The sequence below is a fragment of the Brachybacterium sp. AG952 genome, assembly GCF_004362645.1.
In the GTDB taxonomy this organism is placed as follows: domain Bacteria; phylum Actinomycetota; class Actinomycetes; order Actinomycetales; family Dermabacteraceae; genus Brachybacterium; species Brachybacterium conglomeratum.
The window spans coordinates 1,133,422-1,189,279 of record NZ_SNXV01000001.1; the positions used below are offsets into that span (position 1 = coordinate 1,133,422).

50 protein-coding genes and 1 pseudogene (2 of these 51 running past the window's edge) are annotated in these 55,858 nt (G+C 72.7%); 20 read left to right on the plus strand and 31 right to left on the minus strand.

Features of this window, described 5'->3' with window-relative positions:
- Nucleotides 1–355 carry the 5' end (the start) of an MDR family MFS transporter gene (locus DEU31_RS05060; protein WP_243733723.1) on the minus strand. It extends 1,091 nt beyond the left edge of the window, so 355 of the gene's 1,446 nt are visible here — the first part of the coding sequence; it begins with the start codon at nt 353–355; its stop codon lies beyond the left edge, outside the window.
- A 229-nt stretch (nt 356–584) separates the two neighbouring features.
- Here DEU31_RS05060 and DEU31_RS05065 point away from each other — a divergent pair, with 229 nt between their 5' ends.
- A complete protein-coding gene (locus DEU31_RS05065; RefSeq protein WP_166649386.1) occupies nt 585–1,637 on the plus strand; it encodes a tellurite resistance/C4-dicarboxylate transporter family protein in 1,053 nt (350 codons plus the stop codon).
- Nucleotides 1,612–2,178, plus strand: a complete 567-nt coding sequence (locus DEU31_RS05070; protein ID WP_243733725.1) for a dihydrofolate reductase family protein — start codon at nt 1,612–1,614, stop codon at nt 2,176–2,178. The genes DEU31_RS05065 and DEU31_RS05070 overlap by 26 nt, the downstream gene beginning before the upstream one ends.
- A 57-nt stretch (nt 2,179–2,235) precedes the next feature.
- Here DEU31_RS05070 and DEU31_RS05075 read toward each other — a convergent pair whose 3' ends face one another.
- Together DEU31_RS05075 and DEU31_RS05080 are read right to left on the minus strand one after the other, a co-directional pair.
- Entirely contained in the window at nt 2,236–3,072 is an 837-nt protein-coding gene (locus tag DEU31_RS05075) for an SDR family NAD(P)-dependent oxidoreductase (RefSeq protein ID WP_133676144.1), read from the minus strand.
- A gap of 289 nt (nt 3,073–3,361) precedes the next feature.
- Complete coding sequence (locus DEU31_RS05080; protein WP_010550199.1) at nt 3,362–3,682, minus strand: putative quinol monooxygenase; 321 nt, start codon at nt 3,680–3,682, stop codon at nt 3,362–3,364.
- Nucleotides 3,683–3,805: 123 nt separating this feature from the next.
- On the opposite strand from DEU31_RS05080, the gene DEU31_RS05085 reads away from it, so the two are divergent.
- The 3 genes from DEU31_RS05085 (at nt 3,806) to DEU31_RS05095 (ending at nt 6,864) form a co-directional block, all read left to right on the plus strand.
- The gene (locus DEU31_RS05085) at nt 3,806–4,597 is read left to right on the plus strand and encodes an IclR family transcriptional regulator (RefSeq protein ID WP_010550198.1); all 792 of its coding nucleotides are present in this window, start codon (nt 3,806–3,808) and stop codon (nt 4,595–4,597) included.
- Between the two features lie 114 nt (nt 4,598–4,711).
- Nucleotides 4,712–5,302, plus strand: a complete 591-nt coding sequence (locus DEU31_RS05090; RefSeq protein ID WP_053918543.1) for a hypothetical protein — start codon at nt 4,712–4,714, stop codon at nt 5,300–5,302.
- Complete coding sequence (locus tag DEU31_RS05095) at nt 5,299–6,864, plus strand: GMC family oxidoreductase (RefSeq protein WP_133676146.1); 1,566 nt, start codon at nt 5,299–5,301, stop codon at nt 6,862–6,864. The genes DEU31_RS05090 and DEU31_RS05095 overlap by 4 nt, the downstream gene beginning before the upstream one ends.
- A gap of 230 nt (nt 6,865–7,094) precedes the next feature.
- On the opposite strand, the gene rdfA is transcribed toward DEU31_RS05095, so the two are convergent.
- The 7 genes from rdfA to mphO all read right to left on the minus strand — a co-directional run bounded on the left by rdfA (nt 7,095) and on the right by mphO (nt 15,964).
- Entirely contained in the window at nt 7,095–7,925 is an 831-nt protein-coding gene (gene rdfA / locus DEU31_RS05100; RefSeq protein WP_010550195.1) for a rod-determining factor RdfA, read from the minus strand.
- A 304-nt stretch (nt 7,926–8,229) separates the two neighbouring features.
- A complete protein-coding gene (locus DEU31_RS05105; protein WP_133676149.1) occupies nt 8,230–9,006 on the minus strand; it encodes a MerR family transcriptional regulator in 777 nt (258 codons plus the stop codon).
- 413 nt (nt 9,007–9,419) lie between these two features.
- Nucleotides 9,420–10,268, minus strand: coding sequence for a sugar phosphate isomerase/epimerase (locus tag DEU31_RS05115; protein WP_133676152.1), 849 nt, complete (start codon nt 10,266–10,268; stop codon nt 9,420–9,422).
- Between the two features lie 91 nt (nt 10,269–10,359).
- Nucleotides 10,360–11,532, minus strand: coding sequence for a Gfo/Idh/MocA family oxidoreductase (locus tag DEU31_RS05120; RefSeq protein ID WP_133676154.1), 1,173 nt, complete (start codon nt 11,530–11,532; stop codon nt 10,360–10,362).
- A 164-nt stretch (nt 11,533–11,696) separates the two neighbouring features.
- The gene (locus DEU31_RS05125) at nt 11,697–13,136 is read right to left on the minus strand and encodes a glycoside-pentoside-hexuronide (GPH):cation symporter (RefSeq protein WP_010550191.1); all 1,440 of its coding nucleotides are present in this window, start codon (nt 13,134–13,136) and stop codon (nt 11,697–11,699) included.
- A 503-nt stretch (nt 13,137–13,639) separates the two neighbouring features.
- Complete coding sequence (locus DEU31_RS17270; protein WP_133676156.1) at nt 13,640–14,635, minus strand: transglycosylase family protein; 996 nt, start codon at nt 14,633–14,635, stop codon at nt 13,640–13,642.
- A gap of 375 nt (nt 14,636–15,010) precedes the next feature.
- The gene (gene mphO / locus DEU31_RS05135; RefSeq protein WP_166649387.1) at nt 15,011–15,964 is read right to left on the minus strand and encodes a macrolide 2'-phosphotransferase MphO; all 954 of its coding nucleotides are present in this window, start codon (nt 15,962–15,964) and stop codon (nt 15,011–15,013) included.
- A gap of 107 nt (nt 15,965–16,071) precedes the next feature.
- Here mphO and DEU31_RS05140 point away from each other — a divergent pair, with 107 nt between their 5' ends.
- Nucleotides 16,072–16,917 (plus strand): lysoplasmalogenase, encoded by an 846-nt coding sequence (locus tag DEU31_RS05140; RefSeq protein WP_208109958.1) that lies wholly within the window; start codon nt 16,072–16,074, stop codon nt 16,915–16,917.
- A gap of 139 nt (nt 16,918–17,056) precedes the next feature.
- Here DEU31_RS05140 and DEU31_RS05145 read toward each other — a convergent pair whose 3' ends face one another.
- The 6 genes from DEU31_RS05145 to DEU31_RS05165 all read right to left on the minus strand — a co-directional run bounded on the left by DEU31_RS05145 (nt 17,057) and on the right by DEU31_RS05165 (nt 22,593).
- Entirely contained in the window at nt 17,057–18,445 is a 1,389-nt protein-coding gene (locus DEU31_RS05145) for a TerC family protein (protein ID WP_010550187.1), read from the minus strand.
- Nucleotides 18,446–18,654: 209 nt separating this feature from the next.
- The gene (locus DEU31_RS05150) at nt 18,655–18,981 is read right to left on the minus strand and encodes a hypothetical protein (RefSeq protein ID WP_010550186.1); all 327 of its coding nucleotides are present in this window, start codon (nt 18,979–18,981) and stop codon (nt 18,655–18,657) included.
- Between the two features lie 230 nt (nt 18,982–19,211).
- Entirely contained in the window at nt 19,212–20,318 is a 1,107-nt protein-coding gene (locus DEU31_RS05155; protein ID WP_133676160.1) for a Vms1/Ankzf1 family peptidyl-tRNA hydrolase, read from the minus strand.
- Between the two features lie 174 nt (nt 20,319–20,492).
- Entirely contained in the window at nt 20,493–21,674 is a 1,182-nt protein-coding gene (locus DEU31_RS05160) for a putative sulfate exporter family transporter (RefSeq protein ID WP_010550184.1), read from the minus strand.
- Nucleotides 21,671–21,811: a hypothetical protein gene (locus DEU31_RS16735; protein ID WP_166649388.1), complete on the minus strand. Its 141-nt coding sequence runs from the start codon at nt 21,809–21,811 to the stop codon at nt 21,671–21,673. Before DEU31_RS16735 ends, DEU31_RS05160 begins: the two co-directional genes overlap by 4 nt.
- A 131-nt stretch (nt 21,812–21,942) precedes the next feature.
- Nucleotides 21,943–22,593 (minus strand): mismatch-specific DNA-glycosylase, encoded by a 651-nt coding sequence (locus tag DEU31_RS05165; protein WP_166649389.1) that lies wholly within the window; start codon nt 22,591–22,593, stop codon nt 21,943–21,945.
- Between the two features lie 40 nt (nt 22,594–22,633).
- Between DEU31_RS05165 and DEU31_RS05170 the strand changes: the two genes are divergently transcribed.
- Complete coding sequence (locus DEU31_RS05170) at nt 22,634–23,245, plus strand: thymidine kinase (protein WP_133676162.1); 612 nt, start codon at nt 22,634–22,636, stop codon at nt 23,243–23,245.
- Here DEU31_RS05170 and DEU31_RS05175 read toward each other — a convergent pair.
- The gene (locus DEU31_RS05175) at nt 23,238–23,738 is read right to left on the minus strand and encodes a hypothetical protein (protein WP_133676164.1); all 501 of its coding nucleotides are present in this window, start codon (nt 23,736–23,738) and stop codon (nt 23,238–23,240) included. The two genes, DEU31_RS05170 and DEU31_RS05175, sit on opposite strands and share 8 nt — an antisense overlap.
- Before the next feature lie 241 nt (nt 23,739–23,979).
- On the opposite strand from DEU31_RS05175, the gene DEU31_RS05180 reads away from it, so the two are divergent.
- Entirely contained in the window at nt 23,980–27,219 is a 3,240-nt protein-coding gene (locus DEU31_RS05180) for a GH92 family glycosyl hydrolase (RefSeq protein ID WP_133676166.1), read from the plus strand.
- On the opposite strand, the gene DEU31_RS05185 is transcribed toward DEU31_RS05180, so the two are convergent.
- The 4 genes from DEU31_RS05185 to DEU31_RS05200 all read right to left on the minus strand — a co-directional run bounded on the left by DEU31_RS05185 (nt 27,153) and on the right by DEU31_RS05200 (nt 31,995).
- Nucleotides 27,153–28,010: a TIGR02206 family membrane protein gene (locus DEU31_RS05185; protein WP_133676169.1), complete on the minus strand. Its 858-nt coding sequence runs from the start codon at nt 28,008–28,010 to the stop codon at nt 27,153–27,155. The two genes, DEU31_RS05180 and DEU31_RS05185, sit on opposite strands and share 67 nt — an antisense overlap.
- 114 nt (nt 28,011–28,124) lie before the next feature.
- Nucleotides 28,125–30,233 (minus strand): fructose-specific PTS transporter subunit EIIC, encoded by a 2,109-nt coding sequence (locus tag DEU31_RS05190; RefSeq protein ID WP_133676171.1) that lies wholly within the window; start codon nt 30,231–30,233, stop codon nt 28,125–28,127.
- Between the two features lie 47 nt (nt 30,234–30,280).
- A complete protein-coding gene (locus DEU31_RS05195; protein WP_133676173.1) occupies nt 30,281–31,237 on the minus strand; it encodes a 1-phosphofructokinase family hexose kinase in 957 nt (318 codons plus the stop codon).
- Nucleotides 31,234–31,995: a DeoR/GlpR family DNA-binding transcription regulator gene (locus DEU31_RS05200; protein WP_133676175.1), complete on the minus strand. Its 762-nt coding sequence runs from the start codon at nt 31,993–31,995 to the stop codon at nt 31,234–31,236. The genes DEU31_RS05195 and DEU31_RS05200 overlap by 4 nt, the downstream gene beginning before the upstream one ends.
- A gap of 254 nt (nt 31,996–32,249) precedes the next feature.
- Between DEU31_RS05200 and DEU31_RS05205 the strand changes: the two are divergent.
- Nucleotides 32,250–33,551, plus strand: a pseudogene (locus tag DEU31_RS05205) (BCCT family transporter); the annotation flags it as partial.
- 167 nt (nt 33,552–33,718) lie between these two features.
- Nucleotides 33,719–34,231 carry a phosphoribosyltransferase gene (locus tag DEU31_RS05210; RefSeq protein ID WP_133676177.1) on the plus strand — a complete coding sequence of 171 codons (513 nt, stop codon included), beginning with the start codon at nt 33,719–33,721 and terminating at the stop codon, nt 34,229–34,231.
- Nucleotides 34,232–34,328: 97 nt separating this feature from the next.
- On the opposite strand, the gene DEU31_RS17275 is transcribed toward DEU31_RS05210, so the two are convergent.
- Both DEU31_RS17275 and DEU31_RS05215 read right to left on the minus strand, forming a co-directional pair.
- Nucleotides 34,329–34,460 (minus strand): hypothetical protein, encoded by a 132-nt coding sequence (locus DEU31_RS17275; protein WP_279535627.1) that lies wholly within the window; start codon nt 34,458–34,460, stop codon nt 34,329–34,331.
- A gap of 161 nt (nt 34,461–34,621) precedes the next feature.
- Entirely contained in the window at nt 34,622–35,686 is a 1,065-nt protein-coding gene (locus DEU31_RS05215) for a DUF808 domain-containing protein (RefSeq protein WP_133676179.1), read from the minus strand.
- A 225-nt stretch (nt 35,687–35,911) separates the two neighbouring features.
- Between DEU31_RS05215 and DEU31_RS05220 the strand changes: the two genes are divergently transcribed.
- Complete coding sequence (locus DEU31_RS05220) at nt 35,912–36,562, plus strand: SDR family oxidoreductase (RefSeq protein ID WP_133676181.1); 651 nt, start codon at nt 35,912–35,914, stop codon at nt 36,560–36,562.
- Here the strand turns inward: DEU31_RS05220 and DEU31_RS05225 are convergent.
- A complete protein-coding gene (locus DEU31_RS05225; RefSeq protein WP_010550170.1) occupies nt 36,552–36,881 on the minus strand; it encodes an acylphosphatase in 330 nt (109 codons plus the stop codon). The two genes, DEU31_RS05220 and DEU31_RS05225, sit on opposite strands and share 11 nt — an antisense overlap.
- A 133-nt stretch (nt 36,882–37,014) precedes the next feature.
- On the opposite strand from DEU31_RS05225, the gene DEU31_RS05230 reads away from it, so the two are divergent.
- Entirely contained in the window at nt 37,015–37,887 is an 873-nt protein-coding gene (locus tag DEU31_RS05230; RefSeq protein WP_010550169.1) for a GNAT family N-acetyltransferase, read from the plus strand.
- Nucleotides 37,888–37,958: 71 nt separating this feature from the next.
- On the opposite strand, the gene DEU31_RS05235 is transcribed toward DEU31_RS05230, so the two are convergent.
- Together DEU31_RS05235 and DEU31_RS05240 are read right to left on the minus strand one after the other, a co-directional pair.
- Nucleotides 37,959–40,427, minus strand: coding sequence for a phosphoketolase family protein (locus tag DEU31_RS05235; RefSeq protein ID WP_133676183.1), 2,469 nt, complete (start codon nt 40,425–40,427; stop codon nt 37,959–37,961).
- Nucleotides 40,428–40,618: 191 nt separating this feature from the next.
- On the minus strand, nt 40,619–41,491 hold the full coding sequence (locus DEU31_RS05240) for a PRC and DUF2382 domain-containing protein (protein WP_133676185.1): 873 nt from the start codon (nt 41,489–41,491) through the stop codon (nt 40,619–40,621).
- A 620-nt stretch (nt 41,492–42,111) separates the two neighbouring features.
- Here DEU31_RS05240 and DEU31_RS05245 point away from each other — a divergent pair.
- The 6 genes from DEU31_RS05245 (at nt 42,112) to DEU31_RS05270 (ending at nt 47,187) form a co-directional block, all read left to right on the plus strand.
- On the plus strand, nt 42,112–42,804 hold the full coding sequence (locus DEU31_RS05245) for a PepSY domain-containing protein (RefSeq protein ID WP_133676187.1): 693 nt from the start codon (nt 42,112–42,114) through the stop codon (nt 42,802–42,804).
- Between the two features lie 55 nt (nt 42,805–42,859).
- Entirely contained in the window at nt 42,860–43,768 is a 909-nt protein-coding gene (locus DEU31_RS05250; RefSeq protein ID WP_133676189.1) for a PPK2 family polyphosphate kinase, read from the plus strand.
- A gap of 60 nt (nt 43,769–43,828) precedes the next feature.
- The gene (gene tpx, locus DEU31_RS05255) at nt 43,829–44,326 is read left to right on the plus strand and encodes a thiol peroxidase (protein WP_133676191.1); all 498 of its coding nucleotides are present in this window, start codon (nt 43,829–43,831) and stop codon (nt 44,324–44,326) included.
- Between the two features lie 137 nt (nt 44,327–44,463).
- On the plus strand, nt 44,464–44,844 hold the full coding sequence (locus tag DEU31_RS05260) for a DUF488 family protein (protein ID WP_010550163.1): 381 nt from the start codon (nt 44,464–44,466) through the stop codon (nt 44,842–44,844).
- A 152-nt stretch (nt 44,845–44,996) separates the two neighbouring features.
- Nucleotides 44,997–46,286 carry a globin domain-containing protein gene (locus DEU31_RS05265; RefSeq protein WP_133676193.1) on the plus strand — a complete coding sequence of 430 codons (1,290 nt, stop codon included), beginning with the start codon at nt 44,997–44,999 and terminating at the stop codon, nt 46,284–46,286.
- A 52-nt stretch (nt 46,287–46,338) separates the two neighbouring features.
- Entirely contained in the window at nt 46,339–47,187 is an 849-nt protein-coding gene (locus tag DEU31_RS05270) for a sulfite exporter TauE/SafE family protein (protein WP_133676195.1), read from the plus strand.
- Between the two features lie 76 nt (nt 47,188–47,263).
- Here DEU31_RS05270 and DEU31_RS05275 read toward each other — a convergent pair whose 3' ends face one another.
- From DEU31_RS05275 to zupT, 4 genes are all read right to left on the minus strand, one after another.
- Nucleotides 47,264–48,052: an alpha/beta hydrolase gene (locus tag DEU31_RS05275; protein ID WP_133676197.1), complete on the minus strand. Its 789-nt coding sequence runs from the start codon at nt 48,050–48,052 to the stop codon at nt 47,264–47,266.
- A gap of 145 nt (nt 48,053–48,197) precedes the next feature.
- On the minus strand, nt 48,198–50,426 hold the full coding sequence (locus tag DEU31_RS05280; protein ID WP_133676199.1) for an NADP-dependent isocitrate dehydrogenase: 2,229 nt from the start codon (nt 50,424–50,426) through the stop codon (nt 48,198–48,200).
- Between the two features lie 250 nt (nt 50,427–50,676).
- Nucleotides 50,677–51,864, minus strand: a complete 1,188-nt coding sequence (locus tag DEU31_RS05285) for a hypothetical protein (RefSeq protein WP_133676201.1) — start codon at nt 51,862–51,864, stop codon at nt 50,677–50,679.
- 44 nt (nt 51,865–51,908) lie between these two features.
- Nucleotides 51,909–52,739, minus strand: coding sequence for a zinc transporter ZupT (zupT, locus tag DEU31_RS05290; RefSeq protein WP_010550157.1), 831 nt, complete (start codon nt 52,737–52,739; stop codon nt 51,909–51,911).
- Between the two features lie 102 nt (nt 52,740–52,841).
- Between zupT and hisD the strand changes: the two genes are divergently transcribed.
- Nucleotides 52,842–54,179, plus strand: coding sequence for a histidinol dehydrogenase (hisD, locus tag DEU31_RS05295; protein ID WP_133676203.1), 1,338 nt, complete (start codon nt 52,842–52,844; stop codon nt 54,177–54,179).
- Between the two features lie 2 nt (nt 54,180–54,181).
- On the opposite strand, the gene DEU31_RS05300 is transcribed toward hisD, so the two are convergent.
- Nucleotides 54,182–54,628: a DUF3054 domain-containing protein gene (locus DEU31_RS05300; RefSeq protein WP_133676205.1), complete on the minus strand. Its 447-nt coding sequence runs from the start codon at nt 54,626–54,628 to the stop codon at nt 54,182–54,184.
- A 173-nt stretch (nt 54,629–54,801) separates the two neighbouring features.
- On the opposite strand from DEU31_RS05300, the gene DEU31_RS05305 reads away from it, so the two are divergent.
- Nucleotides 54,802–55,858, plus strand: the 5' portion of a protein-coding gene (locus DEU31_RS05305) for a histidinol-phosphate transaminase (protein ID WP_166649390.1). Its footprint extends 77 nt past the window's final position; the window shows 1,057 of its 1,134 coding nt (coding positions 1–1,057); the start codon lies at nt 54,802–54,804; its stop codon lies beyond the right edge, outside the window.

The following is a 55,858-nucleotide window of genomic DNA, read 5'->3' on the forward strand; positions in this document are numbered from 1 at the left end:
GGCCCACCAGGAGCACCGCGTACACCGGCGCGACCGTGCAGATGAGCGTGCCCAGCGCGAAGATGCCCATCGCCGCGAAGAACATCGTGCGCGTGGAGAACTTCTGGATCAGGAACGCCGTCGCGGGGATCATGATCCCGTTGACCAGCATGAACAGCGTGGTCACCCACTGGGCGGCATTCGCGGTGATGCCGAAGTCCGCCATGAACGCCGGCAGCGCCGTGTTCAGCAGCGTCTGGTTCAGGATGATGACGAAGGCGCCGGCGAGCAGCACCGCCATCACGATGTTCGGGTTCACCTGCACCGGGGCCGGGCCCCCGGAGCCTGTCGTCCTGCCGTTCGTCTCGCCGCTCACGGCGGGCACCTCTCTCGTCTCGATCGCCACCTGGCCCCTCTCCGCTCGTCCCCGCTCGACGCGGTCGGCGGTCTCGACCGCCTTCAGCACAGTAGGTCGAAAGTTGCACTGAGTGCAAGGTCAGGGGAGAGAGGTCCATGCCTCATCCGGCCCCGCGCGTCGAGGCCTCGACCCGAGGGGTCGCCCGATGCCCGACGTGCCCACGACGCGCTCATCGCACAATGGAGCGGTGTCCGCCCCCTCCTCCCTCCTCGTGCGCGCCGACGAGTCGATCGCCTCCCTCGCCCCCGGGTACTTCGCCCTCGTGATGGCGAGCGGGATCGTCTCCGTCGGCCTGCGGATGACGGGCTTCGGGGCGGCGGCCCGTGCGTTGCTGGTCCTCGCCCTCGTCGCCGCGGCGGTGCTCGTCGTGCTCTTCGCGCTGCGCGCCCTGCGGCACGGCGCGCGGATGCGTGCCGATGCGCGCAGCCCCGAGCGCGCCTTCGGGTTCTTCACGATCGTGGCGGCCGCGAGCGTGCTCGCCGTCGGCCTCCAGGCCGAGGGGACGGGTGGTGCGGCGTTCGTCCTGCTGATGCTCGGCGCGGCGATCTGGGCGGTGCTCGGCTACGTGCTGCCCTGGCAGGTGCTGATGACCCGCGACGGCGGCCGGATCCTCGAGCGCACCGACGGCAGCTGGTTCGTGTGGTCGGTGGCCTCCCAGTCGCTCGCCGTCGGCCTCTCCGGCGTGCGGCCGCCCGACGGGGACGCCGCGCATCTGATCGGTGCGCTGACCGTGATGGCCTGGTCGGTGGGGACGATCCTGTACGCGGGCATCGCCGTGCTGGTGATCCTGAGGATCGTGCACTTCGGGATCACCCCGGAGCAGTTCCAGCCCACCTACTGGGTCTCCATGGGCGCGCTCGCGATCGCCGTCGTCGCCGGCACCGCCGTCTACGAGATGCCGCCCGTGCCGATGGTCGAGGCGGCGAGGGGGCTGATCGGCGGGACCGTGGTGATCTTCTGGTGCTTCGCGCTGTGGCAGATCCCGCTGCTGGTCGGTGCCGGCGCGTGGCGCCATCTCGTCCACCGCGTGCCGCTGCGGTACGAGCCGGCGCTGTGGTCGATGGTGTTCCCGCTGGGCATGTTCGCCGTCGCCTCGATGCGGCTGGGACGGAGCGAGCACCTGCCCCTCGCCGAGGCCGTCGGGGAGGTGGGCCTCGTCATCGCCGTGCTCGCCTGGGTCGCGGTCGCCGGGGGCCTGGTGCTCACCCTCGTGCGTGCTCCGGCCGCGTCCCGTCGCTGACGGCTCGCCGTCCCGCCCCTTCACGTCCGCCGCCGCCCTGATGTCGGGCCTGGCGGCGCAGGCGGAGGAGCTCGACGTCTCCGAGGACGAGAAGGAGAGCTTCGCCCAGAGGGGACGGGCGCCCAAGGTCGTCTTCTCCTCGACGCTCAGCGAGCCCCTGGACTGGCAGAACACGACTCTCGTCAGCACCGACGCCGCCGAGGCGGTGCGGGCGATGAAGGCGGAGGCGACGAGGCCGCTGGTGCTCAGCGGCAGCCTGAGCCTCGGCCACGCGCTCATGAAGGCCGAGCTCGTGGACCGCTTCCGGGTGGTGCTCTTCCCCGTCATCACCGGCCGCACCGGTCTTGAGCGGATCTGGGAGCAGTTCGAGGACTTCTCCCTCGAGCTGCTCGCCGCACGCACCTTCGAGGGCGGCCTGCAGCTGCTCGGTACGCGCCGGCCCACCTCGAGCGGCCACCCGGCACGGCCTGGGACCGCTCGGCGGCCGACGAAGGCTGACCCCGTCGGCCGTCGGAGCGACGCTCCCACCGGCTGGGGCTGAGCGCCCGCTCCCGCCGGCCCGCCCTCGTGCGGGCCCCGTCGGCCGCCGCAGCGGCGCTCAGCTGAACTGGATGCCGCCGTCGACGAGCATCGTCTGCCCGGTGACGTAGTCCGAGTCGGGACCCGCCAGGTAGGACACCATCGCCGCGACGTCCTCCGGCACGGAGACCCTGCCCAGGTGGATCGAGCGCGCATTCTCCTCGAGCGCCTCGCCCCTCTGCTGGCCGTGCTTCGCCGCGAGCTTCTCGTCGATCAGGTCCCACATCGCGGTGCCGACGATGCCGGGACCGTAGGCGTTGACCGTGATGCCGTGCTCAGCCCACTCCATCGCCGCGGCCTGCGTGAGGCCCCGCACCGCCCACTTGGTGGCCGAGTAGGGGCCCAGCAGCGCGAAGGGGCGGAAGGCGACGATCGAGGCGGCGCCGATGATCTTGCCGCCGTGGCCCTGAGCGATCATCTGCCGCGCGGCCTGGCGGTAGGAGTTGAAGACCCCGGTGACGTTGACGTCGAGGATCTTCTGGAAGTCGGCGGCGTCGTAGTCGATGAGCTCCTGGACCTGCGCGATCCCGGCGTTGGCGACGAACACGTCGAGGTGTCCGCCCGCCTCGACGGCGGTCTCGACCAGCGCCTCGACCGAGGCCTCCTCGGTGACGTCGGTCTCGGCGGCGGTGGCGGCGCCACCTGCGGAGGTGATCGCCTCGACGGTGGAGGCGACGCCCTCCTGCATCGAGGGCAGGTCGGCGACGATCACGTGCAGGCCGTCGCGGCCCAGGCGCTGGGCGATGGCCTCGCCGATGCCGCGGGCGGCGCCGGTGACGACCGCGACCTTCTGTCCCTCCGGCGCCCTGTCCCGGGCGGCCTCGACGGTCGAGCGGTCGTTCGCGGTGGTGCTCATGGTGACTCCTCCTCGAGTTCCGGCGGCGCGTCCGTCGGGCCGCCGCGGCCAGGAGACCAACGCGCGTGTGACCCAGGCAACATCTCCTCTTGTCCCGTGAGAAGCGCGGGACGCGCCCCGGCAGATCGGTGCGCGGGCGCCCGAGGGGCGACGGCACGGAGTCGTCGGCAGGACGACGCGGCGGGGGCGCCCACCGCTCGGTGGACGCCCCCGCATCGGCCCGTCGTGGTGACGGGCGTCCCTGCCCGGGAGGCAGGAGGAGCCGCTCCGCCGGCAGCTCCCGCCGCCGTCAGTCGACGGTGATCTCGCCCATCGGCCCCCAGCCGTCGCTGTCGATCTGGTGGGAGATGATCTGCGGCGTCGCCGTGAGGTACTGCGGGAACTCCTCCTGCATCTTCTTGAAGTGCGGGGAGTCCACGTGCGGGCCGGCGCCCTCGTCGGTGAACGCCTCGATGAGCACGTAGGTGCTGGGCTCCTTGACGCTGCGCGACCACTCGAACCACAGGTTGCCCGGCTCGGCGAGCGTGCTCTCGGTGAACTCGCTCGCGATCTCGGGCCAGCGGTCGGCGAACTCGGGCTTCACAGGGAACTTCACGTTGATGAGGATCATCGTCGGGTCCTTTCTGAGAGGTGACGGGACCAGCCTGCCGTATCCGGCACGCGCGGGGAACCTCGATTCTCGCAGGGCAAGAAGCAGGGCTCGGGCACAATGGTCGCCGGAAGGAGGACGACGATGACCTCGAACGACACAGGCCGAGCGGCCCAGGACCAGGGCGGCCAGGTCGCCCGGGCGATCGCGGTGCTGGAAGCGGTGGCGGAGCACGGCAGCAGCACCGCGCGCAGGATCTCCGAGGCGACCTCGATCCCGCTGCCCACGGTGTATCGGATCGCGCAGGAGCTGATCCGCTCCGAGTACCTCGTGCACCTGCGCACGGAGAAGCGCTTCGCACTGGGCTACAAGCTGCACCGCCTGGCCGTCGGCCTCCATGACGATCTCGGCATCCCGCGCTCCGTGCGCGAGGAGGTCCACGCCATGCATCGTGACCTGGGCATGGCCGCCTATCTCGCGATCCACCGCGGCACCGACTTCGTCGTCGTGCACGTCTCCGACTCGCCGCAGGCTCCGCGGCTGTCCCCGCTCGGCTTCGGCTTCCACGAGAGCCCGCACGCGACCGCCTTCGGGAAGGCGGGGCTCGCCTCCCTCGCTCCCGAGGAGCAGGAGGAGTACCTGGCAGGGCCCCTGCGTGCCCACACCGACCGCACCCTCGTAGACCCGGGGGAGCTGCGCCGCCAGCTCGCCGAGATCGCCGAGCGCGGCATCGCCTGGGAGCACCAGGAGTTCGTGCCCGGCTCCAGCTGCCTCGCCGCGACGATCAAGGCCGACGACGGGATGCTGCTGGGCACCGTCGCGGTCTCCGCGCCGGTCGCCGCCTACGAGGGGCGTCTCCGCCATGTCGAGGACCGGGTGCGGGCCTGCGCCTCCCGCGCCGGGCGCGCCTATCGTCTGGGCGCACAGGCCCACTGACCGCGGCACCCGTCGGCGTTCTCGCCCGGTGATAACGGCGCTGGGCGCTCGCCGCAGCCCCTGCCTATCGTGTGCCTCAGGTCACTGACGAAGATGCAGTGGGAAGGAGACGCCATGAGCGCACCGGACGGCGACGAGGCCGTGAACGAGATCGAAGGGACCGACGAGGCGGAGGCGACGCTCACCGCCCTGATCAAGGCCGCGTTCCCGCACGAGCGCGTGCCGGACTCGGCCTACCGGCGGGCCGCGGACACCGTCCGCTGCGCGGCGGAGGAGAGCGCGTGGATGCGGGTCAAGCTCGCCCACGGCCTCGACTCCCTCGAGGCCCTCGCGGACGGCCGCTTCACCGAGCTCAGCCCCGAGGAGGCGCTGCCGCTTCTGCTGCGCATCCAGCACACGACCTTCTTCGGCTTCGTGCGGCAGACCGTGGTGGTCAGCCTCTACGAGGACGAGGAGGTCTGGGAGGTGATCGGCTACGAGGGACCGTCCTTCGAGAAGGGCGGCTACCTCCACCGCGGATTCGACGATCTGGACTGGCTGCCGGATCCGCGGATCGAGGAGTACGACGGGGAGCCGCTGGTGGAGGTCGTCTCCGATCTCCCCCGCGGGGCGACCACGAAGAGCGTCCGGGGCGCCGCCGTCCCGGCAGGACAGAGCAGGGCACGCGCCGGACGCACCGGCCGCGGGACGAAGGGGCAGGCATGAGCACGATCGATCACTCCACCGAGGCCGTCGTCATCATCGGCTCGGGCGCCGGCGGTGGCACCCTCGCCTACGAGCTGACCAGGGCGGGCGTCGAGTGCGTGCTGCTCGAGGCCGGCCCGTACCTGCGCGGCGAGGACTACATGAACCTCGAATGGGCCGCCTTCGACCAGATGGCGTGGACCGACACCCGCACCACCTCCGGCAGCTGGCGCATCGCGAAGGACTTCCCGAACCTGCCGGCCTGGATCGTCAAGGCCGTCGGCGGCACCACCACCCACTGGTCCGGGGCGACCCCGCGCTTCAAGCCGCACGAGTTCCGCACTCGCAGCACCTACGGCCGAATCGACGGCGCGAGCCTGATGGACTGGCCGATGACCTACGAGGAGCTCGAGCCGTACTACACCCGCGCCGAGGACGCGATCGGCTCCACCCACCGCGGAGGCCGACCGCCTCTGCCGGCGAACAACAACTACAAGGTCCTCGCCGCCGGCGCCGAGAAGCTCGGCTACCGCCACTACGCCACCGGCCCCTACGGCACCAACGCCGAGCCCTATGACGGCCGTCCCGCCTCGGTCCAGGACGGCTTCAACTTCCAGGGCGACAAGAGCGGCGCGAAGTGGTCGACGATGGTGCGCGAGATCCCTCGCGCCCTCGCCACGGGGAAGCTCGACCTGCGCCCGGACTCGCACGTCGCGCAGATCCTGCACGACCGCACGGGACGGGTCGACGCGGTGCTCTACCTCGACGCCGAGGGGAACCTGCACCGCCAGGCGGCGAAGCTCGTGTGCGTCGCCGGCAACGCGATCGAGACGCCGCGCCTGCTGCACCTGAGCTCCTCGTCGCTGTTCCCCGACGGGCTCGCGAACTCCTCCGGCCTCGTGGGCCGCAACTACATGCGCCACATGACCGGCAGCGTGTACGCGCAGTTCGACAAGCCGGTGCACATGTACCGCGGCGAGACCATGGCCGGGAACATCAGCGACGAGTCCGTGCACGATCCCTCGCGCGGCTTCGCCGGCGGCTACTACATCCAGACGATCTCGCTGGGCCCTGCCTTCATGGCGAGCTTCGTCGAGCCCGGCTCCTGGGGGCCGAGCTTCACCCGGCTGCTGGACGCCTACGAGAACACCGCCGGCTGCTGGCTGGTGGGGGAGGACATGCCCCAGGAGTCCAACGCCGTCACGCTGGACCCCACCGTCACGGACCAGCACGGACTGCCGGTCGCGAGCGTCCACTTCGACGATCACCCCAACGACCTCTCCATGCGCGAGCACGCCTACGGCAGGGCCGAGGCGCTGTACGAGGCCGTCGGCGCGGTGGGCACGCATCGCACCCCGCCGTACCCCTCGACCCACAACCTGGGCACCTGCCGCATGAGCGAGCGGCCGGAGGACGGGGTCGTGGACCGCTTCGGTCGGGCGCACGACGTGCCGAACCTGTTCGTCTCGGACGGCTCGCAGTTCACCACCGGCGCCGCGGCGAACCCGACGCTGACGATCGTGGCGCTCGCGATCCGTCAGGCCGAGCACATCGCCGAGTCGCTCCGCGCCGGCACCGTCTGATCCGGAGCGGGTCAGGTCCGGGCGGAGCGGCCCCGCCGGGCCCCTTCAGGAATCGAGAGGCAGATCTCGACCGGAGAGATACCGGTCGAGATCTGCCTCTCGATGTGCGTGTCGATGCCGAACCGGCGATCGCCCGGCCCGGTGGGGTGCGGGGCGGCGCAAGGGGCCGGAGCTGGGGCAGGTCCGCCGGGGATGCGGGCGGCGCCGGGGACGGTCGGCCCGGCGAGGGGTCAGACGTTGATCGTGACGTCCCCTGACTCGCGCAGCTTCCCGGCGATCTCGGTGGCGGCCTCGTTCTGCTGCTGCATGGTGGCCTGCTGGGCGAGCTGGTCCTTCATCTCCTCGAAGGACGGGACCTCCTCGGCGGAGCCGCCGGCGGCGGACTGCTGCTCGACCATCGCGTCGTACTGGGCCTTCAGCTCCTCGTCGCTCGGCTCGGCGATGTCGGCCTCCTGCTCGATGTAGGTCGTGATCGCGAACTGCGAGGCGGCGTCCTGGCGGACCTGCTCCGCGGAGATGCCCTGCTGCTCGAGGGCGCTGACCACCTCGTCCCCCGAGCCCAGACCGCTCTGCTTCGCGATCTCGTCGAGGGTGGTGTCGATGTCCTTGTCGGTGGCCTTGATGCCCGCGTCCTCGGCCCCCTGGCGCAGCAACTCGTTGTTCACGAGCTGCTCGGCGACCTGGGTCTTCAGCTGCTCCTCATCGGGCGCCTGCCCGCCGGCCTGCTGCTGCATCGCCATCTGCTGGTACTGGGACTGGTAGGTCTGGACGAAGTCGTCCTTGGTGATCTCCGTGCCGTTGACGGTCGCGACGACCTCTGGCACGTCGGAGACGTCGGCCTCCTGGGCCTGCGGGTCGCCGGCCGCGCCGCCGCCGTCGGACGCGCCCGGAGCCGCCTGGCCGCCACCGTCGGAGGCGGCCGGTGCCGCCTGCCCGCCGCCGTCGGACGCCTGCGAGGGATCGTCCTGCCCGCCGCTGCACGCGGCGGTCAGACCGAGCGCGGCGGTGAGCGTGAGCGCGGCGAGGGTGCGCCGCAGGGCTGAGGTGCTTCGGACCTTCACTGTGCCTCCTGGGATCGTTGGCCCGGGCGACGGTACGCCCCGAACCCTGGTGCCGCGTTCCGGAACCGCCCAGGAAGCCGGTCACAGCGCCGACGGCGTGGGACGAATCACGAAATGGTAACGGTGTGAGTCGTGTGCGAGGTGCTGTGCCCCGGGGGAGCGCGCTGTCCGACGGTCGGGGCACGAGGACGCGCTCCCGCTGCGCGGTGCGCCGACACGGGACGAGCCCGCCCGTCGCCGGGCGCCGCGCGACGCGACAGTGGCCCGGACGCCTCTCGGCGTCCGGGCCCCTGCGGGCGGGTCATCACTCGAGGTGCTCGAGTGCGTAGACCGTCATCGCGTCGCGGACGTGCTCGGCGAAGGGCCGGCCGTCGACCGTGAAGGTCGCCCCGAAGCGGGGATCGGCGACGTACATGTCGCCGATGCCGACGAAGGCCTCGGCACCGGGCCGCTTCCCGCCCCAGCCCGCGCTGATCCAGGTGTACAGCCGGGCCGTCAGGGCCTGGACCTCCTCGTGCTCCGCGGGCAGCTCGCGCGCCGAGGTGTCGGCGAAGCCGGCGACCAGGGCGTCGACCTCCTCGCGGAAGCCCTCCTTCTCGGCGTTGCTCAACGAGCGCCACCACCGGTCGGAATCGGCGTAGGCCTGCTCGCCCCACCTCTCCTCGACCTCCTCGCGGTGCTGCGTGTGGTCGAATCCGTCGAACATCGTGTCCGTCATGAGCTCTCCTCCTATCTCGAGAATCCGGATCGTGGACTGCACCGAGGCGACGATGCGGGACAGACGCTCCTGCTCCCGCTCGAGCTGCGCGGCATGCGCCCGCAGCGCGGAGACCGTCTCGACCTGCTCGTCGAGCACGCGGCCGATCTCGGGCAGCCCGAGCCCCAGCTCGCGCAGGACGAGGATCCGCTGCAGACGCAGCAGGGCCGCGCCGTCGTAGAACCTCTGCCCGCCGTGACCGGTGCGGCTCGGGGCGAGCAGCCCCACCTGCTGGTAATGGCGCAGGGTGCGGCTGGTGACGCCGGTGCTGCGGACGATCTCCTGGATCGACCACTCCCGGGCCGGGTGCCGTGGCGACTCCATGGCTCCTCCTCTCGACGGTCTCCTTCGGTGCGATCACGATCATTCCCCTTGACGTCGCATCAAGCGCAAGGGGGCGGAAGAAGAATCTTCGCCGGGGCCGCGACGCGGGCCGGGTGAAGAGGTGGACCTGGGCCGGGGGAGGGACCCGGGTCGACGGCGGAACCCGGGCCGTGCGAGAGGGCCGGGGCGAGCCCCGCGGGGACGACGACGCCCGCCGGACCGTGCGGGGCACGGACGGCGGGCGTCGTGGGGGAGGCGTCTGCAGAAAGGGGACTCAAGCGGCACGCCAAGGAGCTCATCGCCGCGGCGTGCCGCCTGAGTCCCGATTGTGAAGGCGGGCCCACGTCATGCAGCTGGGTCCGGGGCGTGCGCGTCAGGCCGGAGCGACGAGTCGCCCGGCGGGCGACCGTCGCTCAGTAGCCGATGGACCTCAGGTACTCGCGGGACTCGCGGATGCAGTCGATCGGGTCGCGGCCGTAGGTGTCGTCCTGCTCGATGAGGAAGTACTCGGCGCCGGCCTTCTCCGCGGCGGGCAGCAGCGCGGGCCAGTTCATGTTGCCCTGGCCCACCTCGGCGAACTGTCCGAGGGAGAGGAAGGTCCCGTAGAACTCCTTCATGTCCATCTCGCCGGCATCGAAGCGCTTCACGGCGTCCTCGGGCATCGGCGCGACGCGGAAGTCCTTGACGTGGATGAGCTTGCAGGCGCCGGTGTAGGCCTCGAGCATGTCCAGCGGAGCCATGCCGCCGCGCTGGACCCAGTGCAGGTCCACCTCGAACAGCAGCGAGGGGGCGACGCGGCGCACGATGTCGAAGATCCGCTCGCCGTCGAACTGGATGAGGTCCACGTGGTGGTTGTGGTAGCAGAGCGTGATCCCCTTCTCGGCGAGACGGGCCGCATAGGGCTCGACGGAGGCCGCCCAGTCCTCGGCCGCCTTCTTCGAGGTCATCGCCGAGAACGGCATCATGCCGATGCGCAGGAAGCGCGCTCCGGTCTTCTCGCACGCCTCGACGGCGCGGTCGAACTCGGTCTCGAGAGCGAAGCCGTTGCCGCCCGGGGCGATCGAGACGCTCATCGCGGCGGTCTCGACGCCGAAGTCAGCCTTGCCGCGCACGAGGTCGTCGATGAGCTTGTCGGTCATCTCCACCTGGGAGACCTCGACGGCGTCGATGTCGAGCTCGCGCACCTGGCGCAGGACCTCGTACATCCCCTTCTCGTTGATCTGGTCCTTGAGCATCATGAGCTGGAGTCCGAGGACGGGCATGGGTGTTCTCCTTCGAAGAGTGCGGTGGCGGTGGGGAGGCGGGCGCGGCCCGGGTCGACGGGAGGTCGGCGCCGGGCCGCAGGGCGAGCGCTCAGGAGCGGGTGGGGAACTTCCCCTCCTCCTCGATGCGCTTGTTGAGCTCGGAGAGGTACTCCTCGGCCGGGTAGTCCACGAGGTCGATCTCGCGGCCGGTCCAGGCCGACAGCTGCATGCCGGAGGCCAGGCGCACGCCGTTGATGCCCTCGGCGCCGTCGGCGATCAGCGGGGTGCCGTCGTTGACGTGCGCGGCGAAGTTGGTCAGGACGTCGATGTGCTGCTGGCCCCAGGCCGACTCGTAGGTCTTCTCCTCGACGGTGTACAGCGAGGAGGGATCCATCTCGCCGCGGAACAGCTTGGCCACGTCCTGCATGGTCATCTTGTCGCTGAGGCTGCGCTCGTCCTCCGACAGGCGGTAGACGGTGACCTTGTTCGACTTGTCGACGACGACCTTGCCCTTGTCGAAGAGCAGCTCGAGGCGGTCGGTGCCGATGATGTCGTTGGTCGAGGTCATGAAGTGGCCGGTGACGCCCTCGCCGAAGTCGACGAGCGCGTTGACCTCGTCCTCGGTGGCGATGTCGCGCTGGAAGCCGAAGGCGAGCTTCGCGAAGACCTTCTTCGGGGCGCCGGCGAGCCACTGCCACAGGTCCAGCTGGTGGGGAGCCTGGTTGACGAGGACGCCGCCGCCCTCGCCGCCCCAGGTCGCGCGCCACTCGGACTGGTCGTAGTAGCCCTGCGGGCGCCACCACGACGTGATGATCCAGGAGGTGTGGCGCAGCGCGCCGAGCTCGCCGGACTCGATCAGCGCCTTGAGGTCGGTGTAGACCGGGTTGGTGCGCTGGTTGAACATGATGGCGAAGGTGGTCTCGGGATGCTCGGCCGCGAAGGCGTTCATCTCCTCGACCTGCTTGGTGTAGACGCCCGCGGGCTTCTCGGTGAGGGTGTGGATGCCCTTGCCGATCGCGGTGATCGTCATCTCGGGGTGGAGGTAGTGCGGCACGGTGGTGACCACGGCGTCGACATCCCCGGAGTCCAGCATCGCGACGTAGTCGTCGTAGAAGGGGGTGCCGGCGTGCTTCTCGGCGGCGGCGTCCTTCTTCGCGGGATCGGTGTCGGCGATGGCGCCGAGCGTCATGCCCGCGATCCTCCCGTCGGCCAGGAGGCCGGCGTACATGCCGCCCTGGGCGCCGAATCCGATGATGCCGAGGCGGACGTTCTTCTCCGACATGGTGTCTCCGTTCTGTGGTGGTGCCACGCTCCCGGGAGGGGACGCGGATGGATCTGGTGGGACCGAGGAGCGAGGGGAGGGAGGGGAGGAGGAACGCGCTCTCCCTCTTCATCGAGCCTATATGCGTCGGCAGACCCGTGACCGGGGCCGCCGATGCACGGGGATCAGGCCTGCTCGGAGGCCGAGGCGGCGGCCGCCGCGTGACGCTCCTCGAGGATCGCGACGTTCTCGTCGACCCGCTTCTTGGTCAGCGGGTACCAGAAGACGAGGGCCAGCAGCGAGACCAGCAGCAGCAGGGCGGGGACGAGGGTGCCGAGGGTGTAGATGCCGTCGAGCACGGACTGGCTCTGCTCCACGCCGCCGGACTGGTAGCCGATCCAGCCGAGCGCCCAGCCGACGAGACCGCCGGCGATCGCCTGGCCGAGCTTGCGGGACCAGGAGTACATGCCGTACACGGTCGCGTCGTTGCGCTCGCCGGTGCGGATCTCCTGCAGGTCGATCACATCGGTGATGAACGCCCAGATGAGGATGTTCAGCGCGGAGACGCCGAGCATCAGCAGCGCGTAGCCGACCATGAACACGTAGGGGCTGTCGGTGCGTATCACGAACAGCAGCACGCCGGAGATCACGCCGAGGATCAGGCCGACGGCGCCGACCTCCTTCTTGCCGAACGTCTTGGCGAGCTTCGAGGCGACGGGGACCAGCAGCAAGGTGGGGGCGAGGCCCACGAAGTTCACCAGGCTCAGGAGCTGACCGTTGTTGAAGTACTCGTTGAGCATGTACGGCATCATGCCGCCGAGCATCATGAAGGCGATCAGCATGAACAGGGCGGTGGCGATCAGGCCGGTGAGGCCGCGGTTGATGAGCATCGAGCCGAGCGCCTGGCCGAGGCCCTGGCGCTGGTCCTTCTGCTTCGGCGGGGTGGTGATGCGCTCCTCGACGTTCACGAAGCAGAGCAGGTAGCAGATCACGGCGAGGACGCCGCAGCCGAGGGCGGCCCACATCATCCGGGTCCCGGACATCTCCGACTGGCCGGAGACCTGGACGAAGACGACCAGCGGCAGGAGCACGGAGATCGCGAGGTTCGCGAGGGTGCCGCCGAGGGAGCGGAACACCGACAGCGAGGCGCGGTGGCCGGGATCGTTGGAGATCACCGAGGCCATGGAGCCGTAGGGGATGTTGATCAGGGTGTAGAAGACCGAGCCCCACAGGACGTAGGTGGCGACCATCCAGGCCAGGCGGGTGCCGTAGGCGCCGTCGGCCACGAAGGGCGAGAACATCAGGAACGCCATGACGGTCACCGGGACCATGATCCGCAGCAGCCAGGGCTTGAAGCGGCCGGAGCGACCGGGCTTCAGGGTGTCGATCAGACGCCCGGCGCCGACGTCGGTGAACGCGTCGAGGATGCGCGCGACGAAGAGCAGAGTGCCCACGTGGGCGGCGCTGATGCCCATGACGTTCGTGTAGAAGATCATGAAGAACGTGGACTGGAGGATGAACGTGAAGTCGTTCCCCCAGTCGCCGAACATGTAGCCGACCTTGTCGCGCCAGCTGAACGGCCTGATGTCCTTCTTCTGCTTGGGTGTCGCTGCGGTGGTGCTCATCGTCGAAGCTCCTTCGGGCTCATCCTTGAGTCGCGAGAGCGGCGTGCGCGGGGGTGCGGGCTGCTCTGATCGCGGTGCTCTCCGGGGGACCGGTGAGGCGGGGTGAGGAGAGTCTGGTCAGGAGCACGGAGGAGGTGGCGATGTTGCCGGAGGTTGCAGTGTTGCCAAATGGTCTCGAACTTGTTGCCTGGTGAGTAACGGAGGTCTCACCAGCATCGATGATCTTGTCGCAACGAAGAGATGTCGGTCACATCGCGGGGTGCGCGCCGGGGCTGTTCGTTCGGTTGCCAACGGTTGCCGGTGGGGGTCGGCGGTCGGTTCAGGTGTGCCGAGAGGCATTGCGCTCGGCGACGCTCGCCCGGGCGTCATCAGGGTCCCGGAGGCGCTGATGCGGGAACGACGGACGGCCGGGCCGCCCACGAGGGGCGACCCGGCCGTCCGGGAGGGGTGCGGCGGTGCCGCAGGCGGTCATCACCCCGTCGGGGGCGCTGCCGCGGTCAGGCTCAGTAGAGGTTCAGGAAGGCCTGCAGGACCTCGACGGTGTCCCCGTCGATCTCGTCGGAGCCGTTCTGGACGGCGCCGACCTCGTGCTGGAGGCCGGCGACGGTGTCCTCGCCGATCACGCCGTCCTGCGAGGTCTTGGCCCAGGCCTGCAGGGCGAGGGTGGTCTCCTCGTCCATCTCGCCGGTCTGCTCCACGCCCAGCCAGTCCTGGAGGGCGGTGATGGTCTTCGGGCCCATCTTGCCGTCGACCTCGAGGGTGCCGGCGACGGAGAGGTCGCCGGTGGCCTTGGAGCCGGGCTCGCCCTTGGACTCCTGCGGGGCCGGGGCGGCCTCCTCGGCCGGGGCCTCCTGCTGCTTCGGCTCCTCCTGCTTCTTCTCGGTCTCCTTGGTGAAGCCGTTCTCGTCGCAGTTGTCGGCGATGCCGTCACCGTCGCAGCTCCAGTCGCCCTGGGGCTCGGTGCTCTCGCGCTCGGTGGAGCGGTTCGCCTGCTGGTCGGACTCGCGGGGCTCGGGAGCCTGCTGCTGCTCCTGCTCCTCGGCCGGGGCCTGCTGCTCCTGCTCGGGGGCCTCCTCCTGCTCCTCGGCCGCGGGGGCGCCCGAGGTGTCGGAGCCGCCGTTGATCGAGACGCCGCAGGTGGGCCAGGCGCCCTTGCCCTGCTCGGCCAGGACGCGCTCGGCGACCGCGATCTGCTGGCTCTTCGAGGCCTGGTCGGCGGTCGAGGCGTACTCGGTGCCGTCGAAGCCCTCCCAGGTCTGCTGCGAGAACTGCAGGCCGCCGTAGTAGCCGTTGCCGGTGTTGGCTGACCAGTCACCGCTGGACTCGCAGGCGGCGACCTCGTCCCAGCCGGTGGCGGCAGAGGCGGAGGTGGTGGTCGCGGCGATCATGCCGGAGGCGACGACGGCGCCGCCGGCGACGGCGACGGCCGAGCGGCTGAGGCCGCGGCGGAGGGTGGCAGCGCGGGAAGTGCGCTGGGCGTGGGTGCTGTGCTTGGACAAGGGGACGTCCTCTCACGTCGTGGGCGGTCGGCGGCCCCGGGCGGGCGCGGCTCGACCTCTTCGGACTTCGGCCACCGTAGGGGCTCGCCGCCCCCTCGCGGCAAGGACCCGGCCCGGAACTGGCCGGGGTTTTACTCTTCCGGTTCGAGGACATGACTCGCCGAGGGGCGTTTTGCGCGCTGCTGACCTGCGGTGACGCGGTGAGCTTCCTGTTCGGGATGGCGCGGTGTGGGTCATGGCGCGTCCTGTGGCGCCCTTCACAGCGTCAGTCCACCGTGCGGTCGGCCGACGGCACGCGGTCCGTCGGGCTCGCGGCAGCGGGCCCGGTCGGTTCGCCCCCGGCGCCCCGTCCTGGCGGCCTCTCCCGCGCCCGCCTCAGTCGGCGTCCGGCGGGTCGAGCGCGGCCGCCGCCGCGGCGCGGTGCTCCTCCTCGCCGGTCTCCAGCGCGTAGAGCCCGTAGGCGAGCGGGGAGGCGGAGAACATCTCCTCGGCGTGCTCGCCGAGCCGCGGGTGGAGGGTGCCGCCGCCGGCCACGTAGGCGGCGAGCGTCGCCGCGAAGGCTTCCGGGGGTGCGCTCGAGCGGTGGAACATGAGGTCCCGCGCCGGATCGCCGACGGACGCCGTGGTCCAGTCGAGCACCGCGCTGAGCCGCTCGCCCTCGACGAGGGTGTGGCCGGGGTACACCTCACCGTGGGTGAGCACGCTGCGGTCCGGCCAGTAGGAGTCCTCCGCCAGCCACGCCTCCCACCGCTCCCGCAGCGCCGGCGCGATGGGGAAGGCCTCCGCGACCCGGGTGAGGTCCTCGCGCCATACACCGCGCACCTCCGACGGGGTGCGGGACGGGATCCCGGTGGCGGCGGCCTCCTCGGGGTCCACGGTGTGGAGCTGGGCGAGGAAGGTGCCGAGGGCGCGGGCGTACTCGGTCGAGGCCATGTCCACGTGCCACTCGACCGTGCCGTCGGCGCTGACGGTCAGTCCCGGGGTGCCGGGCAGGAGGGGATAGGCGATCAGGCGCTCCGTGCTGATCCGCCAGTCGGGGATCGCGATGTCCAGGTGCGGGGCGAGGTGGGCGAGCAGCCGGCCCTCGACCGCGGCGCGGGCCAGCACCTCGGCGCGGCGGGGGATGCGCAGCACCCAGTCCTGCCCGTCCCGCGACCGGGCGAAGGCGACGCGGAAGTCGAGGCCGATCTCCTCGGTGCGCAGCGAGTCGCCGAGGAGGTCGAGCCCGTGATCGGCGGCGAGGGCGAGGAGCTGCTCGAGGTCGGCGGGCGGGGGAGTCCCGGCATCGGCCGTGGCCGACGACGGGCTCGAGGGAGAGGTCTCGGTCATGCCGGCAGTCTGCCCGGTCCCGCGCACGACGTCATTCGGTTTCCCGGCCGACGGTGCGCGCGTCCGGTGCTCGCCGGCCGCGATGCCTGCCCGCGTAGGCTCGGGCCATGCGCGGGATGCGAGGGGGCGTCGGCGCCTTGGCCCGGGCAGCGCTTCTCGCGCTCGCCCTGGTCACGGCGGTGCATCTCGGGGCGCAGCTGCGCGGCGGCGGGCACGTCGCCGAGGTCACCCAGCCCCTGCTCATGCCGCTGCTGCTCGGTGCGCTGCTGGCCGGGACGGAGCCCCCGCGCGGCCGGCTCGTCCGGCTCTTCGCGCTGGGGCTCGTGCTCTCGTGGGCGGGGGACACCCTCCCTCGGTTCCTCGACGGTCAGGCGCAGTTCCTCGCCATGCTCACCAGCTTCCTGCTCGCCCAGATCGTCTACGCGCTCGCGCTGTGGCCGCTGCGGGGAGGGTCGCTGCTCGCGGCGCGATCGCCGGGCAGGTCCGCGGCCCGGAGCGCGGGATCTCGGGGTGCAGAGGGCCGGGAAGCTCGGAGCCGCGGCGACGGGACGGGGCGCGCCCTCGCCGGCCGCGCGGCGGTGCTCCCCTATCTCGGCGCCGCCGCGCTGATCGTGGGGCTGTGCACGCCGTCGGCCGGGGTGCTGCTGCCCGCGCTGGTGGTCTATGCCGCGGCGATCTGCGCGATGGCGGTTCTGGCCACGGGGCTCGGAGTGCGCGGCGGGATCGGGGGAGCGGTGTTCGTGGTCTCCGACTCCCTCATCGCCCTGAACACCTTCGACGTGCTCACGCTCCCGGCGCACGAGGTGTGGGTGATGGCGACCTATGTCGCGGCGCAGGTGCTGCTCGTGCTCGGCGTGCTGGGGCACCGCGCCCGGGCCGGACGACGGCCGAGAGATGGCGCTGGGCGTCACGATGCGGCGATATCGCCACATCGTGACGCCCAGCGCCCGTGACCGACCAGGGTCCTGAGGGCCGACGGGCGGCGAGCCGGGGGATGCCGGCCCGATGGGGCTGCCCGGCTGGCGGAGGCTGCCCGGTGGGCTGACCGGCCGGGGGCGGCACGGTGGGCCGCCCGGCCGGGCGGGCCCCCGGTCAGCCCCTGCGCGCCTCGGCGTGCTCGGCGCGCGCCTGCTCGCGGGCGCGGCGCTTGGCCTCCTTGGTCTCCCGCAGCTCCTTCTCCTCGGCGAGGGTGATCACCGTGCCGCCGGGATCGGTCGCGACGGTGCCGTCGGGGTGGGTGACCAGCAGGCCGTCCGGCTGCTCGTCGGAGCGCTCGCCCCGCTCGTTGAAGGCGAGCCGCGCCTCGTGCACGCGGTGGGCGTCGGCGAGGAGCTCGCGCACGCTGCGCTCGGCCACGACGATGTCCTCGTACTTCGCGGGCAGGCCGTCGACGATCTTCTCGTGGGCGAGCATCTTCTCGTACATCGCGTCCCGCTGCTCCTCGAAGGAGCGGTAGGTCATCTCGAGATAGGCGCGGGCCTCGTGATGGGCGTTGTTCACCGCGGCCTGCGCCCGTCCCTTCGGGGACAGCAGGGAGGCGAGGACCGTGACCGTGAGGACGCCGATGATCACGCTGAGCGAGAAGGCGGTGGTGATCTCCGGGATCGCGTGCACGGCCTCGCCGCCGTTGATGAAGCCCAGCTCGTTCTCGTGCAGCGCGTGCACGACGAGCTTCACGCCGATGAAGGCGAGGATGATCGACAGGCCGTAGGAGAGGTACACCAGGCGGTCGAGCAGCCCGTCGATGAGGAAGTACAGCTGGCGCAGGCCCAGCAGGGAGAACACGGTCGCGGTGAACACGATGTAGGTGTTCTGGGTGAGGCCGAAGATCGCCGGGATCGAGTCGAGCGCGAAGAGGATGTCGGTCGCGCCGATGGCGATCATGACCAGCAGCATCGGGGTGAGGACGCGCTTGCCGTTCTCGATGGTGAAGAACTTGTCGCCGTCGTACTCGTCGGTGGCGGGCAGGACCTTCTTCACCAGGCGGACGAAGACGCCCTCGGAGTCCTCGTGGGAGTCCTCCTTCAGCTCGTCCACGATCATCTTGATCGCGGTGTAGAGCAGGATCGCGCCGAAGAGGTAGAAGGCCCAGGAGAAGTTGTCGATCGCGGCGGCGCCGAGGGCGATCATGCCCGAGCGGGCGATGATCGCGAAGGTGATGCCGAACAGCAGCACCTTCTGCTGGTCCTCGCGGGGCACGGAGAAGCCGGCGATGATGATCAGGAAGACGAAGAGGTTGTCGACCGAGAGGGCCTTCTCGGTGACGTACCCGGCGAAGTACTCGGTGCCCATGTCGACCCCGCCGAAGACGAGGACGAGCACGCCGAAGGCGAGGGCGATGCCGACGTAGAGCGCGGACCACACGGCCGCTTCGCGCAGGGTGGGGATGTGCGCCTTGCGCACATGGAAGATGTAGTCGAAGGCGAGGAGCCCGAGCACCACGATGATGGTGACGGCCCAGATCAGGGGGGAGACGGTCATGGAGGACCTTCCGGGTCGTGAGACGATCCCGGGTCTCTCCACCTGTCGTGACGTCTGACAGGCCGCTGCGCCCGGGGGCCCGTTCGGCGGTCCCCGTGTTGACGTGCGCAGCGTGGCGGATACTCCCCCGTTGCCGTCGCCGAGTCTACACGCGGGTGATGCGCGCCTGGGAGGGGGCTGGGACGCGCCTCTCAGCGGGCGAGCGGCCGTCAGCGGTCGTCGACCGCGTCCTCCAGCTCGTCCTTGTCCATGGTCGAGCGGCCCTCGACGCCCTGCCGGCGGGCGTCCTGGTAGAGCTGCTCCTTCGTGCGTCCCTTCGCGCCGCTGTGCGAGCGCTCACCTCCCCGCTCGGACGGGGACTTGTCCTCGAGAGAGGTCCGGCTGGCCTCCTCGGACTCGCCCTCCTGGGCTCGCGTCTTGTTCACGGTGCGGGCGGCGATCTCCTCGGCCTCGTCCTCGGAGACGCCCTTGTCGAGCTGGCTGTCCTTGATGTGCTGGAACTGACGTTCGCGCTTCGCGCTCCATGCCTCGGGCATGACTGCTCCTCCTTCTCCGTCGTGCGTCTCCGATCTCCGATCGGAGCGTTCGCCGTGCCGGAGATGACCGGCACGTCCATGCTGTCGCACAGCGGGCCGATGTCGAGGTCGGGGACCGATCGGTCGAGCCCGGGAACCGGGGCCCGGGCGGCCCGGACCGTCCCTGCGGGAGGCGCGGCCGGCCGACGGGGACGGCAGCCCCGTCGGCCGACGACGCCCACTCGCGCGGCTCACTCGCGCGCGCGGTCCCCGGACATCGATCCGATGCTGTTGGACGGGGTGGCCTCGTCCTTCCAGCGGAGCAGCGCGCCGACGCCCTCGGGGATCCCGAGCGCGTCCTCCTGCAGGGCGGAGACCGAGGCGTCGATGGCCAGAGCCGTGCGCAGCAGCTCCTCGATCCCGGCGGGCTCCCCGCCGGTGACGAACACCAGCTCCTCGACCTGGCCGCGGCTGATCGCCTGGGCGACCTCGGTCGCGCCGCCCACCGAGGCGCCGTCGCGCGCCTGGCTCTCGCGGAAGCGGCCCTCGAGGTCCCGCTGCCGGGCGGCGATGAACTCCTCGGTGGTGCGGGTGAGCGCCTCGCGGAAGGGGCCGCGGTCCAGTGCTGTGCCGCGGCTGCCGCCGGGGACCTCCAGGAGCCGCTCGCGGGTCTCACGGCCCAGCGCCTCGCGCAGCAGTCCCATCGCGCGCACGTCCCCGCTGAGCATCACCATGTCCACGCGGTGCTCGCGCAGCGCGCGCTCGACGGCGGCGGCGACCGCGTCGGCGTTGCGCTCCCAGGAGTCCTCGACGCGGGCCTCGAAGTTGTCGGCCCGCCAGCCGTGCTGGGGACCGCCTCCGACGCTCGCCTTGTGGAGGACGTCGTGTCCGCCCTCGACGGTCGCGTCCTCTCCCAGACCGTTCGGGCCGTGGGCGATCGACGGGTTCTCCGGCGCTCGCAGGTGCAGGTCGGCGCCGGCCCGGTCCACGACCACCAGCAGCTGGCGCACGGCGAAGGGGATCAGTTGCAGCAGCGGCAGCAGCTGCGGGAACTCGCCCCGGTGGGCCGACTCCTGCAGCGGGGGCGCCGGAAGCACCCGGTCCACGAGGATCCCGTCGTCGTTCGCGAAGACGGAGCGGCCCTGCCGTCCGCCGAGGGTCGAGGGGCTGAGCACCGTCTCCTCGATCTGCGCGAGCAGCCCCTGCGGGGCGCCGTCGGCCGCGAGGGTGGAGCGCATCCGCGCCCAGCGGGCCTCGAGCTCGCCGGCGGCATGGGGGTCGGTCCGGGTGGTGTCGAGGTGGACCGAGACGACGGGGCCGTCCGCTTCGAGGACGGGCGTGAGCCAGGGCAGTTTCACAGTGGACCTCCAGGTGCTCGACGTGCGGGGACGACCGTGCTCCCAGCTCGGCCTCTTCGCCCCGCCTGGGTCCGTTCAACCCTGGCACGCGGGGTCCGGCATCGCAAGCGGGTTCGGGCCGAGGGGGTCGCTGCCCTGCGTGGGGCCCGCTCCGGCTCCCGTCCCGCGGGGCGGTCAGAAGGTGAAGCCGCGGAAGAGCAGCAGCGCCAGGCCCAGGCCGACGACGAGGTTCACGACGGTCGCCGCCGCGAACACGACGATCGGCTTCCAGCCGGACTCCCTGATGCTCGAGGCGTTGAACTCGAGGCCGATCGAGACGAAGGCGAGGGTCAGCGCCCAGGTCTGCAGCTCCTTGGCGGCATCCAGCCGCGGCTCGAGCACCGCCTCCGGGACCGACTCCGCGAGCACCGTCGCCACGACCGAGGCGAGCAGGAAGCCGAGCACGAACTTCGGGAACCGCTCCCAGAGCATCGCCAGCGAGCGGCGATCTCCCACGCGGCGCGTGCCGGAGCCGGCGACGGCCCGGCCGGCTGCGGGGGCGACCCTGAAGGAGAAGTACAGCGTCAGCAGCACGGCGACGATGCCCAGCAGCGCGTTCTGGGTGACCTTCACGATCGAGGCGATCTGCAGCGGCTGCTCGCCGGCGACCGCGCCGGCGGCCGTCACCGCGGCGGTGGTGTCGATGTTGCCGCCGATCCAGGCGCCGGTGACCGCGGGGGACAGCCCCATCAGGTCCGCGAGCCAGGGGAGCAGGAAGATCGAGGGCACCGCGAAGACGATCACGAGGGTGGCGGTGTAGGCGAGCTGCTCCTTCTTCGCCTCCACGGCGCCGGCGGCCGCGACGGCGGCGGAGACCCCGCAGATCGACAGGGCGGTGGCCAGCAGCGCCCGCAGCCTGTCGTCCAGCCCCAGCAGTCCGGCGAACCACCAGGTGAAGGCGAAGACGGCGGTGATCAGCAGGATCGCCTGGAGCACGGCGGGGCCCGCCGCGCGCACCACGATCGCGAAGTTCACCGTCGCGCCCAGCAGCACCAGGCCCACCTTGATGAACAGCTCGGTGCGGAAGGCCGCGGCCATGCGGCGGCGCACCCCGGTCAGGGACAGCACCGCGTTGCCCAGGAAGCCGAGCGCGATCGCGTAGACCGGGTACTCGATCGACTTCGCGACCTTCCCGACGGCGGTGCCCTCGGTGAGCTCGGGGACCGCATCGGTGAGCACCGAGACCAGCCAGGCCAGGGCCACCACGATCACGAGGCCCGCGACGGTCCAGCCGAGCGCGGCGCGCGGAGCCGGGGCGGGGGAGGGGGCGGCGGCCTCGGCCGCGGCGCCGTCGGCGGTCCGCTCCGTCGCGCTCACGGGATCAGCTCCGGGGAGATCAGCCCGGCCATGCAGGCGCCGAACAGGACGAGCCCCACGAGCGTCGCGATCCAGTCCTCGCCGAGGGAGAACCGCTTGTGGTCATCGGGGTTGTCGGGGCGCTCGGTGCTGCTCACCGTTCCTCCTCCAGTCTCGGGATGTTCCGGCGCACGCACCGGGGCCTGGAGGCACTGTAGGACATCGGCTCGGGGCGGCCCGGCGTGCGACAAGCACGTTCGCTCCGCGACCTCGTCCCGTCAGGCGCCCGTCAGCTCTCGTCCATGTGGCGGACACCCGCGGCGGCCGCCACGACGCGCCAGTCCTCGGCGAGGGAGGCGATCGTCGCGTGGGCGTTCAGGCCGGAGGGCTGGGGGACGACGTGGAGGTCGATCCCGGACGGCCAGCCCTCGACCTCGGCGGGGTCCTGCCGGCCGAGCCGGGCGCGGGGCAGGGCGTAGGCGGTGCGGAAGGCGGTGATCCCGGCGATCGCGACCGTGCGGGGACGCAGCGTCTCGAGCCGCTCGACGAGGCGGCGGCCGGACGCGCGCAGCTCCTCGCGGCCCAGCTCGTCGGCGCGCACGGTCGCACGGCCGATCAGGTTCGTGATCCCGATGCCGCGGGCGCGGAGGTCCTGCTCGTCCTCGGGGTCCAGGCCCCGGGAGGCGTCCACGAGGCGGGAGGTGAGGCCGGCGCGGTGCAGGGAGGGCCAGAAGCGGTTCCCGGGCCGGGCGAAGGGGGCGTTCACGGCGGCGGTCCACAGCCCCGGGTTGATGCCGACGATAAGCAGGCGCAGCTCCTCGCCCCGGCGCGGGTCCGGCAGCACGTCGTCGATCGCGTCGGGATCGGGGGTCGCGAAGTCGGCCAGCTCGTCCCGGGTGGGACGCCGGCCGCCGAGCGGGGAGGGACGACGGATGCTCATCCCGGCACTGTACGTCGGCCGGCGGTCGTACTGTGCTCCCATGCGCCCCATGGAGGCAGGACGACTGCAGGTGATCGCGGGCCCGATGTTCGCGGGCAAGACCGAGGAGCTGCTGCGGCGCGTGCACCGGGCGCGCCTGGCGGGTCGGCGCGTCGAGGTGGTCGGGCACAGCCTCGACGACCGCGGCGGCGCGGACCGGCTCAGCACCCATCTGGGCCGCAGCGCTCCCGCCCGGATGCTCAAGGACCCGGAGGCGCTGCTCGAGCTGCTGGACGCGCCCGCCGACGGCGAGGGCCGGATCGAGCTGCTCGCCCTCGACGAGGCGCAGTTCTTCGGCCCCGCCCTCGTGCCGGTGCTCGAGCAGCTGCTCGAGGCCGGGATCGACGTCGCCGTCGCCGGGCTGTGCCTCACCTACGACGGCGAGCCCTTCTCCCCGCTGCCGGAGCTGATGGCGCGGGCCGAGGAGGTCGTGAAGCTCACCGCGGTGTGCACCGTGTGCGGGGCCGACGCCGCCTTCCACATCCGCCTGGTCGAGGACGGGGCCGACGCCCGGCGCGCGACCGCCGCGCAGGTGGGCGGCGGGGAGTCCTACCGGGCGCGCTGCCGCGCCCACCGCGATCCCGCCGCGCGGGAGCCGCGCCGGCTCAGGTGAGCGGCTCGGCGCCCTCCTCGAGCAGCTCGATGCCGTCGAGGTCCCACTGCCCGTCGATGCGCCGCACGTAGTAGCGCAGCGGCACCTCGACCTGCTGCCCGTCGACCGTGTACGTCTCGGTCACCTCGAACACCGCATAGCCCTGACGGTTGATGCGGTCCTCGACCTCGTAGTCCACGGCGCTGACCGCGCCGAGCTCCTGCTCGAACACCTCGCAGCTGGTCAGACCGGAGCCGGTGCGGAACTCCTCGGTGGTGGAGTCCATGAACAGCTCGCAGTCGGTGGTCTCGAGCGCGCTGTAGAAGTCCTCGAGCGTGGACTGCGGGTTCCCCCGCGTCAGCAGCTGCACGGCGATGAGCACCACCATCGCGCCGACGACGAGCAGACCCACCGCGGCGACGCCGGCCAGCAGCAGCCAGTGCCACATCGGCCGCTTCGGACGACCGCCGCGGGCGGGCGGCGGACCTCCCTGGACGGGCTGGGCGTGGACCATGACGTCTCCCGGGGGATGAGGGGCCGCGGCGGGCTGCCGAGGCGGAGGACTGCGGACGGTGAGGTGCTGAGGCGGAGGAGCTCCAAGACGGGGCGCCTCCGGATCGGAGCATCCCACACCGCCCGCCGCCCCGCGATGGGGAGCACTCCCCGTCCGCTCCCGTCCGCCCCGTGTCCGCTCCCGCCGGCCCGTCCGTGCACGCCTCACCCGTCCAGCCTCCCCGCCTCGCTACGCTGGCACGATGATCCTCACCCCGGACCAGGCACCCGTCGGCTCCCCGCGCCCCGCCCGCCCGGGCGGCGAGCCCCGTCCGGCGACCGCCGTGCGCTACTCGGCCGAGGCGGGGGAGCGCGCCGAGCAGTCGCTGCCCGCCGAGGCCGGAGCGGCAGGGATCGTCGGCCGCACCATCGCGCCCGGCGAGGTGCTGCGCTGGTTCGTGCACCCGGTCCTGGACGAGGAGCTGAGCTGGGGCGCGACCCATGTCGCACTCGACCTCGTCCTCGACGACGGCTCCCGCCTCTCGCAGCACGAGCCCCGCGACCAGCACGGCTCCCTCGCCACCGCCCGCGGGCTCGGCGAGGCGAGGATCCTCTACGCCGACCAGTGGAACGACGTCCAGGTGGGGCTCGAGGCGCTCGTCGGCCGCCGGATCGAGGAGGTGCTGGTCGAGGTCGACGTGCCCGAGGACCACGAGGCCGATCTCCTCGAGGACCTCGAGTCCGAGCCCGGCGAGGCCGCGCCGCCCGCCCCGCTGCACGGCTGGATCGACGGCCCCTCCCTCGCCGTGCCCCCCGCGGACCCGCCGCTCGAGGACCCCGTCGCCTGGGTCGACACCCGGCGCGGCACCCGCTCGGCCTTCGAGTTCTCGCGCGGGAACACCCTGCCGATCACCGCCCTGCCCAACGGCTTCGCGAAGTTCACCCCCGCGACCGACGCCCGCACCCGCCGCTGGATCTACCAGCACCACCGCACCCGTCTCCAGGGCCTGTCCCTCACCCACCAGCCGAGCCCCTGGATGGGCGACCGCCACCAGCTGGTGATGATGCCGCTGCTGGGCGAGAGCCCGGACGCGAGCCCCGCCGCGCGCGAGCGCGCCTTCACCCACGAGGACGAGACCGCCCGCCCCGACCTCTACGCCGTCGCCCTCGAGGGCGGGATCGGGATGCGGCTCGCGCCCACCGACCACGGCGCCGTCTGCGAGATCTCCCTGCCGGAGGACTCCGGGCCCGGCCACCTCCTCCTCGAGGGCGTGGACGCGCACAGCCGTCTCGACGCCGCCGGCGCCGTCTTCGACGGTCGGGTCCAGGGCTGGATCGACTCCTCGCCCCAGGAGGGGTACGACCGGGCCGACGGGGCGACGCGCATGTTCGTGCTCGCCGAGGTGCAGCCCGCCCCCGTGCGCGTCGGGCGCGCGGAGGGCGACAGCGGGGGCAGTGTGCTCAGCTTCGCGCCCGGCACCCGCACCGTCACGGTCCGCCTGGTCACGAGCCTGCTCGGTCAGGACCAGGCCCAGCGCACCTTCGCGCTCGAGCTCGCCGGACGCACCCTGGAGCAGGTCCGCGAGGAGGCCCACGCCCTGTGGACCCGCCGCCTGCAGGTGCTCGAGGCGCCCGACGCGACCGCACCGCAGCGTCGCACCCTGTACGGCAACCTCTACCGCCTGAACCTCTACCCGTCCTCCCACTGGGAGAACCGCGGCACCGCCGAGGTGGTCGAGCCCGTCCACGCGAGCCCCGTGCTGCCCGTGCGCGGCGCGGCGACCGACACCCGCACCAACGCCGAGACGGTGCCGGGGCGGATGTACGTCGACCACGGCTTCTGGGACACCTATCGCACCGCCTGGCCCGCCTACGCCCTGCTCTACCCCGAGCTCGCCGCGGAGCTCGCCGACGGCTTCGTGCAGCAGCACCGCGAGGGCGGCTGGATCGCCCGCTGGTCCTCACCCGGGTACGCCGACTGCATGACCGGCACCAGCAGCGACATCGCCTTCGCGGACCTGCAGGTCAAGGGCGTGCCGCTGCCCGATCCGCAGGCGACCTACGAGGCCGCGCTGCGCAATGCGACCGTCGCCCCGCCGCAGCCCGAGGTGGGCCGCAAGGGCGGGGAGACCGCCGTGTTCCGCGGCTACGTCGCCGCCGACGCCGAGGCGGGGGAGAGCGTCTCCTGGAGCCTCGAGGCGCACATCAACGACGCCGGAATCGCCGCGCAGGCGGCGCTGCTCGCCGAGCGGGCCGAGGCCGAGGGGGACCGGCTCCGCGCCGAGCGGCTGCGCGGCGAATCCGCCTATCTCGCCGCGCGCAGCGCGAACTACGCCCTGCTGTTCGACCGGACGACGGAGTTCTTCCGCGGCCGACGCGCCGACGGGGCCTTCGCCGTCCCGGCCGCGGAGTTCGACCCGCTGGAGTGGGGAGGGGACTTCACCGAGACCAACGGCTGGACCTTCGCCTTCCACGCCCCGCACGACCCCGAGGGCCTCGCCGCCCTGCACGGCGGCCGCGACATGCTGCGCGGCCGGCTCGAGCAGTACCTGGACACGCCCGAGCGCGCCGACCGCCGCGGCACCTACGACACCACCATCCACGAGATGGTCGAGGCGCGGGCGGTGCGGATGGGCCAGTTCGGGTTCTCCAACCAGCCCGCCCACCACATCCCCTTCCTGTTCCACCACGTGGGCGCGCCGGAGGAGGCCTCCCGGATCGTCCGCGAGGTGCAGCGGCGCCTGTTCGTCGGTGAGCAGATCGGGCAGGGGTATCCCGGCGACGAGGACAACGGCGAGATGAGCGCCTGGTGGCTGCTGACGGCGCTGGGGCTGTACCCGCTGCAGCTCGGCACGGGCCGCTATCACCTGGTCGCGCCGCTGTTCGAGACGGTGCGGGTGCGGCCGCTGGGCCGGGAGGGCTTCACCCTCACCGCGCACGGCGCGGGCGGGGCGCCGGCCGGCGCCGAGGACGTCTGCATCACCGGGATGCGGGTGCGCGGCGCGGAGCACGCGGACTCGTGGATCGACCACGCGGACCTCCGCGGCGAGATCGAGATCGAGCTCGGCGCGGAGCCCGGGGACTGGGGCACCGTCCCGCCCTCGCCGACCGCGCCGGGGCAGCGGCCGCAGCCGCTGTGGGACCTCTTCGCCGCGGACCCCTCGCAGCCGCTGATCGACGACGACGCCCGCACCGAGCTCGTGCTGGAGGCGGCGAGCGCCGTGCTCGACCTGCCCGAGCTCGGCGAGCCGATGCAGGCCCGCTTCCTCACCCTCACCTCCTCCGCGGAGACGGGCGGGGACCCGATCGCGTGGCGGCTGGAGGGCTCGGACGACGGCGAGAGCTGGGAGGTGCTCGACGCCCGCTCCGCGCAGCGCTTCGAGTGGCGACGCCAGACCCGCCCCTTCGAGATCGCCTCCCCGCGGCCGTGCCTGCATCACCGCCTGGTGGTGACGACCTCCGAGGGCCCGCTGCGGCTGGCGGAGCTCGAGCTGCTCGCCTGAGCGGGCACCGGCCGCCGCACGAGCCCACCGCGCCCCGAGAGCGGGGTGCCCGCACGGCGGTCGATGAGCACCCACGGCAGGGTCATCGCCGCCCACACCGCGGCGATCAGCACCGCCTCGACCAGCAGGTACTGCGGCCACGGCCCCAGCAGGTCCAGGATGCTCGGCCCGGCGGGCGCCCGGTTCAGGTAGCCGTAGTTCGCGCCGGTGAGGGTGTTGCCGGTGACGGCGATCCCCGCCCACAGCAGAGTCGCCGCGTAGGCGATCCCGTACCCGCGCCAGGTGGGCCGGTAGCCGAGCCCCCACACCAGCACCGCCGGAGCGAGCACTCTGGCGCCGTGCGCGATCCAGTACTCCGCGAACTCCAGCGGCACCCACACGAAGTAGTTCAGGTCCGGGGTGAGCACCGACTGCATGTTCAGCGTCAGCCCCCAGAACCAGCACACCACCACCGCCCAGCGCGCCTGCGTGATCAGGGCGATCGGGACCAGGAAGCGCAGCGCATCGGAGTAGTGCAGCGGCAGGGACTCCTCGAGGTTCCACGCCCAGGGCATGAACCCCCATGCCGTCCAGGCCGCGGAGTTCGCCAGCAGCGCCCAGCCCGCGACCCGCAGCGCCCGGTCCACCCGGGCGCTCTCGCCGCGGCGCGCCCGGCGAACCAGGACGACGGCGGCGAGGGCGAGGAGCACCAGCATCGCGAGGTGCGCGCCGCCGTAGGCGGGCATGTGCCCGATCGCGGGGGCGGCGAGGAGCGGGTCGTCGGGGCCCGGGCCGGGGCGGTCCAGATGCATCGTCGGCTCTCCTCGTGGTCGCTCGGCCCCGCCCCGTCGTCGGGTCGCACGGGCAGAGCATACGGAAGCGCCCCGCCGAGGCGGGGCGCTTCTGCACGTCTGGGGCGGGTCCTCTCAGGCGGCGGCGCCCTGGCGGCGCAGCCCGATCTCCTTGAGCAGCGTCACGAGCGCGGCGGCGACCACTGTGCCGACCAGCAGCGCGAGCACGAAGCCCCACACCGGGCTGATCGCGAAGGCGACGAAGATGCCGCCGTGCGGTGCCTGCGAGCCGACGCCGAACGCCATGATCAGCGCGCCGGTGACGGCGCCGCCGGTCATCATCGAGGGGATCACGCGCAGCGGGTCCGCGGCGGCGAAGGGGATCGCGCCCTCGGAGATGAACGCCGCGCCCAGCAGCCAGGCCGTCGTCCCGTTCTCCCGCTCCACGGGGGAGTAGAGGCGGCGCCGCACCAGGGTGGACAGCGCCATCGCCAGCGGCGGCACCATGCCGGCGGCCATCACGGCGGCCATGATCTCGAACGCGGCCTCGGTGCCCTGGGACAGCCCCGCGGTCGCGAAGAGATACGCCGCCTTGTTCACGGGCCCGCCCAGGTCGAGGCACATCATCAGCCCGATGATCACGCCGAGCAGCACGGCGGAGGAGCCGGACATGCCCGTCAGCCCGTCCTGAAGCGCGGTCATGAGGGCGGCGAGGGGGCGGCCCAGGAACAGCAGCATCAGCCCGCCGACCACGAAGGTCGTCACCAGCGGGATGATCACCACCGGCATCAGCCCGGCGAGCCAGCGCGGCGGGGTGAGGGTGGTGAACCACAGCGCGATCAGGCCCGCGAGCAGGCCCGTGATGAGACCGCCGAGGAAGCCGGCGCCCACGGCCACCGACACGGCGCCGCCGATGAAGCCGGGCGCGATGCCGGGGCGGCCGGCGAGGCCGAAGGCGATGTAGCCCGACAGCGCCGCGACGAGGAAGCCCATGCCGAGGTTCCCGAGCGTGAACAGCACCGCGCCGAGGTAGAGGGCGAGGCCCGCGCGCTCGGTCTGCGCCATGCCGGTCGCGCCCTCGTACTCCTGGTGCCCCGGCAGCGAGGACAGCGAGAACCCGGTCGCGACGTCCTGGGCGACGAAGGCGACGTCGAAGCCCGCGAGGAGGAACCCGAGCGCCATCAGCAGGCCGCCCGCGGCGACGAAGGGAATCATGTAGGACACGCCCGTCATCACGGCGCCCTGGATCCGGCGGGGCCAGGACTGGGATGTGCCGCTCTCCGCCTTCTCCGAGGTCGCGGCGCCGGCCTGCACACGGCGGGCCGACGGGTCGGAGGCCGCGGCGACCGCCTCGTCGATCATCTCCCCGCCGTGGGAGATCGCCCGTTTGACGGGGTGCTCCACGAGGGGCAGGCCCGCGAAGCGCTCCCGGCCCGAGATGTTCACGTCCGCGGCGACGATCAGGGCGCTCGCACGAGCGATCTGCTCGTCGGTGAACGGGGTGATGCCGCCGGAGCCCTGGGTCTCCACGTGCAGCTCGATCCCCTTGTCCTTCGCGGCGTTCTCGAGGGACTCGGCGGCCATGTAGGTGTGGGCGATCCCGGTGGGGCAGGAGGTGATCGCCAGCAGCACGGGGGCATCCGCCGACGGCTCGTCCGACGGGGCGGTGCTCGACGCGGCAGCGCTCGCCGCGGCGGCGCTCGCCGAGGCGGAGCCGGAGGTCGGAGCGGCGGTCGAGGCGGCGCCCGTCCCGACCGCGGCGCCGGCGGCCTGCGCGTCGTTCCCCGACTCCTCGGGGGCGACCACGTCCATGACGAGCTCGGAGACCTCCTCGGGGGTGGACGCCCCCCGCAGCGCGGCGAGGAACTCCGGGCGGATCAGGGCGCGCGAGAGCTGGGCGAGGAGCTTCAGGTGCTGGTCGTCGGTGCCGGCGGGCGCGGTGATCGCGATGATCAGATCGGCCGGTCCGTCGGCGGCGCCGAAGTCCACCGGCTCGCTCAGCCGCACGAGCGCGAGCGCCGCCTCGTGGACGGCCTCGGTGCGGCAGTGGGGGATCGCGAAGCCGCCGGGCATGCCGGTCGCGAAGGACTCCTCGCGCTTCAGCAGACCGGCCTCGAGGCCGTCGCGCTCGGCGCGGCCGGTCGCGGCGACGATATCGGCCATCATGCCGATCACGGCGTGCTTGTCCCCGGGCGGGGCGACGTCGAGCCTCACCAGCTCGGGGGCCATCAGCGCAGCGGACATGGGGGTTCTCCTTCGAACGGGCACCCTGGCGGGGCGGGTGGAGCGGGTCAGAGCCGGACGACGGCGGAGGCGTCGATCCGCACCTGGTCGGGACGGGGGATGGTGGTGCCGGGCAGGCCGACCGCGGCCGTGCCGTAGGCGAGGGCGCGCGCGAGCCGGTCGGGTGCGGCCTCCTCGAGAGCGCGGGCGATGAGATAGCCGGCGGTCGCGGAATCGCCCGCGCCGACGGTCGAGACGACGGGCCCGGGCGGGACCGGGCAGTACCAGGCCGCTCCCTCGGTCGCGAGGAGGCCGCCGGCCCCGCCGAGGGTCACGAGCACCGCGCCGACGCCGCGGCGGTGCAGGTCCAGCGCGGCCTCCGCGACGGGGTCGAGCCGTCCCGCCGCCGCCTCGGCCTCGAGCGCCGCACCGTCCGCGCCGAGGATCTGGCCGAGCTCCTCGGCGTTGGGCTTGAGGAAGTCGGGGGCGGCGCGGTCCAGCGCTGCGGCGAGCGCCGCCAGCGGGGCGTCGGAGGTGTCCACGCCCACCCGCGCGCCACGCTCCCGCAGCGCGACGACGAGACGCACGTACTCGTCCACCGGCAGGCCGGGCGCGAGGGAGCCGGAGAGCATGACGCTGTCCCCGGGGCCGGCGACGGCCAGCAGCAGCTCCTCGAGGGCGGCGACCTCGGCCCGGTCCAGGGTCGCACCGGGCTCGTTAAGCTTCGTGGTGGTCTCTGGGGCGGAGAGCACGGTGAGGTTCGTGCGCACGCGGCCCGCGACGGGGCTCGCCCGGTGGGGGAGGCCCTCGACCTCGAGCAGCTCCAGCAGCGCATCCTGCGGCGCGGCGGGGAGGACGGCGGTCACGGGCAGCCCGGCGCGGTGCACGCCCAGCGCGACGTTGATCCCCTTGCCGCCGGGCTGGAGGCCGTCGGCGCCGATGCGGTGCACGCCGCCGGGGACCAGGGGGCCGCCGAGGTCGACGGTGCGGTCGAGGGAGGGGTTCGCGGTGAAGGTGATGATCATGCGGTCAGCACCTCGATCCCGGCCTCCTCGAGCTCGGCCGCGAGCTCGGCGGGCAGGTGGTCGTCGGTGACCAGGGCATTGATCCCGGCGGTCGTCGCGAAGGTGACCAGATGACGCGTGCCGGCCTTCGAGGAGTCCGCGAGCACGACGCGTCGTGCCGCGCAGCGGGCCATCGCGGCCTTCACCGCCGCCTCGTCGGGATCCGGAGTGGTGAAGCCGGAGGGGTCGAAGCCGTTGCAGCCGAGCACGACGAGCTCGGGATGCAGCAGGCCCACCGCCTCCACGGTCCCGGCACCGACGGCGGCCTGGGTGGTGGGGCGGACCCGCCCCGGCAGCACGTGCACCTCTAGATCGGTGTGCACGAGGGCGCCCTGCGCGATCGCCGGGGCATGGGTGATCACGGGGCCGCGCCGGCCGCTGAGGTGAGGGATGAGCTCGCCGACCGTGGTGCCCGCATCGAGCATCACCGCGGCGCGGGGATCGGCGGGCAGCAGGCTGGCGGCGGCGCGGGCGATGCGGCGCTTGGCTGCGACGTTGGTGGTGCGGCGGGCCTCGAGGTCGGGCTCGACCTCGGCGGTGCTCGGAGGCACGGCCCCGCCGTGGACCCGCACGAGCAGCCGCTCGGCGGCGAGCTGGTCGAGGTCGCGGCGCACCGTCTCGGTGGTGACGTCGAAGTCGACCGCGAGCTCGGTGACGGTCACGCGGCCGCTCGCCTCGAGCAGCTCGAGGATGCGGCGCCGGCGTTCACGGGCGTACATGGGGCACCTGCTTCGTCGGAGGTCGGACGGGGGGACCGTCGCGGCGCGGGGCCGTGGACGGCCCCGCGGGATGAGAGCACCATACGCCCGAAAGCCACAGAGAACAACAGTGACAGTGCCTTTGTTTCTGTGGAAGGGGTGAGGTGGCTCGGGCGAGGGGCGAGAGCGCACCTGGAGTGAGCGAGCCGTCCACTCCCAGGAGGAACGATGACCCCGGCGGACCAGACGCCGCGCGCGAGCCAGAGCTGCCGCCCACGGGTACGGCGCTGGCGATGACGATCATCGGCGTGCTGACCCTCGGCACGATCGCCTCGGCGGTCTCCGGCGTCGCGGGCGGCATCCGCTGGCTGTCGAACATCGACATGGCGCTCGCCCTCGTGCTGGCCGTGTTCATCTTCGTCGTCGGCCCCACCGTGTTCCTGATGAACATCATCCCCGGAGCGATCACCGAGTACTTCGGCACCCTGCCCGACATGCTCGGTGCGTACATGTCCGAGGGCGAGGACATGCAGACCATCCTCTCGAGCTGGACCACCTTCTACTGGGCGTGGTGGGTCAGCTGGGCGCCCTTCGTCGGCATGTTCACCGCGAAGATCTCCCGCGGCCGCACCATCCGACAGTTCGTGCTCGGCGTGCTGCTGATCCCCTCCTCGATCATCGTGCTCGCCGTCGCCGTCCTCGGCGGCTCCGCGATCTGGCTGCAGCGCCGGGCCAGCGAGCTCGACGCCGTCGGGAACACCGTCGGCATCGCCGACCCCGATCGCGCGATCGCGCCCGACGGGACGATCGAGTCGCTCCCCGCCCCGGAGGAGATCTTCTTCGCGGTCGTGGACCAGCTGCCCGGCGCCGGCATCATCTCCGCCGTGGTGATCGTGATGCTCGCGATCTTCTTCATCACCTCCGCCGACTCCGCCTCGCTGGTGAACTCGCAGCTGTCCCAGAAGGGCAACCCGGCGCCGAACCGCCTCATCACCGCATTCTGGGCGCTGTGCATGGCGGGCATCGCCGTGGTGATCCTGCTGTTCGGCGGGCAGAACGCCCTGCAGGGCCTGCAGAACCTCATCGTCGTCTCGGCCCTGCCCTTCGCCGTGGTGCTGGTGCTGATGGCGGTCGCGCTGGTCAAGGAGCTGCGCAACGACCCCATGGCCATCCGTGAGCACTACCAGGAGGCCGCGGTCGAGAACGCGGTCAAGGCGGGCGTGGCGGAGTACGGCGATCATTTCGCCCTCGCGATCGAGCCGACCGCCCCGGACAGCGAGTACGCCACCGGCGGCGAGTTCGACTCCACCGCGCCCGAGGTCACCGAGTGGTACGCCCGCACCGACGAGGACGGCAACCCGATCGACTACGACTACGAGCGGGGCGTCTACCTCGACGCCGACGGGAACCCGCTGCCCGACGAGGACGAGGGCGCGGACCCCGGGGCGGACGACGCCGCGGATCCCGGGGCGGATGATGCCGAGGGGGACGACTCCGCGGAGAGCTCGCTGGAGGAGGCTCCCGAGGACGGCGACGGGCCCGCACGGCGACCGGGCGGAGGCGCCGGGCGGGCCTGAGGCGCCGCACCGTCGGCAGCGCGGGGCCCGCGGCGCGGGGCGCGCCCGGTGCGCGGGGCGAGACTGAGGCATCGGCCATCCCCGTGAAGCCGCGAGGGAGGCGCGAGGCGGGCGGGCCGCTACCATCGGAGCACTCCGCGCCGCCCATCCACAGGAGCTGTGACCCGATGACCCAGGCCTACCACGCCGATTCCTCCGACCTCGCCCGGAAGGAGGTGCTGACCTGGGAGCTGTTCGGCACCGCCTCGCGCGAGCTGGCCCAGACGATCGCCGACTCCGACTTCGAGCCGGAGATCATCATCGCCGTGGCCCGTGGCGGTCTGCTCCCGGCCGGGGCGCTCTCCTATGCGCTGGGCGTGAAGCTCTCCGACGCGATCAACGTCGAGTTCTACACCGACGTGCACGAGACCCTGCCCGATCCGGTGCTGCTCGCCCCCATGCTCGACACCGAGTCGATCAAGGGCAAGCGCCTGCTGGTCGTCGACGACGTCGCCGACTCCGGCCGCACCCTCGCGCTCGTGCTCGACCTGATGCGCGAGATGGGCGCCGACGCCCGCAGCGCCGTCATCTACGGCAAGCCCCGTTCGGTCGTGGACCCGGACTTCGTCTGGCGCCGCACCGACGAGTGGATCGTCTTCCCCTGGTCGGCCGAGCCGCCCGTCACCCCGTCGGTGGGCTGACCCGCCGCGACCAGGTCCCCCCGCGACCTGCTCCTTGGGTGACCTGGTCCCGTCGCGATCGCGGGCGCGCCCGCGACGGAGCGGAGTCGGAGCGGGCTCAGCGGCGGACGGACACCGACGCCGAGGGCTCGCTCTGCTGCCAGGTGCGGTCATAGGCCGTCACGGCGTAGAACCCGCTCCCGTCGGCGCCCTCGTGCACGATCTCGCGCGCGGCACGCTCGGCCCGCACCGCGGCGACGAGGCGGCGTCCGTCGGCGACCTGCGCCTCCCCGATCTCCTCGTCGGGCAGGTGCCACAGCGCGATGGAGGTGCCATCGCGCCTGCACGCCGTCGGCGGCGGAGCGGGCCGAGACGACCGTCGGCTGCTCGGGCGCCTCGCCGGGCACGGACTCAGCGGGCGGCCGGCGGCTCCGTCGAGTCGCCGGCGGGCTCCTGATCGCTGCCGGCTCGTGCATCGTGCGCGTCGGCGGTGCCGCGTCCGTCGGCCGTGGCGTGCTCCTCGCCCTCGCCGTGCCCCTCGCCGCCGCCGTGGTGGCCGAAGGGCAGGAAGTGCACGATCACGGCGACGATCCCGCCGATGAGCAGGCCGAACACGAAGGAGAAGAAGGTGTTGACCAGCCAGGCGAGCAGCGCGCCGACGCCGGCGACCCCCGCGACCAGGCCCTCGAGGTGGTGCACCAGGCCGTAGGGCTGGGCGAGCCCGAGCTCATGGGTGCCGACCAGCAGGATGTGGCCGCCCACCCACAGCATCGCGATCATGCCGATGTAGCTGATCACGTCCATGACTCGCGGCATCGCGCCGACCAGGCCGCGGCCGAAGCGCTTCTTCCTCTCGGAGGTGTCCTCGTCCATGGCCATCGCCAGGCCGATGTCGTCCATCTTCACCAGCAGGCCCACGGCGCCGTAGACCAGCGCGGTGATGCCGAGCGCGATCACCACGAGCACCGCGGCGCGCATCCACAGGTTGTCGGTGTCCACCGAGTTCATCGAGATCACCATGATCTCGGCCGAGAGGATCAGGTCGGTGCGCACGGCGCCCGAGACGACCTTGTCCTCCGCCCCGGCGCCCTTGGTGCTCGCAGGCGCCTCCTTGGGCTTTCCGCGCACCAGCTCCCAGACCTTCTCGGCGCCCTCGAAGCTGAGGTACAGGCCGCCGAGCATGAGGATCGGTGTGAGCAGCCAGGGCGCGAACACGCTCAGCAGCAGCAGGACCGGCAGGATGAAGACGAGCTTGTTGCGCAGCGAGCCCTTGGTGATCCGCCAGATGATCGGCAGCTCCCGGTTGGGCTTGATCCCCTGGACGTACTGCGGCGTCACCGCGGCATCGTCGATCACGACGCCGATCGCCTTGGAGCCGGCCTTCGCGGAGGCGGCGGCGACGTCGTCGGCGCTGGCCGCCGCGAGGCGCGCGAGCGCGGCGACGTCGTCGAGCAGGGCGGCGAGTCCACCGGCCATGAGAGTCCTTCTTCCGAGGGGTCGGCCGCGGGCGCGACCGGGCTAAGGATAACGGCGCATCAGGCCGGACCGCGCGGCGGAGGCCGTGATCACGGCACGGGTCCGGCCCGTCCACGGCCCGGTGCCGGGCAGGTCCTCGGCCCGGCCGCGGCCCGACTTCGCCCCACGGCGAACATCCGCGACCGTCCCTCGACGTGTCGCCGCACCGGTGACAGAGTGGCGGGCATGGATATCGCACTCATCGGAGGACATGGGAAGGTCGCGCTGCTCGCGGCCCCGCTGCTGGTCGAGGCCGGTCACACGGTGCACTCGGTGATCCGCAACCCGGACCACGCCGGCGAGGTCGAGGCGACCGGCGCGACGGCCGTGCTGGCGGACATCGAGACCCTCGACGAGGGAGGCTGGGACGAGCTGCTGCGCGGGAAGGACGCCGTGGTGTGGGCCGCGGGCGCCGGCGGCGGCGACCCCGAGCGCACCCGCGCCGTGGATCTCGACGCGGCGGTCGCCTCGATGGACGCCGCCGATCGCGTCGGCGCGACCCGTTACGTGATGGTCAGCTACTTCGGCGCCTCGCTCGACCACGGCGTGCCCGAGGACAACCCGTTCCACACCTACGCCGAGGCGAAGGCCCGGGCCGACGAGCACCTGCGCGGCACCGGCCTGGCCTGGACGATCCTCGGCCCCTCGGGCCTCACCCTCGAGGAGCCGACCGGTCGCATCGACACCGCCGCCTCGGAGTCCGGCACGGTCTCGCGCGGCAATGTCGCGCGCACGATCCTCGCGGCCCTCGCCGAGCCCGCCTCGGTGGGCAGGTTCGTGACCTACAACGACGGCGAGCAGGAGATCGGCGAGGCCTTCGCCTCCCTCAGCCGCTGATCCGGAAGCCCGTCGCGCCGCGCGGCGTCTCGCGACGCACGTCGATCCCGTCGACGCGAGCGCTGGAAGGTCCCTGCCGGAGGTGGTCGAGCATCGCCTCGACCACCTCCTTCGTGCCCTCGACGTCCGCCTCGACGGTGCCGTCCCACAGGTTGCGCACGGTCCCGACGGCGCCGAGCCGCGCCGCCTCCCGGGCGGCGTCCATCCGGAAGCCGACGCCCTGGACGCTTCCGTGCACGCGCACGATCCGGCGGATCCGCTCCGCGCCGTCGACGCCTGCGTCGGCGCCCCGATCCCGGTCCTGCTCCGGCTCGCTCATCTCTTCCGCCTCCCGTTCTCCTCGCACCACGCGTGCGCCGCAGCGCCCGTTCCGACGAGGGTACGGCCCGGGAACCGCCCCGTCGCCGGGTATTCGGTGGACGCGGCGCACACCGCGATGGTGACATGCCCTCATGGCTCCCCTGCGCCTGTCCTCTCCGCGACCGGCCGAGCTCGAGTCCGTGCTCGCAGCGCTCCGGTCGTGGCAGAGCGACGCCCATCCGGTCCCGCTCCATCCCGGTGACCTGGGTTGGCATCATCTGCGGGGCGCCGAGGCCACCGCCGCGGCTCTGCGCCTGTGGAGCCGGGGCGAGCGCCCGGTCGCGGTGGGGATGCTCGACGGCCCGCAGCTGGTGCGCCTCGCGCTCGCGCCCGATCTCGTCGGGGACGAAGGTCTCGCCGCCGCCGTCGGCGAGGACATCGCGGACCCCGAGCGCGGAGTGCTCCCCGCGGGCAGGGCCGCGGTCGAGGCGCGCTCGGCCCCGGCGCTGTGCCGCGAGCTGCTCGCGCGCGGCTGGGCCGAGGGGGACCCGTGGGTGCCCCTGCGGAGGGGCCTCGCCGAGCCGGTCGAGGAGACCTCGCTGTCGATCACGCAGGTCGCGGACGCCGACCTCGCCGAGTACGCCGCCGTGCACCGGGCGGCCTTCGGCAGCTCGGGCGTGGCAGAGGAGCGGCTGCGCACGATGCTCGCGGGCCCCGCCCACCGCGACGCGGTCTCGCTGCTCGGCCGGGACGGCTCGGGCATCGCGGTCGCGGTCCTCACGGCATGGTCGGCCGGCCCTGGCCGGCCCGGTCTCATCGAACCGCTCGGCGTGTCTCCCGAGCATCGCGGCCACGGCCACGGACGGTCGATGTGCCTGGCCGCGGCCGCATGGCTGCGCCGCGCGGGGGCCTCGAGCGCAGGCGTCTGCACGCCGCGCTCGCTCTCTGCAGCGGTGGCGACGTATCGCTCGGCGGGCTACCGGGCGCTGCCCGACGTCCCTGACCTCGAACGCCCCGGCACCTGAGCCCGACTCGACACCGGTGCCGGGCCCCGCCCGCTGGCCCGTCCCGGCCCGCGGGCCGGGACGGGACGGGGTCACTCGTTGTCGCCGCCGGTGTCCTCCAGCTCGTTCGGGACCGCGTCGCCGCCGTCGCCCCACTGCCAGGCGGTGATGTCCGGGGCGTCCTCGCCGTGCTCGTAGGCGTGGGCCCGGGCGCGGACCCGGGCATCGACCATGCGTTGGCGCAGTCCGGCGAATCGCGTTCCCAGCCCGTCGACGCGGTCGATCACGTCCATCACCAGGTGGTAGCGGTCCGTGTCGTTGAGCATCAGCATGTCGAAGGGCGTGGTGGTCGTGCCCTCCTCCTTGTAGCCGCGCACGTGGATGCGCGAATGCCGGTCGTGGCGGTAGGCGAGGCGGTGGATCAGCCATGGATAGCCGTGGTAGGCGAACACCACCGGGACGTCCTCCCCGAAGTACCCGTCGAAGTCCTTCTGCGAGAGGCCGTGCGGGTGCTCGGATTCGTCCTGTAGCCGCATCAGGTCCACCACGTTGACGACCCGGACCCGCAGGTCGGGGATCTCCTCGCGGAGGATTTTCGCCGCGGCGAGCACCTCGATGGTGGGGATGTCGCCGGCCGCGGCGAGCACCACCTCCGGCTCCTCGCCGGGCTGCTCGGTCCCGGCCCAGTCCCAGATGCCGAGGCCGCGCGTGCAGTGCACGATCGCCTCGTCCATCGTCAGCCAGTTCGGGTTGGGCTGCTTCCCGGCCACGACCACGTTGACGTACTGCTTCGAGCGCAGGCAGTGGTCGTAGGTGGACAGCAGCGTGTTCGCGTCCGGCGGCAGGTAGACCCGCACGATCTCGGCCTTCTTGTTGACCATATGGTCGATGAAGCCGGGGTCCTGGTGGGAGAAGCCGTTGTGGTCCTGGCGCCACACGTGCGAGCTCAGCAGGTAGTTCAGCGAGGCGATCGGCCGGCGCCACTCGAGTTCGTTGGTCACCTTCAGCCACTTCGCGTGCTGGTTCACCATCGAGTCGACGATGTGGATGAACGCCTCGTAGGAGGAGAACATGCCGTGCCGGCCGGTGAGCAGGTAGCCCTCGAGCCAGCCCTGGCACTGGTGCTCCGAGAGCATCTCCATGACGCGGCCGGCCCGGGCGAGGTGCTCGGAGCGGTCATGCTCCTCGAAGTCCGCGTTCCACTGCTTGTCCGTGACCTCGTAGACGGCCTGGAGCCGGTTCGAGGCGGTCTCGTCGGGTCCGAAGATGCGGAAGTTGTCTGGGTTGTCGCGCACCACGTCCCGCAGCCAGGTGCCCAGCACCTTCGTGGCCTCGGAGACGGAGCCGCCGGGCGCGGGCACGTCCACGGCGTAGTCGCGGAAGTCGGGCAGGCGCAGCGGGGTGAGCACGGCGCCGCCGTTGGTCGACGGGTTCGCGGACATCCGCAGCGTGCCGGTCGGGGCGGTGGAGGCGACGTCGGGGACCAGCGTCCCGTTCTCGTCGAAGAGCTCCTCGGGGCGGTAGGAGCGCAGCCAGGCGTCGAGATCGGCGAGGTGCGCGTCGGTGTCCCGGGCGCTGGCCAGCGGCACCTGGTGCGAGCGCCAGGACCCCTCGGTCTGCTGGCCGTCGATCTCCTTCGGGCCGGTCCAGCCCTTCGGGGTGCGCAGCACGATCATCGGCCAGGCGGGGCGCTCGGTCTCGCGGCCGGCCTCGGCGTCCTCCGCGGCCTGCGCCTTGATCTCCGCGATCCTGTCGAGGGCCGTATCTAGCACCTCGGCGAAGCGGCGGTGGGTCTCGAGCGGGTCCTCGTCGTCGAAGCCGCCGGTGAAGAGGAGCGGCTCGTGCCCGTAACCGCGCATCAGCGCCTCGAGCTCGTCGTCGCCGATGCGGGCCAGGACCGTCGGGTTCGCGATCTTGTAGCCGTTCAGGTGCAGGATCGGCAGCACCACCCCGTCCTGCTGGGGGTTGACGAACTTGTTGGAGTGCCAGGAGGTGGCCAGCGGCCCGGTCTCCGCCTCGCCGTCGCCGACCACGGTGAACGCGATCTGGTCGGGGCTGTCGAACATGGCGCCGTAGGCGTGGGAGAGGGCGTAGCCGAGCTCCCCGCCCTCGTGGATCGAGCCGGGCGTCTCCGGGGCGACGTGCGAGGGGATCCCGCCGGGGAAGGAGAACTGCGTGAACAGGCGCTTCATCCCCTCCTCGTCCTCGCCGACCGCGTGGTACACCTCGGAGTAGGTGCCCTCGAGATAGGACGCGGCGACCAGGCCGGGGCCGCCGTGCCCGGGACCGGTGATGTACATGGCGTTCAGCCCGCGCTGGGCGATGGCCCGGTTCGCGTGGGCGTAGAGGAAGGTCAGGCCCGGGGTGGTGCCCCAGTGCCCGAGCAGTCGCGGCTTGACGTGCTCGCGCTGCAGGGGCTTGCGCAGCAGCGGGTTGTCCTTGAGGTAGATCTGGCCGACCGAGAGGTAGTTCGCGGCGCGCCACCAGGCGTGCAGAGCGGCGAGCTCCTCCGTGCCGGGTGCGGTGGACGGTCGGTTCGGCCAGGTCGGGATGACGGTCACGAGATCTCCTCAGGTCCGGCGTGCAGTGATGTCGGCTGATTGCGCCAGCACCTCGACGGTATGCCCTTCTCCTCGGCGGGGGAAGGTCGGAGGTCCTGCCGCTGCGGGCCCTGCGACGACGGCGACGGGCGCGACACCCCGAGGGTGGCGCGCCCGTCGCTCATGCCGCGGTCACGGGGTCGTCCGGAGCCTCAGAGGCCCCGCCCGCGGTTCTCGTCGTCCGTGCGCGGATCACGACGGCCGTCCGCGCCGTCGACCTCGATCTCCTCCCGGGAGACGTCGGTCTGGACCGTCTCCTCGTCCTGCACGGACCGCTTGCCCAGGCGCACGTTCTCCGTGGCGACGGTCTCCTTCTCCACGACCGGACGCTCCTCGGTGAGGGTGACGTCGACCTCCTCCTCCGAGAGGGTGCCGCCGGAGCGGCCGTCGGCGGGCTCGCGCTCGAGGACGACCTCCTCACGCTGCACCGGGACCTCGACGCGCTCGGTGTCGGTCACGACGTGCTTGCGCAGGCGTGCCCTGCCGGTCTGCACCCGCTCGGTGCCGACGTGCGCCTGCTCCTCGTGGAGCGTGACGTCGCCGCCCTCATCACCACCGGTGCGCGCGGTGCGATCGCTCGGGCCGGGACCGTTGACGGGGCCGGGGCCCGCCGCAGCGCGGGCGTCCGCGTCGCGACGGTCGGTGGCGTCCGGTCCGGGCCCGGCGGTGCCGCGCGCGGCCCGGTCGGTCTCGCCACCGGTCGCTCCCGCAGCGCCGTCCAGCCCGTAGTAGCGGTACAGCTCGCCCTCCTGCTCGCGAGCCAGCTCGCCGTGCTCCTCGAGGTTCGGGGCGTCCTTGATGAAGGACTTCTCGTGGGGGACCGTGATGGTCCCGTCCGCGTAGTGCGCCTGGTCGAGCGGGATGAAGCTCTCGTTCGTCCCGAAGAAGCCGGTGTTCACCGTCACCCATGACGGCTGCTGGGTGTCGTTGTCCAGGTACACCTGGCCGACCTTTCCCACCTTGTCGCCGTTCCGGTCCAGGACCACGGCGTTCTGCAGTTCCTCGATGGTGCCTCGGAAAGTCATCAGATCCTCCTTCGTGCCAACGTTCAGGATTCCTGCTGCCCGGACAGGGCCGGAGACGTCCGAGGGACGGCGTGCGTCCTGTGCCGGGGCTGTGCTCGACGCTAGTGCACCTCGGCCGGATCGGGCGATGGCCGGCGCGGGGCGACGGACTCCCGGCGATGTCCCGGGACCGTGCGCGGCGGCACCGGGCGGGCCGGCCCGGAGACGACAGTCCCCTCATCGCGGGGATCCTCGGATTGACGGGGAGAAGTACTGGTCACGGAACCGATCGTCGTGACCTGACCGTGATCTTCCGGCTCGTGCGCAGACCGTCGGCAAGCGGTTGCGGGCGTGGCCGACGTGCCGGCGCAGGGGTGCGGCGACGGCCGTCGCCGCCGCGCCGGATCTGCAGGGACCGCACGGTCGGTCGGTCGCGGTCGCGGAGCCGCTCCGGTCTCCCGGTCCGTCGTCCTCCGGTGCCGCTGCGTCGCTCACGGAGAGCGGCGCCGGGATGAGAGCACGATGAGAGTGTTCTCAGGCCGACGCGGACCGGCAGGGCCCGGCCTAATCTGAAGGAGCCCGATCGTCCAGGGGCCGCCGCAGCGACCCGCGGTGCGCCCGTCGAGAAAGCTGAGGTCCCCATGACGTCCACGACCACGCGTTCCCGCAGCACTGCTCGCGCCGCCGCCCTCGGCGTGCTCGTGATCGGCCTCGCAGCCGGTTGCGGCGGCGACTCCGGCAGCGACGAGGCGTCCGCTGTCGAGGGCCCCGGTGCCTCCGAGGAGGAGAGCGGGAGCGCCGCCTCCGACGGCGCGAGCGACGACGGCGCCTCCGACGACGGCGCGACGGGCGCCGACGGGGGAGAGGCCCCGGGGGCCGGCGCCGTGGCGCTGCCCGAGGACGCCGACCTCGCCACCGAGCAGCTGCCGATCACCGCGGAGAAGGCCGTCGAGATCGGCCTCGGCGCGGCCGGCGGCGGCGAGCTGGTGCAGATCGAGATCGACCACGACGACGACGTGTGGGAGTGGGAGCTCGAGATCGTGGACGGCGGTCGCCAGCACGACCTCGACATCGACGCGACCCGCGGCGAGGTCACCGAGCATGACCAGGACGATGTCGACGACCAGGACCCGGCCGTCGACGTGACCTCCCCGATGCCCTACGCCGAGGCGATCGAGATCGCGCTCGGGAAGGAGCCGGGCCGGGTCTCCGGCTGGGACCTCTCCTCCGACGACGGCCGCATCCGCTACACGATCGACATCGACCGCAGCGGCGGCGACGACGTGGAGGTCGAGGTGGACGTCGAGACGGGCGAGGTCCGCGTCGACGACTGACGACCCGCCGCCGAACGGCTCCCCGCGGCCCGCCCTGCCCGTTACCCTCCTGCCTATGGCGAACTCGAAGAAGTCCTCGAAGAAGAAGGCCGACGGGCCCGCGGAGAAGGCGCCCCGCGGGTTCCGGATCGCGAACGACTGGAAGGGCGACGTGCAGGACTTCGACCCGCGCGCCACCCCCGGCTTCTCCGGCAAGAAGGCCGAGGGCAAGGAGTTCCTGCTGGCCCGCGATGCCGAGCTCGACGAGCTCCAGGAGCGTCTCTACGCCGCCCACCACGGAGGCGGCGAGGGCCGGTCGGTGCTGCTGATCGTGCAGGGGATGGACACCTCCGGCAAGGGCGGGATCATGCGCCACGTCGTGGGGAGCGTCGATCCGCAGGGCGTGGAGATCACCGCGTTCAAGGCCCCGACGGCGGAGGAGAAGAAGCACGACTTCCTCTGGCGGATCCGCCCCCACGCCCCCGTCCCGGGCACGATCGGCGTCTTCGACCGCTCTCACTACGAGGACGTGCTGATCCACCGCGTCCACGGCTGGGCGGACTCGAAGGAGATCCGCTCGCGGTACACGGCGATCAACGCCTTCGAGCGGGAGCTCGCCGCGGCCGGCACCACGGTCGTGAAGGTCATGCTCCACGTCTCCTACGAGGAGCAGGGATCGAGGCTGATGGAGCGGCTCGAGCGCCCGGACAAGCACTGGAAGTACAACCCCGGCGACGTCGACGAGCGCCAGCACTGGGACGACTACATGGACGCGTACACCAGGGCGCTGCGCGCCACCTCCACCGTCGGTGCGCCCTGGCACGTGATCCCCGCCGACCGCAAGTGGTACGCGCGGATCGCCGTGCAGCAGCTGCTGATCGACGCGCTGACGGACATCGACCCGCAGTGGCCGACGGCGGACTTCGACGTCCTGGCGGAGATCGATCGTCTGCGCGGCACGATGGGGCAGGACGAGTCGGACTGAGCGCGTCCGGGCCCGTGACCTCGGCTTGTGTCCGCGCGCTCGCAGGCCGATGATGGGGGCATGGCTTCCATCACCTTCAAGAACGACCCCGTCACCACCGTCGGCGAGCTGCCCGCGAAGGGCTCGACCCTGCCGGCCTTCGAGCTCGTGGGCCAGGACCTCGGCGCCGTCTCCGGCGCGGACCTCGCCGGCAAGCGCGTCGTGCTGAACATCTTCCCGTCCCTGGACACCGGCACCTGTGCCATGTCCGTGCGGAAGTTCAACGAGCTCGCCGCCGGCTTCGAGAACACCGTCGTCGTCTGCGTCTCAAAGGACCTGCCCTTCGCGCAGGCACGCTTCTGCGGCGCCGAGGGCATCGAGAACGTGATCACCGGCTCCGCCTTCCGCTCCTCCTTCGGCGAGGACTTCGGCGTGACCATGAAGGACGGCCCGCTCGCGGGTCTGCTCTCGCGCGCGGTCGTCGTCGCCGACGCCGACGGCACGGTCCTGTACACCGAGCAGGTCGCCGAGGTCTCCGAGGAGCCCGACTACGACGCCGCCGCGGCCGTGCTCGCCTGAGACCGCCCGCCCCGCCGGACCCGGCCGCGACTCCTCGTCGCGCGCCGGGTCCTGTGCTCCCCGGCCCCGCGCACCCCGGCCCCTGCGCACCGGCCGCCCCATCGATCCCGGGGGCCGCCCGACGGAAGGAGCCCGCCATGTCCGCCCTCACGATCTCCCTCGAGCGCGTCCACGACCTGCTGGACGACGACGGCCCCGCCGACGGCGAGCGCCGTGTGCTGGTGGACCGGCTGTGGCCGCGCGGGGTGAAGAAGGAGCGCCTCGTCCACGACGAGTGGGACAAGGACGTCGCCCCGAGCTCCGAGCTCCGCAAGGAGTTCCACGGCGGGGAGCTCGACTTCGAGGAGTTCTCCGCCCGCTATCGCCGCGAGCTGGAGGAGGGCGAGGCCGCCCAGGCGCTGCTGGACCGGGCGGAGGAGGACGGGGCGGACACCCTCGTGCTGCTGTTCGCCGCGAAGGACGTCGAGCACAACCACGCCCAGGTGCTGCAGGAGGTGCTGCACGAGCTCGCCGGCTGAGGCCTTTGCCCCCGCTCCCCGTCGGCTGATCCCGCCGCCGTCGACGGGGACGAAGGTCCGGGCGCTTCCTGTCAACGCGCCCCTAACGTGGACGAGCAGGCCGTCGACGGCAGACGGCCGACAGCCCCGTCCCCGTCCAGGAAGGACCTGCCATGTCCGTGGCGACCGCCTCGATCCTCCACCCGCAGCTCGACATCGAGGAGCGCCTCGTGCCTGCTCACGAGCAGATCGTGCGGGACACCCTCCCGCTCGTCGGGGAGCACGTCGAGGAGATCGCCCCGGTGTTCTACGGGCGGATGTTCGCCGCGCACCCCGAGCTGCTGCGCGACACCTTCAACCGCGGCAACCAGGCCCAGGGCGCCCAGCAGAAGGCGCTCGCCGCCTCCGTCGCGACCTATGCGACCCTGCTGGTCGCCCCGGACGGGCCGAGCCCCGCCGCGCTGCTGTCCCGGATCGGGCACAAGCACGTCTCCCTCGGCATCACCGAGGACCAGTACGAGATCGTCCACGAGCACCTGATGGCCGCGATCGTCGAGGTCCTCGGCGCCGACGTGATCACCGGGGACGTGGCCGCCGCGTGGGACGCCGTCTACTGGCACATGGCCCGCACGCTCATCGCCTTCGAGAACGGCCTGTACGCCGAGGCGCAGGTGACCCCGGGCGACGTGTTCCGCACCGCCCGCGTCATCCGCCGGATCGAGGAGAGCTCGAGCGTGGCGAGCTTCGAGCTGGCCGCCCCCGAGGGGGACGAGCCGCTCGCCGACTTCCTGCCCGGCCAGTACATCAGCGTCGGCGTGCGCCTGGCCGACGGGGCGAGGCAGCTGCGCCAGTACTCGCTCTCCGACGCCCCCGGCCGGGGACGCTGGCGGATCTCGGTACGGCGCGAGGACGGGGACCCGGCCGGCGAGGTCTCCTCGCACCTCCACCGCACCCTCCACGAGGGGGACGAGCTGCAGGTGACCCTCCCCGCCGGCGACCTGGTCCTGGACGCGCAGGCGACCTCGCCCCTCGTGCTGGTCTCGGCGGGCATCGGGATCACCCCGATGCTGGGGATGCTGCGCCATCTCGCCGCGGTCGACAGCGAGCGCGAGGTGGTCGTGCTGCACGCCGACGGCGACGCGGCCGACGCCGCGCACCTGCCCGAGCTGCTGGACACCGTCGCCTCCCTGCCCGAGCACAGCGGCTCCCGCGCCCGGCTGTGGTTCTCCGGCGAGCTCGGCGAGGACCCCCTCGCGGGCCGGACGGACCCCCGCCTCTCGGCGCATGCGGGACGGATGACGATCACGGGCGAGCACCTGCCCGAGGGTGCGGAGATCTATCTCTGCGGCGGCAGCGGCTTCCTGCGCGGCGCCCGCGAGCAGCTGCTCGCCGCCGGGGCCGACGAGGAGCGGATGCACGTGGAGCTGTTCTCCCCGAACGACTGGCTGCTCCCGGGCGCCTGAGCAACGTGGACCGCCCGTCGCGGACGGCGGAGGAGGACTAGGGTCGTCCCTCGTGGAACCCCTCTCCCTTCTCGTCCTGCTCGTCATGGGCGTGGTCGCCGGCGCCATCAACGCGGCGGTGGGATCCGGCTCCCTCCTCACCCTCCCGGTGCTGATGGCGCTGGGCCTCCCGCCCGGCGTCGCGGTCCGCACGAACACGGTGGGGATGTTCTTCTCCACCGTCGGCTCCGTGCTCGGCTATCGCCGCGAGATCTCCGAGGAGCGACGCCATCTCACGCCGCTGGTGCTCACCGCGCTGCTCGGCGCGAGCGCGGGCGCGCTGCTGCTGCTGACCTCCCCTGCCGAGGCGCTCGACGTGGTCGTGCCCGTGCTGATCGTCGTCGCCCTCGCCCTCGTCGTCCTGCAGAAGCCGCTGACCACCGCGCTGCGCTCCCGCTCGGAGAAGCGGGCCGAGCACCGCGCCGCGGCCGACGCGTCGGGGACCGAGGGGGCGACCGATGCGGGCGCGTCGGCGGACGGCTCCGAGCGCAGCCCGCTGCGCTCCCCGGCGCTGGTCGGCTCGATCGGTGCGGCCTCCGTCTACGGCGGCTACTTCACCGCCGCGCAGGGGGTGCTGTACCTGGGGATCCTCGGCGTCTTCACCGGGCGTCCGATGGGCTCGGTCAACAGCGTCAAGAACCTGCTGAGCCTGTGCGTGAACCTCGCCGCGGCGCTGATCTACGTGATCGCCTTCTTCGCGGTCGACGCGCAGGTGGTGTGGGCCGCGAGCGCCGCGATCGCGGTGGGCTCGCTGCTGGGCGGCTTCTTCGGTGCGCACCTGGCCAAGCGCCTGCCCGAGTGGGCGCTGCGCGGCGTGATCGTGGTGGTCGCGCTGGTGGCGCTCTTCCGCGAGGTCGTCTGAGCCGTCGGCCGACGGGCGCTGCGCCTCGGGCCGACGGGTCCTGAGCGCCCAGTCGACGAGCCCGGCCGGCACCGGCTCAGGACAGGAACGGCATGACCTCGGCGAGCACCTCGTCGGGCGGGAACAGGGTGCCGCCGTGGTCCCGGCCGGGCAGGGACACGAACTCCGCGTCCGGCATCAGCGAGGCCGCCCGGGCGGACTCCTCGTGGCGGGGATGGTCCTCGCTGCCTGCCATCCACAGCGCGGGAACCGTGCAGCTCTCCAGCATCTCGTCCGGCACGGCGGCGGTGGCGTCGGTCGCGGCGAGCAGCGCCGCGACCGCCTCGTGGTCCGCGGCGAGGAAGGCGGTGCGCGTGGCGCGCGCACGGCGCGAGGTGACCTCCGGCCCCAGCCCCTGACCGGCGCAGAACGACTCCATGCCCTGCTCGCGGACCGCGTCGATCACGCCCGGGAAGAACACCGAGTCCACCGCGCCCCGCTGCGCGGAGGCCGAGCCGCCGAGGCTCACCAGGCGCGTGACCAGGCCAGGATGCGCCAGCGTCGTGCTCAGCGCGATGCGTGCGCCGAGCGAGTAGCCCATCAGCGCCGCGCGGCCGATCCCCTCCGCGTCGAGCACGGCGAGCAGGTCCTGCACGAAGACCTCCTGCGTGTACGCCGCGGGGTCGTGGGGCTTCCCGGAGGTGCCGTGGCCGCGCAGGTCCACCCGGAGCACGGTGTGCTCGGCAGTGAGCGGTTCGAGATAGCCGAGGCCCCGCCAGATCGCGCGGGAGAGCACCGAGCCGTGCAGCAGCACCAGCGGCGGCCCGTCCCCGGAGACGTCGTAGCGCAGGTCGACGCCGTCGACGGGGGAGGGGATGACGGGCATGGGGAGGTCCTTCGGGCGCGGGAGCGGGCGGGACCAGGATACGGAGCGCCGCGGCTCCGTGCCGTTCGGGGCGAGCGCACGGAGAAGGGACCGGGCGGGTCATCGAAGGATGACCGGCCCGGCCCCTGTCAGGAGCGCGCCGCGGTCACAGCGCCGCGGAGATCTCCTCGAGGATGCGGTTGAAGGTCGCCGACGGGCGCATCACCGCGGCGGTCTTCTCCGGGTCGGGCCGGTAGTAGCCGCCGATGTCCGCGGGCTCGCCCTGCACCGCGAGCAGCTCCGCGGCGATGGTCTCCTCGCCGTCGGTGAGCTCCTTCGCGATAGGGCCGAAGGCGGTGGCGAGCTCCGCGTCCTCGGTCTGCTTCGCCAGCTCCTGCGCCCAGTACATCGCGAGGTAGAAGTGGCTGCCGCGGTTGTCGATCGAGCCGAGCCTGCGCTGCGGGGACTTCCCCTCGTTCAGCAGGGTCTCGGTCGCGCGGTCCAGCGCGTCGGCCAGCACGGCGGCGCGGGCGTTGTCCGCGGTGCGGGAGAGGTGGCGCAGCGACTCGGCCAGCGCCAGGAACTCGCCCAGGGAGTCCCAGCGCAGGTAGTCCTCCTCGATGAGCTGCTGGACGTGCTTGGGCGCGGAGCCGCCGGCACCGGTCTCGAACAGGCCGCCGCCGTTCATCAGCGGCACCACCGAGAGCATCTTGGCGCTCGTGCCGAGCTCCATGATCGGGAAGAGGTCGGTGAGGTAGTCGCGCAGCACGTTGCCGGTGACGGAGATGGTGTCCTCGCCGGCGCGGACGCGGGCCAGGGTGTGCTTCGTCGCCTCGATCGGGGAGAGGATGCGGAGGTCCAGGCCCTCGGTGTCCTCCTCGGCCAGGTAGGCGTTGACCTTCTCGATGAGGTTGCGATCGTGGGCGCGGGTCTCGTCCAGCCAGAACACGGCCGGCATCCCGGACTGGCGCGAGCGGCGCACGGCGAGCTGCACCCAGTCGCGGATCGGCGCGTCCTTGGCCTGGCATGCGCGGAACACGTCGCCGGCGGCGACCTCGTGGGTCATCAGCGCCGCACCGGAGGAGTCGCGCACCTCGACGCGCCCGTCGGAGCCGATCTCGAAGGTCTTGTCGTGGGAGCCGTACTCCTCGGCCTTCTGCGCCATGAGGCCGACGTTGGGGACGGTGCCCATGGTGGTGGGGTCGAAGGCGCCGTTGCGCTGGCAGTCCTCGATGGTCGCGGAGTAGACGCCCGCGTAGGAGGAGTCCGGGATCACCGCGAGGGTGTCCTGCTCGGCGTCGTCCTTGTTCCACATGTGGCCCGAGGTGCGGATCATCGCCGGCATCGAGGCGTCGATGATGACGTCGGAGGGGACGTGGAGATTGGTGATGCCCTTGTGGGAGTTCACCATCGCGAGGTCGGGACCGGCGGCGAGGTCCTGGTCGATCGCGGCGCGGGCGCCCTCGCGCACCGATTCGTCGAGCTCGTCGATCCCGGCGAGCAGGCCGCCGAGCCCGTTGTTCGGGGACAGGCCCGCCTCGGCGAGCACGTCGCCGTACTGGGTGAACAGGGTGGGGAAGAAGGCGCGGACCGCGTGGCCGAAGAGGATCGGGTCGGAGACCTTCATCATCGTGGCCTTGAGATGCAGGGAGAAGAGCACGCCCTGCTCCTTCGCCGCGGCGATCTGCTCGCGCAGGAAGGTCTCCAGCGCCGCGACCCGCATGACGGTGGAGTCGACGACCTCGCCGGCCAGCACCGGCACGGACGGCTTGAGCACGGTCTCCGTGCCGTCGGCGGCGACGTGCACGAGCGAGAGGGTGTCCTCGGCGTCCATCACCACGGACTGCTCGTTGGAGCGGAAGTCGTCCGCGCCCATCGTCGCGACCGAGGTCCTGGAGTCCTTGCTCCACTCGCCCATGCGGTGGGGGTGCTTCTTGGCGAAGTTCTTCACCGCAGCGGGGGCGCGGCGGTCGGAGTTGCCCTCGCGCAGGACGGGGTTCACGGCAGAGCCCTTGACGGAGTCGTAGCGGGCGCGGGCGTCCTTCTCCTCGTCGGTCTCGGGGTTGTCGGGGTACTCGGGCAGGGCGATGCCCTGGCCCTGCAGCTCGGCGATCGCGGCCTTCAGCTGCGGCACGGAGGCGGAGATGTTGGGCAGCTTGATGATGTTCGCCTCGGGCGTCCTGGCGAGCTCGCCCAGCTCGGCGAGGGCGTCGGCCTCCCGCTGCTCCTCGGGCAGGAGGTCCGAGAACGCCGCGACGATGCGTCCGGCCAGGGAGATGTCACGGGTGGTGACCTCGATCCCGGCGGTGTCGGAGAAGGCGTCGAGGATCGGCAGGAACGAGGCGGTCGCCAGCATCGGTGCCTCGTCGGTGTGGGTGTAGATGATGCGCGCCATGTGTCGCGGGGCTCCCTCGGGTCGATGCGTCATGGGTCTCGGGCCAAGACTATCTTGACGTCAAGAATTCTTCGACGGCGGGCACGGCCGGCCGTCGATCCGGACGCCCCCACGGTACGTGAGCGGGGTGCGGGGCGCAGTCCCGGGCGGCCGGTGGATCGACGGGGCGGCCGACGGGACGACAGAGCGGCCGACGAGGAGGCGAGCCGACGCGGCGGCAAGGCGGAGAGGCGGCGAGTCGCCGCGGCGCTCAGCCGTCCTCGGGCTCGGCGCCCTCGAGCACCTCGAGGTCCCAGGGGTCGGAGAGCACGACGTGGGTGGCGCCCTCGACGTCGACCGTGACGGCGAAGGCGTGGGCGCGGTAGTCGCCGGGGGAGAGGGCGCCGTGGCAGGTGCCGTGCGTGGTCCAGGCGGTCTCCGCGGTGCTCACCCCCTCGCCGTCCATCCACTGCAGCGGGATGCTGCCGGCGTTCCGGGCCCCGGCGACGATGACGCCGTCCCCGGGGCGGGTCACCACGATCCCGGTCATCAGGGGCAGGGTGCCGTGATCCTCGGAAGCGGCGGTGACCTGCGCGGTCGCGCCCGCGCCCGCCTCGTCCTCGCCCGCCTCGGCATGGACGGCGGGGGAGGGGTCGGCGGCGGCGACGCTCAGCCCGGCGCCGTCGCCGACGGGGGCGAGCTCGCGGCCGCAGCCGAGGGAGGAGAGGTCCGCGGGGGTCTCGCCGTCCTCCGTCGTGACCGCGCCGGGAACGGCCCGCAGGCGGCCGTCGACCACGTCCAGCAGCACGTAGGCGCTCGCCTCCCAGCCGCTGCGCTCCGCGGCGCGGCCGGAGCCCTCCGGGCCCGCGCCGGAAAGGCGCAGCAGGTACTGCCCATCGGGCAGAGGGGCGTCGTCGCAGGTGCCGAGCACGAGCCGGACGGTGACGGTGGAGGGGGCGGGGCCCTCGGCGGTCGTCTCGACCCGGGCCCGCACGACCATCGGCGGCGCCGGGGCGCCGTCGACGCCGAGCGCGTCCCCGTACCCCTCGGCCGGTGCGGCGCGGTCCGCGGGGTGCGCGGGCACGATCACGGCCTCGGGGGCGAGCCCGCCGTAGGCGGCGCCCGACTCGAGGGCGAGGTCGCCGGTGATCATCACCTCGTTGCCCTCCGCCTGCACGCTCGTGGGGGTCAGCGTCCCCGCGTCGCGGGAGGGCAGGGGGTCCTCCGCCGTGCCGGGCTCGCACAGCCAGGCGGGATCCACCGGGACGGTCTCGGCGCCGGCCACCTGCTCGGGGGCCATCGGGGCCGCGGTCGCCGCCGGGCTCGAGGGGTCCTCGCCGCCGAGCGGTCCCGGCAGCGCATCGCAGGCGACGAGGGAGGCGGCGAGCGCGAGCGCCCCTGCGGCGGCGGCGACGATCCGTCCCGGGCGCGCGAGCCGCCTGGCTGTCCTCGTCGTCATCGTGTCCCCCTCCTCGTGGTCCGCGCACAGAACCTACCGGAGCGTCACAGCACCAGCAGGGTCACCGCCATGACGGCCATGCCGGCGATGAGCGAGTAGATGACCGTGTGGTGCTCCCCGGTCTCCTCCGCGGCGGGCAGCAGCTCGTCCAGGGACACGAACACCATCACCCCGGCCACGCCGGCCAGGATCGCACCCATCGCGTCGCCGGTGAGCACGGGGGCGAGCAGCAGGTAGCCGATCACGGCGCCGACGGGCTCGGCGAGCCCCGTCATCGTCGCCAGCCAGAACGCCTTGCTGCGCGAGCCGGTCGCGCGGCGCACGGGCACGGCGACGGCGAGGCCCTCGGGGATGTTGTGCAGGGCGATCGCGGCGACCACGGGGATCGCGACCTCGGGGGCCTGCAGCGCGGCGACGAAGGTCGCGAAGCCCTCGGGCACGTTGTGCAGGGCCAGGGCCGCGGCGGTGATCGCGCCGGTGCGCAGCAGGCGGGCGCGCAGCGCCCGGTCCTCGAGCTGCTCGTCGGGCTCGCGCACCTCGGCCCGTCCATGGCTGCCGTCCATGCGACCGGCGAACTCGTGGGGGCTGACGGCGCGGGGCACGAGTCGGTCGAGCACTGCGATCAGCGCGATCCCGAGGAAGAAGGACAGGGTCGCCAGCGCCGTGCCGCGCCCGGTCGGGGCCGCGCCGCCGGAGAGCACCCGGGCACCCTCGGGCAGCAGCTCGACGAAGGAGACGTAGAGCATGACGCCTGCCGACAGGCCCAGCCCGCCGGCGAGGAACCTCGGCCCGGTCCCGCGGCCGAGCACGCCGAGAGCGGCGCCGATCGAGGTGGCGCCGCCGGCGACGAGGGTGAGGAGGAAGGCGACGAGCACCCGTGCACCCTACTGGGCGGTCCGCGCCTCGGCGGGGACCCTCGGCCCGTCCCGTGGTGGGCACCACGGCCGACGCCGGGTGACCGCTCCTAGACTGACCCCATGTCCCTCGCCGACGCCTTCCTCACCGTCACCGACCTGCGCGCCCGCAGCCTGAGCGCCGCCCAGCTCACCGCCGCCCTGCCGCGCGCGGAGCTCGACGTCGCCGCGGCCGCCGAGGCCGTGCGCCCTGTCGTCGAGGACGTCGCCGCCCGCGGCGCCGAGGCGGTGCTCGAGGCCTCCGAGCGCTTCGACGGGATCCGTCCCGCGCATCTGCGGGTCCCCACCGCCGAGCTCGAGCGCGCCCTCGCGGAGCTCGACCCGCAGATCCGCTCCGCGCTCGAGGAGTCGATCGCCCGTGTGCGCGCGGTCGACGCCGCACAGGTCCGTCCCGCCGAGACCGTCGAGGTGGTGCCCGGCGGCACCGTCACCCAGCGCTGGGTCCCGGTGCGCCGCGTCGGCCTGTACGTGCCGGGCGGCCGCGCCGTGCTGCCCAGCTCCGTGGTGATGAACGTGGTGCCCGCCCAGGCCGCCGGGGTCGAGCAGATCGTGCTCGCCTCCCCGCCGCAGAAGGAGTTCGGCGGCCTGCCCCACCCCACGATCCTCGCCGCCTGCGCGCTGCTCGGGGTCACCGAGGTGCTCGCCGCCGGCGGCGCCCAGGCGATCGCGCTGCTCGCCCACGGCGCGGAGGACCTCGGCGACGGCGACGGGCTCGAGGGCGTGGACCTCGTCACCGGACCCGGCAACGTCTACGTCGCCGCCGCCAAGCGCCTCGTGCGCGGGAAGGTCGGCATCGACGCCGAGGCCGGCCCCACCGAGATCGCGATCCTCGCCGACGACACCGCCGATCCCGCCTTTGTCGCCGCGGACCTCATCTCCCAGGCCGAGCACGACCCGATGGCCGCGAGCGTCCTGGTCACGCCGTCCGATGCACTGGTCGAGGCGGTCGAGGCGGCGCTCGCCGCGCAGGTCCCCGCCGCCCTCCACCGCGAACGGATCGAGGAGGCGCTGCGCGGACCGCAGAGCGGCGCCGTGCTCGTCGCGGACCTCGCCCAGGGCCTCGCGGTCGTGGACGCCTACGGTGCCGAGCACCTCGAGATCCAGACGGCCGAGGCCGACGAGGTCGCCGCACGCGTCACCAACGCCGGCGCCGTCTTCGTCGGCCCCCACAGCCCCGTCAGCCTCGGCGACTACGCCGCAGGCTCCAACCACGTGCTGCCCACGGGCGGCACCTCCCGCTTCACCGGCGGGCTCGGGGTGCAGACCTTCCTGCGCGGCATCCACGTGGTCCGCTACGACCGCGACGCGCTCGCCGGCGCCCGCGTCGCGGCGACCACGCTCGCCCGTGCCGAGGGGCTGCCCGCCCACGGCACCGCGATCGACGTCCGCTTCGAGGGCTGAGCTCAGCCGGCGTCGGCCGTGCGGTCGGCGTCTGTCGCCGCCTCGTCGGCGCCCATCGGGGTCTCCTCGACGGCGGCGCGGCGCTCCGCGGCACGCTCGCCCCGGGTGAGCCACAGCGCGATCGCGCGCCAGCCCAGCATCCCGACCGCCAGCACGATCGCGGTGACGATGAGGAAGGACACCTCGGTGCCCGCCCCGAACAGGGTGCGGACCGCCATCCCGGTCGCGAGGGTGATCGCCCACACGAAGAGTCCGTGCGGCCAGATCCGGAACGGGGCGCGCCAGGCGCGGATCGCGAGATGGCCCAGCAGCGCGCCGACGGCGAAGGGCCACCCCACCAGGAAGATGTTCTCGGTGGTCAGGGGCGTGCCGTGCTGCACGAAGCCGACGGCGACGAAGAGGATGACGACCAGCAGGTCGCCGACGAGGGCACCCAGGGAACGGAACATCCCGCCAGGGTACTGGGACGCGGCGGGGAGCTCCCCGAGGGAGGGGCGCCGGGTGGGCCGACGCGGCGGCGCGCGGCGTCCGCACGATGAGCCACGTCACGTCGGCCCCGGCCCCGGGGCCTCGACGCGGACCGGGACGACCCGCCCCTGCGACGCCAACTACGATGAGTGCCATGTCCGCCTCGCCCGTCCCGACCCGTGAGCCCTCGGTCCTGCCCGTCCCGCGTGACGGCATCGCCGGCGCCGCCCCCTACGGCGCGCCGCAGCTCCCGGTCGCGCATGCGCTGAACGTGAACGAGAACCCCTACGGCCCCTCGGAGGAGCTCGCCGCCGCGATCGGCGCCGCCGCCGCGCAGGCCGCGGCGGGCCTGAACCGCTACCCGGACCGGGAGGCGCTGGACCTGCGCCGCGAGCTGGGGGAGTACCTCGCCGAGGAGTCCGACGTGCCCGCCCCGCCGGCCGAGGCGGTCTGGGCCGCGAACGGCTCCAACGAGGTCATGCACCAGCTGATGCTCGCCTACGGCGGGCCCGGCCGCACGGCGCTCGGCTTCACGCCGCACTACTCGATGTACCCCGAGTACGCGCGCGACACCTATACCGCCTGGGTCACCGCCGAGCGGGGTCCCGCTCCCGACTTCGCGCTCACCGCGGAGACGGTCACCGCCGCGATCGCCGAGCACCGACCCTCGATCGTGGTGCTCACCTCGCCGAACAACCCCACCGGCACGGCGCTCGACCTCGACGTCGCCCGCGCCGCCGCCCGCGCGCTCGAGCCCACCCGCGGGCTGCTCGTGGTCGACGAGGCCTACGGCGAGTTCCGCCGCGACGGGGTGCCCAGCGCCCTCACCCTCCTGGCCGAGCACCCGAACCTCGTCGTGGCCCGCACCATGTCCAAGGCCTTCGCGCTCGCCGGCGCCCGCCTCGGCTATCTCGTCGCCGATCCCGCGATCGTCGACACCGTGCGCGTGGTGCGCCTGCCCTACCACCTCTCCGCCGTCACCCAGGCGGTGGCCCGCACCGCCCTCGCGCACCGGGAGGAGCTGCTGGGGAAGGTCGCGCTGCTGCGCACCGAGCGCGACGCGCTCGCCGCCCATCTCGCCGGTCGCGGCCACGAGGTCGCGCCGTCCGACGCCAACTTCGTCCTCTTCCGCGCCTTCCGAGGCCGCGACGACGTGTTCCAGGCCCTCCTGGAGCGCGACGTGCTGATCCGCGCCGTCGGACCGGCCGGCT

What these genes read in the sequence shown, in the direction of transcription:
- DEU31_RS05075 (WP_133676144.1), bottom strand. Translation starts at nt 3,072, where the DNA reads ATGAGCACCACCGCGAACGACCGCTCGACCGTCGAGGCCGCCCGGGAC.
- DEU31_RS05080 (WP_010550199.1), bottom strand. Translation starts at nt 3,682, where the DNA reads ATGATCCTCATCAACGTGAAGTTCCCTGTGAAGCCCGAGTTCGCCGAC.
- DEU31_RS05085 (WP_010550198.1), top strand. Translation starts at nt 3,806, where the DNA reads ATGACCTCGAACGACACAGGCCGAGCGGCCCAGGACCAGGGCGGCCAG.
- DEU31_RS05090 (WP_053918543.1), top strand. Translation starts at nt 4,712, where the DNA reads ATGAGCGCACCGGACGGCGACGAGGCCGTGAACGAGATCGAAGGGACC.
- DEU31_RS05095 (WP_133676146.1), top strand. Translation starts at nt 5,299, where the DNA reads ATGAGCACGATCGATCACTCCACCGAGGCCGTCGTCATCATCGGCTCG.
- DEU31_RS05105 (WP_133676149.1), bottom strand. Translation starts at nt 9,006, where the DNA reads ATGGAGTCGCCACGGCACCCGGCCCGGGAGTGGTCGATCCAGGAGATC.
- DEU31_RS05115 (WP_133676152.1), bottom strand. Translation starts at nt 10,268, where the DNA reads ATGCCCGTCCTCGGACTCCAGCTCATGATGCTCAAGGACCAGATCAAC.
- DEU31_RS05120 (WP_133676154.1), bottom strand. Translation starts at nt 11,532, where the DNA reads ATGTCGGAGAAGAACGTCCGCCTCGGCATCATCGGATTCGGCGCCCAG.
- DEU31_RS05125 (WP_010550191.1), bottom strand. Translation starts at nt 13,136, where the DNA reads ATGAGCACCACCGCAGCGACACCCAAGCAGAAGAAGGACATCAGGCCG.
- mphO (WP_166649387.1), bottom strand. Translation starts at nt 15,964, where the DNA reads ATGACCGAGACCTCTCCCTCGAGCCCGTCGTCGGCCACGGCCGATGCC.
- DEU31_RS05140 (WP_208109958.1), top strand. Translation starts at nt 16,072, where the DNA reads ATGCGCGGGATGCGAGGGGGCGTCGGCGCCTTGGCCCGGGCAGCGCTT.
- DEU31_RS05145 (WP_010550187.1), bottom strand. Translation starts at nt 18,445, where the DNA reads ATGACCGTCTCCCCCCTGATCTGGGCCGTCACCATCATCGTGGTGCTC.
- DEU31_RS05150 (WP_010550186.1), bottom strand. Translation starts at nt 18,981, where the DNA reads ATGCCCGAGGCATGGAGCGCGAAGCGCGAACGTCAGTTCCAGCACATC.
- DEU31_RS05165 (WP_166649389.1), bottom strand. Translation starts at nt 22,593, where the DNA reads ATGAGCATCCGTCGTCCCTCCCCGCTCGGCGGCCGGCGTCCCACCCGG.
- DEU31_RS05170 (WP_133676162.1), top strand. Translation starts at nt 22,634, where the DNA reads ATGCGCCCCATGGAGGCAGGACGACTGCAGGTGATCGCGGGCCCGATG.
- DEU31_RS05175 (WP_133676164.1), bottom strand. Translation starts at nt 23,738, where the DNA reads ATGGTCCACGCCCAGCCCGTCCAGGGAGGTCCGCCGCCCGCCCGCGGC.
- DEU31_RS05180 (WP_133676166.1), top strand. Translation starts at nt 23,980, where the DNA reads ATGATCCTCACCCCGGACCAGGCACCCGTCGGCTCCCCGCGCCCCGCC.
- DEU31_RS05185 (WP_133676169.1), bottom strand. Translation starts at nt 28,010, where the DNA reads ATGCATCTGGACCGCCCCGGCCCGGGCCCCGACGACCCGCTCCTCGCC.
- DEU31_RS05190 (WP_133676171.1), bottom strand. Translation starts at nt 30,233, where the DNA reads ATGTCCGCTGCGCTGATGGCCCCCGAGCTGGTGAGGCTCGACGTCGCC.
- DEU31_RS05195 (WP_133676173.1), bottom strand. Translation starts at nt 31,237, where the DNA reads ATGATCATCACCTTCACCGCGAACCCCTCCCTCGACCGCACCGTCGAC.
- DEU31_RS05200 (WP_133676175.1), bottom strand. Translation starts at nt 31,995, where the DNA reads ATGTACGCCCGTGAACGCCGGCGCCGCATCCTCGAGCTGCTCGAGGCG.
- DEU31_RS05210 (WP_133676177.1), top strand. Translation starts at nt 33,719, where the DNA reads ATGACCCAGGCCTACCACGCCGATTCCTCCGACCTCGCCCGGAAGGAG.
- DEU31_RS05215 (WP_133676179.1), bottom strand. Translation starts at nt 35,686, where the DNA reads ATGGCCGGTGGACTCGCCGCCCTGCTCGACGACGTCGCCGCGCTCGCG.
- DEU31_RS05220 (WP_133676181.1), top strand. Translation starts at nt 35,912, where the DNA reads ATGGATATCGCACTCATCGGAGGACATGGGAAGGTCGCGCTGCTCGCG.
- DEU31_RS05225 (WP_010550170.1), bottom strand. Translation starts at nt 36,881, where the DNA reads ATGAGCGAGCCGGAGCAGGACCGGGATCGGGGCGCCGACGCAGGCGTC.
- DEU31_RS05230 (WP_010550169.1), top strand. Translation starts at nt 37,015, where the DNA reads ATGGCTCCCCTGCGCCTGTCCTCTCCGCGACCGGCCGAGCTCGAGTCC.
- DEU31_RS05240 (WP_133676185.1), bottom strand. Translation starts at nt 41,491, where the DNA reads ATGACTTTCCGAGGCACCATCGAGGAACTGCAGAACGCCGTGGTCCTG.
- DEU31_RS05245 (WP_133676187.1), top strand. Translation starts at nt 42,112, where the DNA reads ATGACGTCCACGACCACGCGTTCCCGCAGCACTGCTCGCGCCGCCGCC.
- DEU31_RS05250 (WP_133676189.1), top strand. Translation starts at nt 42,860, where the DNA reads ATGGCGAACTCGAAGAAGTCCTCGAAGAAGAAGGCCGACGGGCCCGCG.
- tpx (WP_133676191.1), top strand. Translation starts at nt 43,829, where the DNA reads ATGGCTTCCATCACCTTCAAGAACGACCCCGTCACCACCGTCGGCGAG.
- DEU31_RS05260 (WP_010550163.1), top strand. Translation starts at nt 44,464, where the DNA reads ATGTCCGCCCTCACGATCTCCCTCGAGCGCGTCCACGACCTGCTGGAC.
- DEU31_RS05265 (WP_133676193.1), top strand. Translation starts at nt 44,997, where the DNA reads ATGTCCGTGGCGACCGCCTCGATCCTCCACCCGCAGCTCGACATCGAG.
- DEU31_RS05275 (WP_133676197.1), bottom strand. Translation starts at nt 48,052, where the DNA reads ATGCCCGTCATCCCCTCCCCCGTCGACGGCGTCGACCTGCGCTACGAC.
- DEU31_RS05280 (WP_133676199.1), bottom strand. Translation starts at nt 50,426, where the DNA reads ATGGCGCGCATCATCTACACCCACACCGACGAGGCACCGATGCTGGCG.
- DEU31_RS05285 (WP_133676201.1), bottom strand. Translation starts at nt 51,864, where the DNA reads ATGACGACGAGGACAGCCAGGCGGCTCGCGCGCCCGGGACGGATCGTC.
- hisD (WP_133676203.1), top strand. Translation starts at nt 52,842, where the DNA reads ATGTCCCTCGCCGACGCCTTCCTCACCGTCACCGACCTGCGCGCCCGC.
- DEU31_RS05300 (WP_133676205.1), bottom strand. Translation starts at nt 54,628, where the DNA reads ATGTTCCGTTCCCTGGGTGCCCTCGTCGGCGACCTGCTGGTCGTCATC.